53 protein-coding genes, 3 tRNA genes, 1 pseudogene and 1 riboswitch (1 of these 58 only partly in view) are annotated in these 56,064 nt (G+C 73.2%); of the genes and pseudogenes, 33 read left to right on the forward strand and 24 right to left on the reverse strand.

Annotated elements, in window-relative coordinates:
* The first annotated feature begins 337 nt into the window (after positions 1-337).
* From Mco01_RS07430 to Mco01_RS07450, 5 genes are all read left to right on the forward strand, one after another.
* Positions 338-2,230, forward strand: coding sequence for a helix-turn-helix domain-containing protein (locus Mco01_RS07430; RefSeq protein WP_204056155.1), 1,893 nt, complete (start codon positions 338-340; stop codon positions 2,228-2,230).
* A gap of 124 nt (positions 2,231-2,354) precedes the next feature.
* Positions 2,355-3,305: a Bug family tripartite tricarboxylate transporter substrate binding protein gene (locus tag Mco01_RS07435; RefSeq protein ID WP_204056156.1), complete on the forward strand. Its 951-nt coding sequence runs from the start codon at positions 2,355-2,357 to the stop codon at positions 3,303-3,305.
* A gap of 71 nt (positions 3,306-3,376) precedes the next feature.
* Positions 3,377-3,588, forward strand: a riboswitch (cobalamin riboswitch).
* Between the two features lie 133 nt (positions 3,589-3,721).
* Positions 3,722-5,929, forward strand: coding sequence for a ribonucleoside-diphosphate reductase subunit alpha (locus Mco01_RS07440; protein WP_239103416.1), 2,208 nt, complete (start codon positions 3,722-3,724; stop codon positions 5,927-5,929).
* Positions 5,926-6,933 (forward strand): ribonucleotide-diphosphate reductase subunit beta, encoded by a 1,008-nt coding sequence (locus Mco01_RS07445; protein ID WP_239103417.1) that lies wholly within the window; start codon positions 5,926-5,928, stop codon positions 6,931-6,933. The genes Mco01_RS07440 and Mco01_RS07445 overlap by 4 nt, the downstream gene beginning before the upstream one ends.
* Positions 6,934-6,989: 56 nt before the next feature.
* On the forward strand, positions 6,990-8,042 hold the full coding sequence (locus Mco01_RS07450) for a mechanosensitive ion channel family protein (protein WP_204056158.1): 1,053 nt from the start codon (positions 6,990-6,992) through the stop codon (positions 8,040-8,042).
* A gap of 10 nt (positions 8,043-8,052) precedes the next feature.
* Here the strand turns inward: Mco01_RS07450 and Mco01_RS07455 are convergent, their stop codons facing one another.
* Positions 8,053-9,633, reverse strand: coding sequence for a hypothetical protein (locus Mco01_RS07455; RefSeq protein ID WP_204056159.1), 1,581 nt, complete (start codon positions 9,631-9,633; stop codon positions 8,053-8,055).
* Between the two features lie 45 nt (positions 9,634-9,678).
* Positions 9,679-10,887 carry a DUF5685 family protein gene (locus Mco01_RS07460; RefSeq protein WP_204056160.1) on the reverse strand — a complete coding sequence of 403 codons (1,209 nt, stop codon included), beginning with the start codon at positions 10,885-10,887 and terminating at the stop codon, positions 9,679-9,681.
* A 137-nt stretch (positions 10,888-11,024) separates the two neighbouring features.
* Here Mco01_RS07460 and Mco01_RS07465 point away from each other — a divergent pair.
* Together Mco01_RS07465 and Mco01_RS07470 are read left to right on the forward strand one after the other, a co-directional pair.
* Positions 11,025-11,762 (forward strand): annotated as a pseudogene (locus Mco01_RS07465) (enoyl-CoA hydratase/isomerase family protein).
* A 44-nt stretch (positions 11,763-11,806) separates the two neighbouring features.
* Positions 11,807-12,397 carry an Rv1733c family protein gene (locus Mco01_RS07470; RefSeq protein ID WP_204056161.1) on the forward strand — a complete coding sequence of 197 codons (591 nt, stop codon included), beginning with the start codon at positions 11,807-11,809 and terminating at the stop codon, positions 12,395-12,397.
* Positions 12,398-12,424: 27 nt separating this feature from the next.
* On the opposite strand, the gene glgC is transcribed toward Mco01_RS07470, so the two are convergent.
* Entirely contained in the window at positions 12,425-13,684 is a 1,260-nt protein-coding gene (gene glgC / locus Mco01_RS07475) for a glucose-1-phosphate adenylyltransferase (RefSeq protein ID WP_275410472.1), read from the reverse strand.
* A 61-nt stretch (positions 13,685-13,745) separates the two neighbouring features.
* On the opposite strand from glgC, the gene glgA reads away from it, so the two are divergent.
* Positions 13,746-14,927, forward strand: a complete 1,182-nt coding sequence (glgA, locus tag Mco01_RS07480; protein WP_204056163.1) for a glycogen synthase — start codon at positions 13,746-13,748, stop codon at positions 14,925-14,927.
* Positions 14,928-14,953: 26 nt separating this feature from the next.
* Here the strand turns inward: glgA and Mco01_RS07485 are convergent, their stop codons facing one another.
* Positions 14,954-16,087, reverse strand: a complete 1,134-nt coding sequence (locus Mco01_RS07485; RefSeq protein WP_204056164.1) for an alcohol dehydrogenase catalytic domain-containing protein — start codon at positions 16,085-16,087, stop codon at positions 14,954-14,956.
* A gap of 116 nt (positions 16,088-16,203) precedes the next feature.
* On the opposite strand from Mco01_RS07485, the gene pgeF reads away from it, so the two are divergent.
* Positions 16,204-16,890 carry a peptidoglycan editing factor PgeF gene (pgeF, locus tag Mco01_RS07490; RefSeq protein WP_204056212.1) on the forward strand — a complete coding sequence of 229 codons (687 nt, stop codon included), beginning with the start codon at positions 16,204-16,206 and terminating at the stop codon, positions 16,888-16,890.
* Positions 16,891-16,937: 47 nt separating this feature from the next.
* Positions 16,938-18,041 carry a calcium/proton exchanger gene (gene cax / locus Mco01_RS07495; RefSeq protein ID WP_204056165.1) on the forward strand — a complete coding sequence of 368 codons (1,104 nt, stop codon included), beginning with the start codon at positions 16,938-16,940 and terminating at the stop codon, positions 18,039-18,041.
* Between the two features lie 22 nt (positions 18,042-18,063).
* Here cax and Mco01_RS07500 read toward each other — a convergent pair whose 3' ends face one another.
* The gene (locus Mco01_RS07500; protein ID WP_204056166.1) at positions 18,064-18,522 is read right to left on the reverse strand and encodes a MarR family winged helix-turn-helix transcriptional regulator; all 459 of its coding nucleotides are present in this window, start codon (positions 18,520-18,522) and stop codon (positions 18,064-18,066) included.
* Positions 18,523-18,573: 51 nt separating this feature from the next.
* Between Mco01_RS07500 and Mco01_RS07505 the strand changes: the two genes are divergently transcribed.
* Positions 18,574-18,969, forward strand: coding sequence for a VOC family protein (locus Mco01_RS07505; protein WP_204056167.1), 396 nt, complete (start codon positions 18,574-18,576; stop codon positions 18,967-18,969).
* On the opposite strand, the gene Mco01_RS07510 is transcribed toward Mco01_RS07505, so the two are convergent.
* Entirely contained in the window at positions 18,966-19,934 is a 969-nt protein-coding gene (locus Mco01_RS07510; RefSeq protein ID WP_204056168.1) for an alpha/beta hydrolase, read from the reverse strand. The two genes, Mco01_RS07505 and Mco01_RS07510, sit on opposite strands and share 4 nt — an antisense overlap.
* Positions 19,935-19,975: 41 nt before the next feature.
* On the opposite strand from Mco01_RS07510, the gene Mco01_RS07515 reads away from it, so the two are divergent.
* The 5 genes from Mco01_RS07515 (at position 19,976) to Mco01_RS07535 (ending at position 24,115) form a co-directional block, all read left to right on the forward strand.
* On the forward strand, positions 19,976-20,452 hold the full coding sequence (locus tag Mco01_RS07515; RefSeq protein WP_204056169.1) for a MarR family winged helix-turn-helix transcriptional regulator: 477 nt from the start codon (positions 19,976-19,978) through the stop codon (positions 20,450-20,452).
* 196 nt (positions 20,453-20,648) lie between these two features.
* Positions 20,649-21,371 (forward strand): hypothetical protein, encoded by a 723-nt coding sequence (locus Mco01_RS07520; RefSeq protein WP_204056170.1) that lies wholly within the window; start codon positions 20,649-20,651, stop codon positions 21,369-21,371.
* Positions 21,372-21,598: 227 nt separating this feature from the next.
* Positions 21,599-22,594 carry a YihY/virulence factor BrkB family protein gene (locus tag Mco01_RS07525; RefSeq protein ID WP_204056171.1) on the forward strand — a complete coding sequence of 332 codons (996 nt, stop codon included), beginning with the start codon at positions 21,599-21,601 and terminating at the stop codon, positions 22,592-22,594.
* On the forward strand, positions 22,591-23,361 hold the full coding sequence (locus tag Mco01_RS07530; protein WP_239103418.1) for a phosphatase PAP2 family protein: 771 nt from the start codon (positions 22,591-22,593) through the stop codon (positions 23,359-23,361). The genes Mco01_RS07525 and Mco01_RS07530 overlap by 4 nt, the downstream gene beginning before the upstream one ends.
* The gene (locus tag Mco01_RS07535) at positions 23,309-24,115 is read left to right on the forward strand and encodes a phosphatase PAP2 family protein (protein WP_204056172.1); all 807 of its coding nucleotides are present in this window, start codon (positions 23,309-23,311) and stop codon (positions 24,113-24,115) included. Before Mco01_RS07530 ends, Mco01_RS07535 begins: the two co-directional genes overlap by 53 nt.
* A gap of 113 nt (positions 24,116-24,228) precedes the next feature.
* On the opposite strand, the gene Mco01_RS07540 is transcribed toward Mco01_RS07535, so the two are convergent.
* Entirely contained in the window at positions 24,229-24,900 is a 672-nt protein-coding gene (locus tag Mco01_RS07540; protein ID WP_204056173.1) for a hypothetical protein, read from the reverse strand.
* Between the two features lie 134 nt (positions 24,901-25,034).
* A complete protein-coding gene (locus Mco01_RS07545) occupies positions 25,035-25,625 on the reverse strand; it encodes a TetR/AcrR family transcriptional regulator (protein WP_204056174.1) in 591 nt (196 codons plus the stop codon).
* A gap of 88 nt (positions 25,626-25,713) precedes the next feature.
* Here Mco01_RS07545 and Mco01_RS07550 point away from each other — a divergent pair, with 88 nt between their 5' ends.
* Positions 25,714-26,577 (forward strand): alpha/beta fold hydrolase, encoded by an 864-nt coding sequence (locus Mco01_RS07550; protein ID WP_204056175.1) that lies wholly within the window; start codon positions 25,714-25,716, stop codon positions 26,575-26,577.
* 23 nt (positions 26,578-26,600) lie between these two features.
* Here Mco01_RS07550 and Mco01_RS07555 read toward each other — a convergent pair.
* From Mco01_RS07555 to Mco01_RS07570, 4 genes are all read right to left on the reverse strand, one after another.
* Positions 26,601-26,675, reverse strand: a tRNA-Val gene (locus Mco01_RS07555).
* 13 nt (positions 26,676-26,688) lie between these two features.
* Positions 26,689-26,759, reverse strand: a tRNA-Cys gene (locus tag Mco01_RS07560).
* 28 nt (positions 26,760-26,787) lie between these two features.
* Positions 26,788-26,859, reverse strand: a tRNA-Gly gene (locus tag Mco01_RS07565).
* Positions 26,860-26,880: 21 nt separating this feature from the next.
* Complete coding sequence (locus Mco01_RS07570; RefSeq protein ID WP_204056176.1) at positions 26,881-27,576, reverse strand: ACT domain-containing protein; 696 nt, start codon at positions 27,574-27,576, stop codon at positions 26,881-26,883.
* A 100-nt stretch (positions 27,577-27,676) separates the two neighbouring features.
* On the opposite strand from Mco01_RS07570, the gene dusB reads away from it, so the two are divergent.
* Entirely contained in the window at positions 27,677-28,789 is a 1,113-nt protein-coding gene (gene dusB / locus Mco01_RS07575; RefSeq protein ID WP_239103419.1) for a tRNA dihydrouridine synthase DusB, read from the forward strand.
* A gap of 117 nt (positions 28,790-28,906) precedes the next feature.
* Here the strand turns inward: dusB and Mco01_RS07580 are convergent, their stop codons facing one another.
* Positions 28,907-31,396: a DEAD/DEAH box helicase gene (locus Mco01_RS07580; protein ID WP_204056178.1), complete on the reverse strand. Its 2,490-nt coding sequence runs from the start codon at positions 31,394-31,396 to the stop codon at positions 28,907-28,909.
* A gap of 184 nt (positions 31,397-31,580) precedes the next feature.
* Here Mco01_RS07580 and Mco01_RS07585 point away from each other — a divergent pair, with 184 nt between their 5' ends.
* A complete protein-coding gene (locus Mco01_RS07585) occupies positions 31,581-32,720 on the forward strand; it encodes a sensor histidine kinase (protein ID WP_204056179.1) in 1,140 nt (379 codons plus the stop codon).
* 51 nt (positions 32,721-32,771) lie between these two features.
* On the opposite strand, the gene Mco01_RS07590 is transcribed toward Mco01_RS07585, so the two are convergent.
* From Mco01_RS07590 to Mco01_RS07600, 3 genes are all read right to left on the reverse strand, one after another.
* Positions 32,772-33,434, reverse strand: coding sequence for a rhomboid family intramembrane serine protease (locus Mco01_RS07590; RefSeq protein ID WP_204056180.1), 663 nt, complete (start codon positions 33,432-33,434; stop codon positions 32,772-32,774).
* Positions 33,435-33,533: 99 nt separating this feature from the next.
* Entirely contained in the window at positions 33,534-33,935 is a 402-nt protein-coding gene (locus Mco01_RS07595) for a nitroreductase family deazaflavin-dependent oxidoreductase (RefSeq protein ID WP_204056181.1), read from the reverse strand.
* 9 nt (positions 33,936-33,944) lie between these two features.
* Positions 33,945-34,523 (reverse strand): TetR/AcrR family transcriptional regulator, encoded by a 579-nt coding sequence (locus tag Mco01_RS07600; protein WP_036329874.1) that lies wholly within the window; start codon positions 34,521-34,523, stop codon positions 33,945-33,947.
* Positions 34,524-34,633: 110 nt separating this feature from the next.
* Here Mco01_RS07600 and Mco01_RS07605 point away from each other — a divergent pair, with 110 nt between their 5' ends.
* Entirely contained in the window at positions 34,634-36,220 is a 1,587-nt protein-coding gene (locus Mco01_RS07605) for an MDR family MFS transporter (protein ID WP_204056182.1), read from the forward strand.
* Between the two features lie 167 nt (positions 36,221-36,387).
* On the opposite strand, the gene gnd is transcribed toward Mco01_RS07605, so the two are convergent.
* Both gnd and Mco01_RS07615 read right to left on the reverse strand, forming a co-directional pair.
* On the reverse strand, positions 36,388-37,809 hold the full coding sequence (gene gnd, locus Mco01_RS07610) for an NADP-dependent phosphogluconate dehydrogenase (protein ID WP_204056183.1): 1,422 nt from the start codon (positions 37,807-37,809) through the stop codon (positions 36,388-36,390).
* A 114-nt stretch (positions 37,810-37,923) separates the two neighbouring features.
* The gene (locus Mco01_RS07615) at positions 37,924-39,111 is read right to left on the reverse strand and encodes a TIGR03118 family protein (RefSeq protein ID WP_204056184.1); all 1,188 of its coding nucleotides are present in this window, start codon (positions 39,109-39,111) and stop codon (positions 37,924-37,926) included.
* A 280-nt stretch (positions 39,112-39,391) separates the two neighbouring features.
* Here Mco01_RS07615 and Mco01_RS07620 point away from each other — a divergent pair, with 280 nt between their 5' ends.
* Positions 39,392-40,273: a glycoside hydrolase family protein gene (locus Mco01_RS07620; protein ID WP_239103420.1), complete on the forward strand. Its 882-nt coding sequence runs from the start codon at positions 39,392-39,394 to the stop codon at positions 40,271-40,273.
* A gap of 51 nt (positions 40,274-40,324) precedes the next feature.
* On the opposite strand, the gene Mco01_RS07625 is transcribed toward Mco01_RS07620, so the two are convergent.
* On the reverse strand, positions 40,325-41,296 hold the full coding sequence (locus Mco01_RS07625; protein ID WP_204056185.1) for a sulfotransferase family protein: 972 nt from the start codon (positions 41,294-41,296) through the stop codon (positions 40,325-40,327).
* Positions 41,297-41,446: 150 nt separating this feature from the next.
* On the opposite strand from Mco01_RS07625, the gene Mco01_RS07630 reads away from it, so the two are divergent.
* The 4 genes from Mco01_RS07630 to Mco01_RS07645 are packed head-to-tail and all read left to right on the forward strand — an operon-like array spanning position 41,447 to position 43,896.
* On the forward strand, positions 41,447-41,767 hold the full coding sequence (locus Mco01_RS07630) for a hypothetical protein (protein ID WP_036329868.1): 321 nt from the start codon (positions 41,447-41,449) through the stop codon (positions 41,765-41,767).
* Entirely contained in the window at positions 41,764-43,245 is a 1,482-nt protein-coding gene (locus Mco01_RS07635; RefSeq protein WP_204056186.1) for a C2 family cysteine protease, read from the forward strand. The genes Mco01_RS07630 and Mco01_RS07635 overlap by 4 nt, the downstream gene beginning before the upstream one ends.
* Before the next feature lies 1 nt (position 43,246).
* The gene (locus tag Mco01_RS07640) at positions 43,247-43,492 is read left to right on the forward strand and encodes a hypothetical protein (RefSeq protein ID WP_204056187.1); all 246 of its coding nucleotides are present in this window, start codon (positions 43,247-43,249) and stop codon (positions 43,490-43,492) included.
* Positions 43,489-43,896: a hypothetical protein gene (locus Mco01_RS07645; protein WP_204056188.1), complete on the forward strand. Its 408-nt coding sequence runs from the start codon at positions 43,489-43,491 to the stop codon at positions 43,894-43,896. The genes Mco01_RS07640 and Mco01_RS07645 overlap by 4 nt, the downstream gene beginning before the upstream one ends.
* Before the next feature lie 12 nt (positions 43,897-43,908).
* On the opposite strand, the gene Mco01_RS07650 is transcribed toward Mco01_RS07645, so the two are convergent.
* On the reverse strand, positions 43,909-45,291 hold the full coding sequence (locus Mco01_RS07650; protein ID WP_204056189.1) for an MFS transporter: 1,383 nt from the start codon (positions 45,289-45,291) through the stop codon (positions 43,909-43,911).
* Between the two features lie 100 nt (positions 45,292-45,391).
* Between Mco01_RS07650 and Mco01_RS07655 the strand changes: the two genes are divergently transcribed.
* On the forward strand, positions 45,392-45,922 hold the full coding sequence (locus Mco01_RS07655) for a winged helix-turn-helix transcriptional regulator (protein ID WP_204056190.1): 531 nt from the start codon (positions 45,392-45,394) through the stop codon (positions 45,920-45,922).
* 26 nt (positions 45,923-45,948) lie between these two features.
* Here the strand turns inward: Mco01_RS07655 and Mco01_RS07660 are convergent, their stop codons facing one another.
* From Mco01_RS07660 to add, 3 genes are all read right to left on the reverse strand, one after another.
* The gene (locus Mco01_RS07660; RefSeq protein ID WP_204056191.1) at positions 45,949-46,440 is read right to left on the reverse strand and encodes an ATP-binding protein; all 492 of its coding nucleotides are present in this window, start codon (positions 46,438-46,440) and stop codon (positions 45,949-45,951) included.
* A 122-nt stretch (positions 46,441-46,562) separates the two neighbouring features.
* Entirely contained in the window at positions 46,563-47,765 is a 1,203-nt protein-coding gene (locus Mco01_RS07665; protein ID WP_239103421.1) for a hypothetical protein, read from the reverse strand.
* Between the two features lie 183 nt (positions 47,766-47,948).
* Positions 47,949-48,935: an adenosine deaminase gene (gene add, locus Mco01_RS07670; RefSeq protein ID WP_204056193.1), complete on the reverse strand. Its 987-nt coding sequence runs from the start codon at positions 48,933-48,935 to the stop codon at positions 47,949-47,951.
* Between the two features lie 86 nt (positions 48,936-49,021).
* On the opposite strand from add, the gene Mco01_RS07675 reads away from it, so the two are divergent.
* Complete coding sequence (locus Mco01_RS07675) at positions 49,022-49,501, forward strand: MarR family winged helix-turn-helix transcriptional regulator (RefSeq protein ID WP_239103422.1); 480 nt, start codon at positions 49,022-49,024, stop codon at positions 49,499-49,501.
* Between the two features lie 152 nt (positions 49,502-49,653).
* A complete protein-coding gene (locus Mco01_RS07680; RefSeq protein ID WP_204056194.1) occupies positions 49,654-50,925 on the forward strand; it encodes an epoxide hydrolase family protein in 1,272 nt (423 codons plus the stop codon).
* Between the two features lie 101 nt (positions 50,926-51,026).
* On the opposite strand, the gene Mco01_RS07685 is transcribed toward Mco01_RS07680, so the two are convergent.
* Positions 51,027-52,526 (reverse strand): LLM class flavin-dependent oxidoreductase, encoded by a 1,500-nt coding sequence (locus Mco01_RS07685; protein WP_204056195.1) that lies wholly within the window; start codon positions 52,524-52,526, stop codon positions 51,027-51,029.
* A 59-nt stretch (positions 52,527-52,585) separates the two neighbouring features.
* On the opposite strand from Mco01_RS07685, the gene Mco01_RS07690 reads away from it, so the two are divergent.
* The 5 genes from Mco01_RS07690 to Mco01_RS07710 all read left to right on the forward strand — a co-directional run.
* Positions 52,586-53,317 (forward strand): nucleotidyltransferase domain-containing protein, encoded by a 732-nt coding sequence (locus Mco01_RS07690; protein ID WP_239103423.1) that lies wholly within the window; start codon positions 52,586-52,588, stop codon positions 53,315-53,317.
* A complete protein-coding gene (locus Mco01_RS07695) occupies positions 53,314-54,066 on the forward strand; it encodes a nucleotidyltransferase domain-containing protein (protein ID WP_204056196.1) in 753 nt (250 codons plus the stop codon). The genes Mco01_RS07690 and Mco01_RS07695 overlap by 4 nt, the downstream gene beginning before the upstream one ends.
* A gap of 92 nt (positions 54,067-54,158) precedes the next feature.
* Positions 54,159-54,962 carry an SAM-dependent methyltransferase gene (locus Mco01_RS07700; RefSeq protein ID WP_204056197.1) on the forward strand — a complete coding sequence of 268 codons (804 nt, stop codon included), beginning with the start codon at positions 54,159-54,161 and terminating at the stop codon, positions 54,960-54,962.
* A 10-nt stretch (positions 54,963-54,972) separates the two neighbouring features.
* Complete coding sequence (locus Mco01_RS07705; protein WP_204056198.1) at positions 54,973-55,878, forward strand: TIGR03619 family F420-dependent LLM class oxidoreductase; 906 nt, start codon at positions 54,973-54,975, stop codon at positions 55,876-55,878.
* Between the two features lie 95 nt (positions 55,879-55,973).
* Positions 55,974-56,064, forward strand: the 5' end (the start) of a protein-coding gene (locus Mco01_RS07710; protein WP_036329850.1) for a hypothetical protein. 140 nt of this gene lie beyond the right edge of the window; the window shows 91 of its 231 coding nt (coding positions 1-91); its start codon is at positions 55,974-55,976; the stop codon falls past the right edge of the window.

Here is a 56,064-nt window from a genome sequence, read left to right on the forward strand (position 1 = left end):
CCGGGGCGCGAGCCGTACCCGGCGGGACCGGACACCGCGGGAAAGGCCCGCCCTCCGGCGGGCGGCGAGCCGCCCCCGTGTGCGGCCCGTCGTCCTCGGGGCGGGTGGCCGTGCCGGGCCCGGCGAGGGTGCGTCGTCGCGGCGGACGCGGCCGCGCGCGTGGTCACGTCACACTTCTCGTCCCGATGCTCTCGGGCGATCCCGCTCCGGACAACGCGCCGGCCCGCACATGGGACGGGTGGGATGCCTTCAGGTGATCTGACCTGCGGCTTCACTTTCGTGTCGGGACGCGCTGCCATACTTCGCTGTCGGAGAGGCGCGTGCCTGAGGAGGTCGGGTGGCCGGGTCGGGGGCTGACAAGGAGTTCGCGCGCCGGCTTCGCGGGCTGAAGGAGCGCAGCGGGCGCAGCTACGAGGAGCTCGCGCGCTCGGCTTTCGTCAGCAGTTCCACGCTCCACCGGTACTGCAGCGGCCGCAGCGTGCCGCCCGACATCGGGGTGGTCGTCCGGGTCGCCAAGGAGTGCGGCGCCGGGTCGCAGGAGCTGCAGGAGCTCCTGCGCGCGTGGGCCGCCGCGGAGGCCGAGCGCCGTCCCGCCGACGGCCGCGCCGCCACCCCCGCCTCCGGCGCCGCGGCCACCGCCGGGGACTCCGGCGCCGCGGGCACGGCCACCGCCGGGGACTCCGGCACCGCCAACGCGGCCGCGGTGGCGGCGACCGGCAGCGCGGGCGCGGAGGAGATGCGGACCGTCGCCCCGCCGGCGGCCGGTGCGCCGTCTCCGCCCGGCTCCGCGACGCCGGGCGAAACCGGGCCGCTCGCGGCGGAGCCGGGCGCGCGACCGGCGAAAGGCGCGGATCCCCCGACGGCCGGGGCGGCCGTTCACGGCACGCGCGGGGGGCCGTCCTGGGCGGCGTTGCGGGGCAGGAGGGGGGTGCGGCGGCTGGCGTTGCTCGCGGCCCTCCTCGCGGTGCTGGTGTGGGCGACGGCCGGGGCGACGACCTCGCGCTCCCCGGCCGCGGACCGGGGCCGCCGGGCGCCGCAGTGGATCTCGGGCCCGAGCTGGGAGCGGGACCCGGCGCCGGTCGACCCGCGGATGTTCGGCGTCACGATCAACTCCAACACCGGGGACATGCCCGCCTTCCAGGTCGGAGCCGTGCGGTTCTGGGACAGCGGCACGCAGTGGGCCGAGGTCGAGCCGCGCCGCGGAGAGTACTCCTGGACGACGCTCGACCGCCTCGTCGCTGGCGCGGGCCGGGCCGGGCTGCCCGCCATGTACGTCTTCGGCGCCCCGCCCTCCTGGGCCGCCCCCACGGCGCCCCTCGGGCCGTACGACGACATGGCCCGCGCCGCCGCCCCCGACGACCTGGACGACTGGGACGACTTCGTCCGGGCCGTGGTGACGCGCTACCGCGGCAGGATCGAGGCCTACGAGCTGTGGGTGCTGGCCAACGACCCGCGGTTCTACAACGGCCGCGTCGAGACCCTCGTGGAGATGGCCCGCAGGGCGAGCGGCGTCATCCGCGCGACCGACCCCCGCGCCCTCGTGGTCTGCCCCGGCATGGGCCGGCTGTGGAACCCGTCGGCCGTGGAGGTGATGCGCCGGTTCGCCGCCGCCGGGGGTTACCGCTACTGCGACGCCGCGGGCGTCAAGCTGTACCAGCGCCGCGCCTCCGATCCGCCCGAGACGATGCTGGACGTCCTCCGGGTGGCCGACCGCACGCTGCACGAGGCCGGCGTCCACCCGCCGCTGTGGAACACCGGCACCACCTACGACATCCCCCTCCAGGGGTCGCTCGACGACCAGGCCGCCGTCGAGCACGCCGTGCGGTTCTACCTGGTCGGGCTGTACGGCACCGACGACAACCTGCGCCGCATGTACTTCTACAACTGGGGCGGCACGAAGATCCCGGTCGTCCTGCAGGCCGTGGGCGGCGCCCCGACCCGGGCGGCCCTGGCCGTGGAGCGCCTCCAGCGCTGGCTGTCCCACGCCCGCCTGCGGGCCTGCGGGCGCGGCCTGGCCATCGGCCTGCCGGACAACGTGTGGCAGTGCGCGTTCCTCCTCGACGGCCCGGGCGGCACGCGGCCGGCCGTCGTCCGCTGGACCCACGCCGGGACCGCCGACACGGTCGCGCCCTCCGGCGCCTCCGGGGTCGAGAGGCTCGACGGCACCCGCACCCCGGTCCGTCCCGGCGACACCGTCCGCGTGACGGGGGAGCCCGTGCTCATCGGCTGACATCGCGCCGAGGCACGGCCGCACGGTCCATCCCTTACGCCCGTATCGCCCCGATATGTAGTCACAATGCGTGATTCGTCATATTCTGTGCGTGTAAGGGACTCTTCGGGGGGAGGGTGCCGACATGCGACGCCGTACGGTGCTCGCCTTAGGGGTGCTGGCCCTGGCGGCGGGTTGCGGGACCCAGGCCCCGCCGTACCAGAGCGAGATCTCCTTGGTGGTGCCGGGGTCGTCGGGCGGGTGGGGGGACAGCGTCGCCGGGGAGTTGCGGACCCTGATCGAGGGCCGCCGGTGGGCCCGGACGGTGCGCGTCGCGGGGCAGGGCGGGGAGGGCGCGGCGGCCGTCGCGCGCTTCGTCTCCGCGGGCCGCCGGACCGACCTGCTGGTCACCGACCCCGCGCTGCTCGCCGCCGCGGCGTTGAGCGGCGCGGGCCCGCTCCTCGGCCGCACGGCGCCGCTGGCGCGGCTCGTGGGGGAGTGGGAGGTGCTGGTGACCTCGCCCGACTCGCCGTACCGCGGCTTCGACCGGCTCGCGGCCGCCCTGGTCAAGGACCCCTCGGCGGTGCCGCTCGCGGGCGGGCCCTCCGGCGGGGCCGACCACCTCCTCGCCGGCATGGTGGCCCTCGGCCTCGGGGCCGACGTGCGCCTGCTCGGCTACACGGCGTTCGACGACCGGCGGCAGGCCGTGGCGGCGGTCCTCGACGGGCGGGTGCCGCTGGCGTTCGGCACCCCGCGCGACGTGGCGGACCACGTCCGGGCCGGCCGGTTGCGGCCGCTCGCCGTGTCGTCATCCGAGCGCCTGGACGGCCTGGACGCGCCCACGCTGAGCGAGTCGGGCGTGCGGGCCGTGTACGCCGACTGGGCCGGCCTCGTCGCCCCCGCAGCGCTCACCGGAGGGGCCCGGGACGCGCTGCTCGACCTGTGCGCCGCAGTCGCCGGGTCGGCCGGGTGGCAGGGCTGCTGCGGCCGCAACGGCTGGGCGCCCATGTACCTGGCCGGCGACGACTTCGGCCGCTGGCTGTCGGACGAGGTGCGCCGGACGTCGCAGGTCCTCGACGCGCTCGGCCTGCGCTGAAGATCCTACCTCGCCGCGAGGCCCGAGACCACAACCTGTGGGGGTGGTTGCGCGGACGGGCACAAGATGTAGGATCCACTTCCGTCGCTGGTTCGCCCCCAGGGGTGAGGCAAGAGGGAACCCGGTGGAAGTCCGGGACTGCCCCGCAGCGGTGAGCGGGAACGACCGCCGTCATACGAGCACTGGGCGCGACGGCGCCTGGGAAGCGACGGCCAGTAGGACCGGCGGGCCCCGGCCCGCCGCGCCCGCGAGTCCGAAGACCTGCCGGCGACGCGCGTGGGCCCGATGCCCGCGCGCTGGTCCGCCGGGTCCCGAGGGAGGGTCCGCCGACGCCGCGCCGGGCGTGCCCCCGCGTGCGCCGAGGCATGCCCTCCTCACGGCTCCGGACGGTCGTGGAGCTCGCGAGGAGACAGCACGTGACACAGACGAACGGGGCGACGCTCGCCCGCCCGCAGGGCGGGCCGGCCGCGGCGTGGCAGGCGATCGAGGAGGCGGCGGCGGGGGTCGTCGCCGACCCGGAGAACTCGAAGACGGCCGCCCGCCTGCTGGGCGGCCTGATTGCGGACGAGACGGCCCGGCACGGCGTGCGGTCGTTCTCGGAGTCGGTGGCCGCGGCCCACGCCGAAGGGCTGCTCGACGACGGCCTGGCCGCGTTCGTGGCGGCCGAGGCCGCCGCCCTCGACGCGCTCGTCGACGAGGCCGCCGACGACCGGTTCGAGTACTTCGGCCTGCGCACCGTCTACGATCGCTACCTGCTGCGTCACCCGGTCACCCGGGGCGTGCTGGAGCGCCCGCAGCACTTCCTCCTGCGGGTGGCCTGCGGCCTGTCGTCGTCGGTCGGCGAGGCGGCCGAGCTGTACCGGCTCATGTCGTCCCTGGCGTACCTGCCCAGCTCGCCGACGCTGTTCAACTCCGGCACCCGCCGCCCGCAGCTGTCGTCGTGCTTCCTGCTCGACTCGCCGCGCGACGAGCTGGAGGGCATCTACGAGCGGTACGGCCAGGTGGCCCGGCTGTCCAAGTACGCCGGCGGCATCGGCGTGTCCTGGACCCGGGTCCGGTCCCGGGGGTCGCTCATCCGGGGCACGAACGGCCTGTCCAACGGCATCGTCCCGTGGCTGCGCACCCTCGACGCCTCGGTGGCCGCCGTCAACCAGGGCGGCCGGCGCAAGGGCGCGGCCTGCGTGTACCTGGAGACCTGGCACGCCGACGTCGAGGAGTTCCTGGAGCTGCGCGACAACACCGGTGAAGACGCCCGCCGCACCCACAACCTGAACCTCGCCAACTGGGTGCCGGACGAGTTCATGCGCCGCGTCGAGGCCGACGGGACGTGGTCGCTGTTCGACCCGAAGGAGGCCCCCGAGCTGACCGACCTGTGGGGCGAGGCGTTCGACGCCCGCTACCGGGAGCTGGAGGCGGCCGGGCGGTATGTCCGGCAGGTCCCGGCCCGCGCCCTCTACGCCCGGATGATGCGCACCCTCGCCCAGACCGGGAACGGCTGGATGACCTTCAAGGACGCGGCCAACCGCACCTCCAACCAGACGGCGCTGGACCGCAACGTCATCCACCTGTCCAACCTCTGCACCGAGATCCTCGAGGTCACGAGCGACGCCGAGACGGCCGTGTGCAACCTCGGCTCGGTCAACCTCGCCGCGCACGTCACCGCCGAGGGCGTCGACTGGGCGCGGCTGCGGGCCACCGTCCGCACCGCCGTCCGGTTCCTCGACCGGACCATCGACCTCGGCTACTACCCCACCCCCGAGGCGGAGGCGGCCAACCTCCGGTGGCGGCCGATCGGCCTCGGCGTCATGGGCCTGGCCGACGTCTTCTTCACGCTGCGGCTGCCGTTCGACGCGCCGGAGGCGCTGGCGCTGTCCACCCGCATCGCCGAGGAGATCGCGCTCGCGGCGTACGGCGCCTCCGCCGACCTCGCGGCCGAGCGCGGGCGGCACCCGTCGTACGGCGAGACCCGCGCGGCGCGCGGCGTGCTGCACCTCGACCACTACCCGGCCTCCCCGGTCCACCCCGAGGAGTGGGCGGAGTTGCGGCTGCGGATCGAGGCGACCGGGCTGCGCAACTCCCTCATGGTCGCCGTCGCGCCGACCGCGACGATCGCCTCCATCGCCGGATGCCACGAGTGCGTCGAGCCGCAGGTGTCCAACGTGTTCAAGCGGGAGACCCTGTCCGGGGAGTTCCTCCAGGTCAACCGGTACCTGGTCCGCGACCTGCGCAGGCTAGGGCTGTGGACGCGGGAGACCCGCGACGCGATCAAGACGGCCGACGGCTCGGTGCAGGGGCTGCCCGGCCTGCCGGACGACCTCAAGGCGCTGTACCGGACGGCCTGGGAGCTGCCCCAGAAGGCGCTGATCGACCTCGCCGCCGCCCGGCAGCCGTACGTCGACCAGGGCCAGTCGCTCAACCTCTTCATGGCGGCGCCCACGATCGGCAAGCTGTCGTCGATGTACGCCTACGCCTGGCGGTCGGGCCTCAAGACCACCTACTACCTGCGGTCCCGTCCCGCCACGCGGATCGCCCAGACGACCGTCCCCGCCGTACGGCCGGAGGCGGCGGCCGAGGCCGTCGCCTGCTCCCTGGAGAACCCCGAGATCTGCGAGGCCTGCCAGTGACCGAGACCATGCTCCTCGACCCCGGGATGGACCTGACCCTCCGGCCGATGCGGTACCCGGGGTTCTACGAGAGGTACCGCGCGGCCATCAGGAACACCTGGACGGTCGAGGAGGTCGACCTCCAGTCGGACCTGGCCGACCTCGCACGGCTCGGCCCGGGGGAGCGCCACCTGATCAACCGGCTCGTCGCGTTCTTCGCGACCGGCGACTCGATCGTGGCCAACAACCTCGTGCTGAACCTGTACCAGCACGTCAACGCGCCGGAGGCGCGGCTCTACCTCAGCAGGCAGCTGTTCGAGGAGGCCGTGCACGTGCAGTTCTACCTGACACTGCTGGACACCTACCTGCCCGACCACGACGAGCGGGTCAGGGCGTTCGCCGCCGTGGACCACATCCCCTCGATCCGGGACAAGGCCGAGTTCTGCTTCCGCTGGATCGACTCGATCAACGGGCTGTCGCGGCTGGAGACCCGGGAGGACCGGCGGCGGTTCCTGCTCAACCTCATCTGCTTCGCCGCCTGCATCGAGGGCCTGTTCTTCTACGGCGCCTTCGCCTACGTCTACTGGTTCCGCTCCCGCGGGCTGCTGGGCGGGCTCGCGACCGGCACCAACTGGGTGTTCCGCGACGAGTCGATGCACATGGAGTTCGCGTTCGACGTGGTCGACACCGTCCGCCGCGAGGAGCCCGGCCTGTTCGACGAGGAGCTGGCGGCCCAGGTCGTGCGCATGATGGAGGAGGCCGTGGCGGCCGAGCTCGCCTTCGCCCGGGACCTGTGCGGCGACGGCCTCGGCGGCATGACCGCGGAGCGGATGCGCGCCTACCTGGAGTACGTCGCCGACCGCCGGCTCGCCCGCCTCGGCCTGCCCGCCCGGTACGGCACCGCCAACCCGTTCGCCTTCATGGAGTTCCAGGACGTCCAGGAGCTGGCGAACTTCTTCGAGCGCAGGGTCTCGGCGTACCAGGTGGCAGTGGAGGGCGACGTGCGGCTCGACGAGTCGTTCTGAGGACGCCGACCCCCTCGTCCGTTATGGGGCTTCCATAAACGGGCAAAGGGCTCCTCATGACGACGAAAGGGGGCGCCGTCCTGTCGGTCGCGTGGAACTGGGCAACGCTGGGGATCGCCGTGGTGGCCGCCATCACGGCGGTGGAGCTGCTGCGGCGTGTGCTGAACTCGCGGCTCATCGGGGAGAGATGGGCCCTCGCCGGGCCCGTGGTGCGCCGGTGCACCTGGCCGGGGTTCGCCACGGCGGTCGTGGCCACGGCCAACGCCGTCTACACCCCCGACATGTCGGTGGCGTCCACGCAGAACCTCATCCGGCAGATGTTCACGCTGCTGCTGATCGGCTGCGTGACGTGGCTCGTCATCCAGGCCGCGTACGCGGTGACCGACGTGGTGCTCGACCGCCTCACCCGCGTGCAGGGGGAGCGCAACCGCCGGGCGCGGCGGATCCGCACCCAGATCACGCTGGTCCGCCGCGTCTCCGCGGCCGTCGTCGTGCTGGTCGCGCTGGGGGCGATGCTGTTCACCTTCCCGCAGGTGCGGGCGCTCGGGGCGGGGCTGCTCGCCTCCGCCGGCATCGCGGGCGTGGTGGCCGGCATCGCCGCCCAGTCCACGCTGGGCAACCTGCTGGCCGGGCTCCAGCTGGCCTTCAGCGACGCGCTGCGGCTCGACGACGTCGTGGTGGTGGAGGACGAGTGGGGCCGCATCGAGGAGCTGACGCTCACGTACGTGGCCCTGCGCCTGTGGGACGAGCGGCGGCTCATCCTCCCGGTGTCGTACTTCACCACCACCCCGTTCGAGAACTGGACGCGCCACGAGAGCCGCATCCTGGGCAGCGTCTACCTCCGGGTCGACTGGGCCGTGCCGGTGGAGGAGCTGCGGGCCGAGCTCTACCGGGCGCTGCGCGACAACCCGCTGTGGGACCAGAAGGACTGGACGCTCCAGGTCACCGACATCACCGCGGGCGGGCTGGTCGAGCTGCGCGCGCTGATGAGCGCCGCCGACTCGGCCAGCGCGTGGGACCTGCGCTGCGACATCCGGGAGCACCTGGTCCGGTTCGTCCGGGAGAAGTACCCCGAGAGCCTGCCGCGTCTACGGGTGGACCGGGTGTGAGCGTGGCGCCTCATTGTGCGCCCGACGCCCGCAGGACCCGGGTGCCGGCCGCGATCAGGGCGGTCGCGAGGATCCACCCGGCGGCGATCAGGCCGTTCGCCAGCCACTGCGTCCAGCCGACCGGTTCCCAGGCGGCCCGCTGCTCGAACACGCTGACCGGCACGAGCAGGTCGAGCGTGTAGGTGAACGCGTCGAAATGCCGCGACTCGTCCAGCCCGATCTGGTGGGGACGCCAGTGGGAGAAGACGCTCGTGCCCACCGCCAGCAGCAGGGCCACCCACACCCCGGCCAGCCAGGGGCGGTAGCCGTACCCGACCAGGACGTCGAGCAGCCCTCCCCACAGCCGCCCGGGCAGGCGCAGCGTCCGCCGGCGGGCCCGCTGCTTGGCCAGCAGCACCCGCCGTCCCTCCGCGTCGTGCCCGATCCTGCGGTAGTACGCCGCGAGCTCCTCGTACGGCTGGGGCCGGTAGCCGTCGGGGTCGCGGCGCAGCCACGACAGCCGCTCGGCCACCGGGGCGGGCCCCCGCAGCGAGGCGTACGTCAGGCCGTTGAGGTGCACGTGCCCGGGGTAGGCGCCGATCCGGTCGAACAGCACGCCGATCCGCGAGTAGCCGAGGTTCACCTCCCCCTCGATCGAGGACCACAGAAGGATCAGTTCCTCGACCCGCATGTGGCTCAGGTGCAGCGCGCGGTCGGGGGCCGACAGGACGGCCTCGTCGAACGACAGCACCCCCGAGATCCGTGCCCCCCGCAGGCGCACCGTGCCGTGGGCGGTGAATCCGTCGCTGAACTCGGCGGCGGTCGCCTCCATGTGGTCCGCCTGGACGGCGTGGGTCCCCGCGGAGACGATCACCGCTCGCTGGAGGTGCACGCCGCTGTTGAAGCGGGCGCCCACCAGCCGGAGGCATCCGGTGGCGCGCAGGTCGCGCAGGAAGGCGCCGCCGTCCACCGTCAGCCCGCCCGCCCACATCGCGACCGGCCCGCGGCTGCGCGGCTCCCGCCAGTCGTCCGGGGCGTCCGGCCCTGAGGACGGCTGGGCGGGGTCTCCCGCCGGGTGCGGGTCGGGCCCCGGGCGCCAGGGTACGGACGTGGTGGGGTTCAGCTGCGCGTGGGTGAGCCGGAACTGCCCGGTGATGTGTGCGTTGTCCAGGTACAGGCCCGACCGGATCGTGGAGCCGTCGAGGTCGAGCAGACCGTCGACGGTGGCGCGGCGCGCCGCGAAGCTGAGGACGTCGCACCCCCTGAGGCGAACGCCCCGGGTGCGCGTGTCGTTGAGCGACACCACGCCGGACAGGTGGCAGTCGAGCAGGTGGATCTTGGCCTCGATCGTGGCGTCCGACAGGTTGAGGTCGCCGACGATCCGCGCGCCGGCGAGGCGGACGCCCGCCACGCGCCCCGGCTCGTCGTCCCGCAGGCCCAGCAGGAGGGCGGCGATCACCTCGGCCCGCACGGTCCGGGCCCGGCCCCAGGACGCGCCCTGGGCCGGGTCGTCGCCCTCCTCGCGCAGGTCGACCCAGGCCCCGCTGGGGTAGGCCGCCCAGAGGCTCCGCTCGGCGGGGGTGAGCCAACGGAAAGGGCGTGATCTTCCCACGGGGGGACCCTACCGCCGCCCCCGCCGCCGCCCGGCCGGAGGTCCTCAGCAGTCGCAGGAGCAGCAGTCGCAATCGCAGTCGCAGCAGCAGCCGTCGCAGTCGCACGAGCAGCACTCGAAGCACCCGGAGCAGTCCGCGCACCCCGAGCAGTCGCAGCCGTCGAGGCAGCACCGCTCGGTCCACGGCGACCGGCGCTCCGGGCTCCACGGCGGCCGGTAGACGCCGCAGGTCAGGAACGTGAGGCCGCCCGCCAGCACCTTCAGCGGAACCCCCGGCCCGTCGCCGCCCCCCGGCCCGTACGGATCCGGCTCGTACGGATCGGGCTCGTAGGGGCCGGGGCCGAACGGATCACGCGCGTGGGCGTCGTGGGAGGACGCCCGGCGCGGGCCGGAGCAGCGCCGCGCCCCGGGGAAGGCCCGGCGCACGGCCCTGCGGGTCTCGTCCCGCAGCAGCGACTCGACCAGGTGCCGGTCGTCCAGGTCCAGGTCCCGTACGGCCAGGGCGAGGCCGTGCGCCGAGTCCTCGCACAGGCGCCGGGCCTCCTCCACGGAGGCGCCGGTGGCGGCGAGCGGGTTGTAGGCGCCCCGCGCCCGGTCGTCGGCCAGGTCCTCCACCGCGTCGACGAGGTGCGCGATCCTGCCGAAGTGGCGCCCGGCCTCCCGCAGCGCCTCGGCGTTGCCGGGGCGGCCGGCCAGCACCGCCGTGTGCGCGAAGGCGGCGGCCACGGCCGACTCGGTGGGCTCGGTGAGCTCCAGGAGCGTCCGGCCGGGGGAGGCCTCCAGCAGGGCCTGGCGGCCGGCGGCCTCGGTCAGCGCCGTCGCGTCGAACCCGATCGACCGCGCGCCGCGCTCGGCCGCCGCGGCCCACGAGGCGGCGAGGCCGCGGACGGGGGCGCCGGCGAACCGCCGCGCGGCGACGCCGTCCCCGTCGGCCGCGTGGTCGCGGATCTTCCCCGCGGCCAGCGCGAGCGACACCACGGCCGCGAGGCGGGCGCCCTCTGCCCGGGACGGGACCACCTCGGCCGGCCGCAGGCCGCGCAGCGCGCAGGGACCGGCCGTCCTCCGCTCGGGGGCCCCGGGGCGCTGCGCCTCGGTGAGCACGGACAGGATCAGGCCGTCGTAGTTGGTCGCGGCCCTGGCCGCCTGCCCGTGGCGGTCGCGCAGGGTCAGGCAGAGCCCGCACAGGTGGGCCCGCCAGGCCCGGGCCACCGAGGGGCAGGAGTGGTGGGCACACGGCCGGAGGATCCCGAACACCGCGCCGTCCTTGGGGGTCGTACGAACGGGATCATCCCGGTTCGCGGCGATTATGCCATCAGCCGAGGGCCCGGTTCGCCGCCCGGCACGGCCGTCTGGACAATCGAGGGGTGAATGTTACCGGTGAGTTCGCGCTCGTGATCGACGATCACGTCGCCACGCTGACCCTGAACCGTCCCGAGAAGCGCAACGCCCTCACGGCGGCCATGTGGCGGGCGCTGCCGGACATCCTGGCGGGGCTCGCCGCCGACCCCGCCGTACGGGTCCTGGTTCTCACCGGAGCCGGCGGGACTTTCTCCGCCGGTGCCGATATTTCAGAAATTGAGGGGCTTAGTGAGAACGGTGATGACACCGGACTCACGGTCGCCGCGGAGCAGGCCCTGATCGGCTTTCCGAAACCCGTCATCGCGGCCGTCTAGGGCTACTGCGTGGGCGGCGGCTGCCAGCTCGCCCTCGCCTGCGATCTCCGTCTCGCGTCGTCCGGCGCCCGCTTCGGGATCAATCCGGCGAAGCTCGGCATCGTCTACCCGATCAGCTCCACGCGGCGGCTCGCCGCGCTCGTCGGCCCGGCCGCGGCGAAGTTGCTGATCTTCTCCGCTGAGCTCGTCGACGCAGGTCAGGCCCTCCGCGTCGGCCTCGTGGACGAGGTGCTCGCGCCCGAGGAACTGCACCCGCGGGTGTACGGCCTGGCCGCCGCCATCGCCTCCCGGTCCCGGCTGACCCTCGCCGCCGCGAAGGAGATCGTCGACGGCCGCGCGGACGAGGCGGCCTTCCTCGCCTGGCAGCGCGAGGCCCGGCTCAGCGGCGAAATGGCCGAAGGTGTGGCGGCTTTCCGGGAGGGGCGTTCCCCTCGATTCTCTTGGCATGCAAAATAGGCATAAACGGGACTCGCAGTGGTAATGACCCTGTGAGGTGTGACATGTCGCAGAATCCATTCGCCAGGCTCGCGCGATGGCTGGGCCTCGACAGGAATCCGCTTCGGCGCCGGTGCGACCGGGTCGAGGCGGCCGTCCGGCTGTCCGCAGTCCTGGGCGTCCTCGCGGCCGTCGTGCTCGGCATCATGCTCGGACTGCGCGAGTACGGCCTCGGGCTCAAGGAGGAGGCCCGGCAGGCCCAGACCCGTCACCCGGTGAACGCGACGCTGGTCGAGGACGTCACCACGCCCCGCCTGTCGGCGGCCGGAGCGGCGGTCGGGCACGCGCAGGCCCACTGGACCGCGCCGGACGGCACGGTGAGGTCGGGGACGATCGACGCCTCGCCGAGCAAGCACGCGGGCGACGTCGTCGCCATCTGGACCGACCGGCACGGGACCGTCACGCCGCGGCCGCAGGACAGGGAGACGACCGTCGTCGCGGCCCTGACCGTGGGCACGGGGGTTCCGCTGGCCGCGTCGGCGTTCCTCGCGATGGTGGTGCTCAGCACCCGCGCCGTCAACCAGCGCCGGGCCCGCCGGGTGTGGGAGGCCCAGTGGACGGTGGTCGAGCCGATGTGGCGGATCAACGGCCGCTGACCCCGGGCCGCGAGGCCCGGGACGGGGTCAGCGCTCGATGATCTCGTTCTTGCCGATCACCACCACGCCGCTGCGGGTGACCGCGAAGCGCTGACGGTCGTACTCGAGGTCGAACCCGATGCGGGCGCCGTCCGGGATCACGACGTTCTTGTCGATGATCGCGCGCCGTACGATCGCGCCCCTGCCGACCTTGACGCAGCCCATCAGCACCGAGTCCTCGACGTGGGAGTGCGAGTGCAGCACCACGCCGGGGGACAGGATCGAGCGCAGGGCCGTCCCGCCGGAGACGATCACGCCGGGCGACACCAGCGACTCCAGGGCCTGGCCGACCCGGTCGCCGTCGTTGTGCACGAACTTGGCCGGCGGCAGCGGGTCGTTCCCGGTGTAGATCGGCCACCGGTCGTTGTACAGGTTGAAGACCGGGTGGACCGAGATGAGGTCCATGTTGGCCTCGTAGTAGGCGTCGAGGGTTCCGACGTCCCGCCAGTAGCCGCGGTCGCGCTCGGTCGAGCCGGGCACCACGTTGTGCGCGAAGTCGTACACCTCGGCGCCGCCGCTCTTCACGAACATCGGGATGATGTTGCCGCCGAGGTCGTGCTTGCTGCCGGGGTCGAGGGCGTCCTCGCGCAGCGCCTCGATCAGGGTCTGCGTCTTGAAGACGTAGTTGCCCATCGAGGCGAAGATCTGGTCGGGGGCGTCGGCCAGGCCCACCGCGTCCTTCGGCTTCTCGCGGAAGGCCACGATCCGCCGGCCGGCCGGGTCGGTCTCGATCACGCCGAACTGGTCGGCCAGTTCGAGCGGCTGCCGGATCGCCGCCACCGTGACGTCGGCCCCGGAGTCGATGTGCTGGTCCACCATCTGCCGCGGGTCCATGCGGTAGATGTGGTCCGCGCCGAAGACGATCACATGGTCCGGCAGCTCGTCGTAGATCAGGTTGAGGTTCTGGAACAGCGCGTCCGCCGACCCGGAGAACCAGTGCGGCCCGAGCCGCTGCTGGGCGGGGACGGGCGTGACGTAGTTGCCGAGCATGGACGACAGCCGCCAGGTGCGGGAGATGTGCCGGTCGAGGCTGTGGTTCTTGTACTGCGTCAGCACGACGATCTGCAGGTAGTTGGCGTTCGCCAGGTTGGACAGAACGAAGTCGATGAGCCGGTAGATGCCCCCGAACGGGACGGCGGGCTTGGCCCGGTCCGCGGTCAGCGGCATGAGCCGCTTCCCCTCACCACCTGCGAGCACGATCGCCAGGACCTTCATAGGCAGGACCTTAACCTGCCAAACCGCTAACAAACACCCGTGACACCGCCAAACAGGACCCGCGTGTCCCGTGAGATGACTCTAAGCTCCTCATATGCGCGTCGATCTGCTCAGTCGTGAGTATCCGCCGGAGGTGTACGGCGGCGCCGGAGTCCATGTGGAGTACCTCGCACGGGAGCTGCGCGGGCTGGCCGACGTGCGGGTCCGGTGCTTCGGCGGCCCGCGTGAGGAGCCCGGGGTGTCGGCCTACCGCGTCCCCGGCGGCCTGGCCGACGCCAACGCGGCGCTCCAGGTGCTGGGCGTCGACCTGGAGATGGCGGCCGGGTGCGAGGGCGCCGACGTCGTGCACAGCCACACCTGGTACGCCAACTTTGCCGGCCACGTGGCCAAGATGCTGTACGGCGTGCCGCACGTCATGACCACGCACAGCCTGGAGCCCCTGCGGCCGTGGAAGGCCGAGCAGCTCGGCGGCGGCTACACGCTCTCGTCCTGGGCCGAGCGGACCGCCCTCCAGTCGGCCGACGCCGTCATCGCGGTGTCCGAGGGGATGCGGCGCGACGTGCTCACGGCCTACCCCGAGGTCTCCCCAGACCGGGTCCGGGTGATCCACAACGGCATCGACACCGGGGAGTACGCCCCCTCGCACGGCACGGAGGCCCTGAAGCGGCACGGCATCGACCCGGCCCGCCCGTACGTGGTCTTCGTCGGCCGCATCACCCGGCAGAAGGGCCTGGTGCACCTCCTCCACGCGGCCCGGTCGTTCGACCCGGGCGCCCAGCTCGTGCTCTGCGCCGGCGCGCCGGACACCCCCGAGATCGCCGCGGAGGTGACCGCGCTCGTCCGGGAGCTGTCCGCGAGCCGGGAGGGGGTCGTCTGGATCTCGGAGATGCTGCCGAGGCCCGAGGTGATCCAGATCCTCACCCACGCCACCGTCTTCGTGTGCCCGTCGGTGTACGAGCCCATGGGCATCGTCAACCTGGAGGCCATGGCCTGCGAGACCGCCGTCGTGGCCACCGCGACCGGCGGCATCCCGGAGGTGGTCGCCGACGGCTCGACCGGCCTGCTCGTCCCGATCGACCAGGGCCCGGACGGCGAGCCGCACGACCCGGAGGCCTTCGCGGCCGCGCTGGCCGAGCGGGTCGGGACGGTGCTCGCCGACCCCGGCCTCGCCGCCGCCATGGGGAAGGCCGGGCGCCGGCGGGCGATCGACCACTTCTCCTGGCAGCGGATCGCCGAGCGCACCCACGAGCTCTACGCGAGCCTGACGCGCGGCTGATCCCCGATCCCGGGCCGGCGGCGGGGTCAGGCGGGGCCGCGCGGCGGGCGCCCGGGCGCGATCATGGTGATCCCCGGCGCCGCCGGAGCCGCGCCCATGGCGGCGAGCGCCGCGGGGACGTCCTCCAGGCCGACCGTCCGCGTGACGAGCAGATCGGGGCGCAGCGTCCCGGCGGCGATCATCTCCAGCATCGCCGTGTACGCGTGGGCGGCCATGCCGTGGCTGCCCACGATCTCCAGTTCGTGCGCGATCACCCGTCCCATCGGCAGCGGCGTGTCGCCCGGGAGCAGGCCCACCTGGACGTGCCGGCCCCGCCTGCGCAGGCCGCCGACGGACGCGGCGCAGGTGGCCGCGCTCCCCAGCGCGTCGATCGAGACATGCGCCCCGCCGCCTGTCGCCTCCCGCACGGCCTCGGCCACGTCCGCGCCGCCGGAAGGGTGGCGCGCCGCCCCCGCGACGTCCCCCTCGCCTGACCCGTGCCGCACCGCCTCGTCCGCGCCGCCGGACGCGGCCCGCACCTGGACGGCGGCGCCGAGGCGGGCGGCCATGTCGAGCGCGGCGGGGGAGACGTCCACGGCCACGACCCGGGCGCCCGCGGCCACCCCGATCATCACGGCCGACAGTCCCACGCCGCCGCAGCCGTGCACGGCCAGCCAGTCGCCGGGGCGCACCCGGCCCTGCGCGACCACGGCGCGGAAGGCGGTCGCGAACCGGCAGCCGAGGCTCGCCGCGGCCGGGAATCCCATGCCGTCCGGGAGCCCCACCAGGTTCACGTCGGCGTGGTCGATCGCCACCTGTTCGGCGAACGACCCCCAGTGCGTGAACCCGGGCTGCGTCTGCCGCTCGCAGACCTGCTGGTTGCCCGTGACGCACTCACGGCAGCGCCCGCAGGCGGAGACGAACGGCGTCATCACCCGGTCGCCGGGGCGCCAGCCGGTCACCTCCGGCCCCACCGCCTCCACCACGCCGGACAGCTCGTGCCCGGGCACGTGGGGGAACGCCGTGATGTCAGGATCGTGGCCCATCCAGCCGTGCCAGTCGCTGCGGCACAGGCCGGTGGCCTCGACCCTGATCACCGCGCCCGCCGGCGGGACGGCCGGATCCGCCACCTCCCGCACCTGGGGCTCCGCCCCGAACGCCTCGTACACCACAGCACGCACCCGTACGCCTCCCTCGGTCCGGGCACCAACCTAGAACCTGCGCGGGCGGGCTTCGGCGGGGAGGCCGGGGCGGGCTTCAGTAGGCTGGGCTGGTGATTGCGATCGACCGCGTCCGCATGGCCTTCACCGACCGGCACGGCGGCGTGAGCGCCGAGCCGTACGGCACCCGCAACCTGGGCGGCGGGGTCGGGGACGACCCGGCGGCGGTCGCGGAGAACCGGGCGAAGACGGCGGCCGAGCTCGGTCTCGACCGCGTCGTGTTCATGCGCCAGGTCCACGGCGCGGACGTCGCCTACGTGACCGAGCCCTTCGAAGGGGAGCCGCCCGCCCTCGACGGCGTGCTCACCGACCGGCCCGGGCTGGGGCTCGCGGTCCTGGTGGCCGACTGCGCCCCCGTTCTGGTGGCCGACCCCGTCGCCGGGCTGGTCGGCGGGGCCCACTCCGGACGACCGGGCACGGAGGCGGGGGTCGCGACGGCGCTGGTGGAGGCGATGGCGGCCCGGGGGGCGGAGCCGTCCCGGATGGTGGCGGCGATCGGCCCGGCCGCGTGCGGGCTCTGCTACGAGGTCCCGGCCGACCTGCGGGACCGGGTGGCGGCCCGGGTTCCCGAGACCCGCTCCACGACGCGGCGCGGCACGCCGGCGCTCGACATCAGGGCCGGCATCGAGGCCCAGCTGCGGCGGGCCGGGGTCGCCGACGTCCGGCACGACGCCCGCTGCACGATCGAGACATCCGGCCTGTACTCGTACCGGCGGGAGGGGCGCACCGGTCGCTTCGCCGGGTACGTCTGGCTCCTGCCGTGACCGCCCTTCGTCGCGCCTGAGCCGTCCGGGCCCTACGATCGGGCGCCATGGTGTTCACGCGGGCCGACTGGCGGCTGATCATCCTGTGCGTCGCGGCGGCCGCCGGGGCCGCCGTCACCCGGTTCGCCGGCGGCGGCCCGGTGCTGCCGTTCGTGGTCTCCGGCATCGCGCTGGCCGTGCTCGCCAGCCTGGTCGGACGCAGCGTGGAGGCCCTCGGCGACCGGCTCGGCGCGGGCGCGACCGGCGTGGTCCAGAGCGCGCTCGGGAACCTGCCCGAGCTGTTCGTGGTGCTGTTCGCGCTGCGCGACGGCCTCTACGGGGTGGCCAGCGCGTCCATCGTGGGGTCGATCCTGGCCAACGTGCTGCTCGTCCTCGGCCTGGCGTTCGTGGTCGGCGGCGTGCGGCACGGCCCGCAGCGCTTCGGGGCCGAGTCGGCCCGCACGAACAGCCTCCTGCTGGTGCTCGCGGTCTTCGCGCTGCTCGTCCCGGCGCTGACGGCGGCCCTGCACACCCCGGCGGCCGGGCACGAGCGCGGCCTGTCGATCGTGGTGTCGGTGCTGCTGCTCGGGCTGTTCGCGGCGTCCCTGCCCGCGGCGATCCGCCGCCGCTCCGCGACGCCCTCGGCCGCCGGAACGCCCGGAGCGGCTGCGGGGGAGCCCGAGGCGGCCGCCGCGCCGGGGCACCAGGGCCCGCGGTGGCCGCTCGGCGTCGCGCTCGCCATGCTGGCCGCCACGGGCGTGGGCGCCGCGTTCGTCTCCGAGTGGTTCGTGGAGGCGCTCCAGCCCGCGATGAACACGCTCGGCATCTCCCAGGCGTTCGCCGGCCTCGTCATCGTCGCCATCGCGGGCAACGCGGTCGAGAACGTGGTCGGCATCCAGCTCGCCGCCCGCAACCAGGCCGACTTCGCGCTGTCGGTGATCCTGCAGAGCCCCCTGCAGATCGCCCTCGTCGTCGCCCCGGCCCTGGTGCTGCTGTCGCCTCTGGTCGGGGCCTCGTTCACGCTCGTGCTGCCGCCCCTGCTGATCGCCGCGCTCGTCATCGCCGTCCTCGTCACCGTCATCGTCGTGCTCGACGGCGAGTCGACGTGGCTGGAGGGCGCCACGCTCATCGTGCTGTACTGCGTCATCGCCGCCGCCTTCTGGTGGGGCTGACGACGGCGGGGCACGCCCGGCCTCAGCCGCGGGCCCGGGGGTCGAGCCCCGTGAGCGCCTTGCGGGCCAGCGCGTGCAGCGTGCGCCGCTCCTCCTCGTCCAGCGCGGCCAGGACCTCGTCCCGTACGGCTCCCGCGTCGGCGATGGCCGCGTCCAGCGTGGCCCGCCCCTCGTCCGTCACGGCCACCCGGTAGCGGCGCCGGTCGGAGGGGTCGCGGCGGCGCTCGGCCAGCCGCAGCGGCACCAGCGTGTCCATGACCGCGACCAGGTCGCTCGGGTCGATGCCCAGCCGCTCGCCCAGCTCCCGCTGCGACGCCGGGCCGTAGTCGCGCAGCGCGGCGAGCACGGCGAAGTCCCACAGCCCGAGGCCGTGCTCCCGGAGCCGTTCGCCCATCCGCCGCCGCCCGGCCACGCCCACCTTCGACAGCAGGAACGCCGTGACGCCGAGCAGGGACGGAGGCAGTTGCGGCACGTCGCTCATCCCGGCAGGATAGGGCATGGCCAATAGTTGGTGAACACCAAGGATTTTGTCATGGACACTCTGTACCCCCGGGTCCTCGCGACCCGGTTCTCCGACTGCTTCCGCTTCTACGACGGCCTGCTCACCGAGGTCGCCGGCGCGCGCCTGGTGAAGGGCGCCGCGGACGGGACGTACGCCAACTGGGACCGCGGGCCGGAGGCCGTGCTCGCCCTGGTGGACCGGTCGCTGCTGGCACGGGTGACCGGGATGGCCCTCGGCGGAGGAGACGGCGACGGGGCCATGCTGGTCCTCACCGTGGACGACGTCGAGCGGGCCGCCGAGGTGGCCGCGGCGCACGGCGGGCAGGTGGTCGTGCCCCCCGGCGACCGGCCGGAATGGGGGCCGACCTGCCGCACCGCCCACCTGCGCGACCCCGACGGCAACCTGCTGGAACTCCAGTCGTACTAGGGCCTGCGCGGAGTCGTACGGTGAAGGGCTGACGGCCGGCTTCCCCCGGCCGGCGCCCTCGCCGGGCCCGGGACGCGGACATGCTGGGTGAGGAAGAGGGCCGCGCGGTCCAGTGCCTCGTCGGCCTCGTCGAGGACGCCGGCGAACGACTGGAACACGTGGGGGACGTCGGCGGTGACGTCCAGGACGACGTCCACTCCGGCGGCTCTGGCGCGTTCGGCCATGCGCGTGGAGTCGTCCAGGAGCACTTCGTTGGTGCCGGCCTGCAGGAGCATCGGCGGGAAACCGGTCAGGTCGGCGAGGACGGCCGGGCTGAGCAGAGGGTGGGCCGGATCCTGCCCCGCGAGGTACATGCGTCCGGTGTGTTCCAGGGTCTCGCGCGTGAAGAAGGGGTCGAGACCGGCTTTGGTGTCCATGCTCCCGCCCGTCCGTGTGGCGTCGAGTCCGGGGGAGAACGCCACGATCGCCGCGGGCGTCGGAAGGCCCGCGTCGCGAGCGGCAAGGCAGGCGGTGACGGTGAGGCCGCCGCCGGCGGAGTCCCCGGCGAACGCGACGGCGGACGGGTCCTCGCCGCCATCGAGCAGCGCGCGGTAGGCGCTCAGCGCGTCGTCGATCGCGGCCGGGAACGGGTGCTCGGGGGCGAGCCGGTAGGCCGGCGAGAAGGCGCGGAACCCGGTCCTGGCCACCAGGTTCCCCGTCAGCGACAGCGCCGTCTCAGGTGAACCGAACACGTAGCCGCCGCCGTGGAAGTACAGGATCGTCCCGCCGCGCGGGCCGCCATCCGGTTCGACGAGCAGTGCGGGATGGGGGCCGAGCGTCGTGGCCGAGGTGCGGATCCCGTCCGGGACGATCATCTGGGCCATCATCGCCCTGAATCCGGCCCGGAGCTCCTCAACCGGTCGAGGGCCCTCGGGCCGGGGCTGCCGCAGCATCGCGTCGATCATCGCACGCTGTTCCCTGCTCATCACTGCTCCCGTCGTAAGTAGATGCCGCTACACTATATGCCGTGGCATATAAATCGAACGACGTGACCGGCGATCTCATGGGCCTGTTCGCCGACCTCGTCCGGTGCGAGACGCGTCTGTACAACGCCCTCAACGACCGCCTGCGCGAACGGCACGGGATCGTCGCGTCGCAGTTCGAGTTCCTGCGCCACCTCCGCGACCATCCCGGGTCCCGGGTGGCGGACCTCGCCGCCGAGTTCGCGGTCGGCATCGGCGCGACCAGCAAGGGCGTCGACCGTCTGGAGAAGCAGGGATGGGTCCTCCGGCAGCCGAATCCATCGGATCGCCGCTCGTCGCTGCTGGCCCTGACCGGCGCGGGATCGACGCTGGTCGACGCGGCGGAGGCCACCTTCGCCGAGCGGCTGACCGAGCTGATCGGCGACACTCTCGACGTGTCCGCGATGCCGGCTGTCGCGCGGGCCCTCTCGGGGCTTCGCTCCGTGCTGGAACGCGACCAGATCGGCATGCCCACAGGCTGACCCGCGTACGCGAACCGGCTGCCCCCACGACCATCGCCGGGCAGCGCCGGCCCCCAGCTGCGGGACGGCTTGCAGCGGGCTTGCACGGCGGCGGGCAAGCGGGGATCAAGGGGGCTGCAGGCGGGGGCGCCTATCACTGAGGTGCACGGCCCCGGCGGCACACGGCCAGACGGGGAACCACACACAGGAGACCCCAATGAAGCGCACCCTTCTCGGTCTGGCCGCCGCCGCGATCGCGGGCCTCGGCGTCACCGTCCCCGCCACGCTCATGGCCGGCCCCGCCTCCGCCACCGGCGACTTCGGCCCCGACACCTGCCTGCAGGGCTACGTCTGGCGCGAGGCCCGCACCGGCGACGTCGTCTGCGTCACCTCCGCGGTCCGGGCCCAGGCCGCCGCCGACAACAGCGTCCGCGCGAGCCGCTGGACCTCCGGCCCGTTCGGCCCGCACACCTGCGTCAACGGCTACGTCTGGCGCGAGGCCTTCACCGGCGACGACGTCTGCGTGCTCCCGTCGGTGCGCAGCCAGGCGCTGTCCGACAACGCCCGGGCGGCCGACCGCAAGGTCTCGGCCCGCCTGTGGATCTCCAAGTACACGATCCCGCCGCACGACAACGGCGACGGCACCTCCACCAGCACCTCGGTGGACGACATCCCGCGGCTCAAGCTGAACGGCGACCACTACAACTTCAGCCAGGTCCGGCTCTACATCCGCTACAACACGGGCCGCCTGTTCTGGAGCGGCTCGGTCACCGCCTCGGCCCACGCCGGGTTCGCCGGCGGCAGCTTCGGCAAGAAGACCGGCGTCTTCGACTGCACCGCCCCCGGCCGTCCCGCGAACGGCTACGCGCAGGCGTACGACGTGATCTCCGGCCGCTGGTCGGCGCGCGTCCCGGTCCGCGTCGGCTGCGCCGTCCTCTGACCGCCCGCACAGACGGCCGCGACGTCCTCGGCCGCTCACATAGATGGAGGGACCGGTCCCCACGGGGGCCGGTCCCTCGTCCTTTCTGCGGTTTTCGACCATGTTCGACGCCGGATGTTCCAAAGGTCATCTCGGGGGTAGTCGCTGCCGGTGCGGCACCGCCGACGCCGCCGGACCGCGACCCGGCGACGTCGGCGGTGCCCTCCCCCCGACGATGTGAGGACGACATGGGAACCGCGACAACGGTGCCGGAGACCCGGAGGATGAGCGGCGACGAGCTCTCCGCGGACGACGCCTACGCATCCATCAAGCGGTACGGCGGCTGGCACCTCATCCGCGACTCGTACATCCGGTTCCGCTACGGCGACGGCGTCAGCCACGCCCGGGCGCTGGCGTTCCAGATATGCCTGGCGATCATCCCCGGCGCCATCGCCATCGTGGGCCTCAGCTCGGTGCTGCACCAGGAAAGCCTGGGACGGCTCCTGGAGCTGACCCTGCGCCGCCTGACACCCGGAGCCGGTTCACAGGTGATCCGGGAGACGCTGTCGCAGAGCCATCGCTCGGGCGCGGGGGAGTCCCTCGCCCTCTGGTTCGGCCTGCTGACCGCCCTGGTGTCGCTGACCACGGCGATGGCGCAGTTCGAGCGCGGCGCCAACCGCATCTACGGCATCGAGCGCGACCGGCCGTTCAAGCAGAAGTACGGCAACGCCCTGCTGATGGCGGTGACGGCGGGCGTCCTGATGAGCGTCGGCTTCGTCGTCCTGGTGGGCGGCGGGGCCGTCGGGGAGGCGGCGGCCAAGGTCTACGGCTGGAGCCAGACGACCGAGGCGGTCTTCGGCTGGCTGCGGTGGCCGGTCGGCTTCCTGCTCGCCGTCCTGTCGATCTCGGTGCTGTTCCGCTCCTCGCCGCGGCGCCGCCAGCCCGGCCACACCTGGCTCGCCGTCGGCGCCACCGTGGCCGTCCTGCTGTGGATGCTGCTCACCTGGCTGCTCGCCCTCTACACCGCGAGCAGCGGCACGTTCGGCGCGACGTACGGCCCGCTGACGGCCGTCATGGCGCTGCTGCTGTGGTCGTTCCTCAGCTCGATGGCGCTGCTGCTCGGCCTCTCGTTCGCCGCGCAACTGGAGGCCTGCCGGGCGGGGCTGGACGAGCCGGTCACGCCCGATCCGGGGTCGGGCCCCACCGCCCGCGAGGACCGCCGGCAGGTGGTGACGGCCCGGTGAACGACTGGCTGCGCAGGCGCTTCGACCCTGAGCGGCGGCTCGGGCTGCGGCTGACGGTGGCGAGCGGCGCGCTGGCGCTGGTGGCGGTGCCGTTCATGCTGCTGCTGGTGCTCGTCAAGACGGCGTCCGAGCCGCTGAACCGGATCGACCAGGGCGCCGCGGAGAGGCTGCACGCCCAGGCCGTCGCCCACCCGTCGTTCGCCCGGGCGATGGAGCTGGTCAGCGACGTGTTCGGCCCGTTGACCTGGCGGATAGCGGTCGGCGCGGCGGTGGCCTGGCTGCTGTACCGCCGGGCCTACCACCTGGCGCTGTGGGCCGCCACCACGATCACCGTGGGGGGCCTGCTCGGCCTGGCCGTCAAGGTGGTCGTGGCCCGCGCGCGCCCGCACCTGCCGGACCCCGTCGCGCTCGCGCCGGGCGCCTCGTTCCCGTCCGGGCACACGGTGAACGCCACGCTGGGCGCCGGGATCCTGCTGCTGCTCGCGCTGCCCCTGGTGCGGGAGCGGGGCAGGGCCGTCGTCTGGGCGCTCGCCGTGCTGATCCCGCTGGCCGTGGGCTTCAGCCGGATCGCGCTCGGCGTGCACTGGTTCAGCGACGTGGTCGCCGGGCTCGTGCTGGGGGTCGCCGTCGTGGCGGCGACGTCGGCCGCGTTCGAGACGTGGCGCAGAGACGTGGGCCGCCGGCCGGTCGAGCCGTACAAGGAGGGCGTCGGCCGTGAGGCGCGCCGGGATCTGCTACCTGAAGGAGGAGATCGGATTGGCCGGTGATCGTGAGCTCGTCCGGGACGATCAGGCCCCGCCCGGGGTCGTGGCCGGGCAGGCCGCGCGGCGGGTGCTGCTGCCGCTCGTGGTGATGGCCCTGGTGACGCTGGGACTGGGGTTGCTGATCACCCGGGTCCTCGGGCACTCCGCGCTCATCGCGGGAGACGAGGCGTTCAGCCGGGAGGTCGCGCAGGAGCGCACCCCGTTCTGGAACCAGCTGACCCACTACGGCTCGATGCTCTCCGACACGCCGGTGATCATCGTGCTCACCGCCGTCGCGGTGATCGTCTTCCGGCTGGTCTTCCGCCGCTGGCGCGAGGGGGTCTTCCTCGTCCTGGTGGTCTGCGCCCAGTCGGCGATCTTCCTGCTGGCCACCGTGTTCGCGCAGCGGCCGCGGCCGCACGTGCCGCACCTGGACCCGGCGCCCCCCACGTCCAGCTACCCGTCCGGGCACACCAGCGCCGCCGTCGCGTTCTACTGCGGGGTCGCCCTGGTGCTCACCCTGCACACGTACCGGCACGCGATCCTCAACGCGGTGTGGTGGCTGCTCGGCGCGGGCGCGCCGCTGACGGTCGGGGCGTCGCGGATCTACCGCGGCATGCACCACCTGACCGACGTCGGCTGGGGCCTCGTGCTCGGCGTCTTCTGCCTCATCGTGGTCGGGCAGGCGATCCTGCTCCGGCCGATCCCCGCCCTCTCGTGGCGGGCACGCCGCACCCCGGTCGTCGAGAGTCCCAGGGCCGGGGCCGCCGCCCGCTGACGCCTCGCCGCATCACCGTCCGCCGCGCACGACCCGAAGGGTGGCGCGGCGGACGCGTGTCCGGGCGCGTCGTCAGACGGCCAGACGGCCAGACGGCCAGACGGCCAGACGGGTCAGGCGGTCGGGCTGCCGGTGAGGCGGCAGGCGTCGGCCCAGCGCGCCGCGTCGACGGCGGGCTCCGCGTCCGCCGGGTGGACCAGCGTCCGGCAGTCCTCGACGGCGCCGGCCAGCAGGTCGCGCAGCAACGGGTCCGGGTCGGGCACGCACGCCTGCGCGATCCCCCGTACGGCGAGCTGCACCGTGTTGGGCGCGGCGTACCGGCGGAAGCCCTTCGCGGAGATCCGCACGCCCCGGCCGAACGTGTACGCCCAGCGGGCCGCGTCGGGCACCTGCGCCAGCGCCTCCCGGCTGCGCTCCTCCAGCCGCACCGGCCGGTCGTCGAGCTGCGCGAGCACGTGCTCGGCCGACAGGATCGACACGGCCATGGCGAGCTGGCGCTCGTGCGCGACCACCGGCAGCGACTCGGTGGCGCAGCGCAGCGCGATCCGGACGTCGATCCGCGGGTCGTCGCCGGTCAGCCCGATCACGGACGGGATCAGCGCGGCCAGCCGATGCCGGGCGGCGTCCGTCGTGTGGTCGTTGACGAGGCGGGCGAGCCCGGCGAGCAGCGGGTGCGTGCACGCGGGGTGGTCGCTCCACCGCTCACCGGCGAGGTAGGACGCGAACTCCATGAAGCAGGCACCCTTGCTGGGGTTGCGATGCTTGCCGCGCGAGAGCATCGGCATTGCCTGAGGCGTGTGACCGTGCACGAGCTACTCCACCAGAATCGCCCATCATGTCTCATTCCAGTGTGCGCTCACCGAGGGGCGTTGAGAAGAACCCCCCACGATACTGGTCGCCTATCGCCTGAACCGCCCCGTCACCCGGGCAGCAGCCGCCGCAGCAGCTCGCCGACCGCGGCCTCGGCCTCCTCGGCGCTCACGCCGTCCCCGCCGGCTCCCCTGGCGACCAGCAGCGCGATCTCGTTGACCGAGGCCAGCAGGACGTGGGCGAAGACGTCGACGTGGCCCGGCTGCAGCCCGCCCGCGTCGGCGGCCGCCTGAAGGGCGGCCTTGAGCAGCCCGAACGCGTGCCTCTCCTCGATCTCCCGCCACCGGTGCCAGCCCAGCACCGCCGGGGCGTCGACGAGCACGATCCGCCGTACGACGGGCTCCCCGGCCAGCCGCACCCAGGCGAGGCAGCCGGCGCGCAGGGCGGCCACGGGGTCGGCGATCCCCTCGGTGGCCGCGACCGTCCGCTCCGCGATGTCGCGCTCGACCGCCTCCAGGGCCGCCTCGAAGAGCGCGTCCTTGCCGGGGAAGTGGTGGTAGAGGGCCCCGCGGCTCACCCCCGACTCCTGGAGGACGGCCTCGATCGAGGTGTCCTCGTAGCCGCGCTCGGCGAGCAGGCGGGTGGCGACGGCCACGAGGTGCTCGCGGGTCGCCTGTCCCCGTTCCGCTCTCTTGTTCACGAGCACCAGTTATACCGGCCCCTGGCCAAACCGACCGATCGTCGGTATGTTCTAGACCGACAGTCGGTCTGTTACGAGAGGACGGCTCATGGAACTCAAGGAGTTCGCGGCCGCGCGCCGCACGGTCACGACGCGCTCGGGTCCGGTGGCCTACACCGAGTTCGGGGAGGGGCCCGCCGCGCTGTTCGTGCACGGCGCCGGCACGAACGGCGGCCTCTGGCGGCACGTCGTCGAGGCGGTGCGGGACGAGCGGCGCTGCCTGGCGGTCGACCTGCCGCTCCACGGCGGGACGCCGGCCCGGCCCGGCCAGGACCTCACGCTGGGCGGCCTCGCCCAGGTGGTGGAGGACTTCTGCGACGCGGCCGGGCTCGACCGGGTGGACCTGGTGGCCAACGACACCGGCGGGGGAGTGGCCCAGGTCCTTGTGGCCCGGCGGCCGGACCTGGCGCGGACGCTCACGCTCACCAACTGCGACACCCGTGACGACATCCCGCCGGCGGCGTTCGTCCCGACGATTGAGCTCGCGGCCGCGGGGGCGATCTCCGCCACGGCGTCCGCGCTGCTCGCCGACCTGGATCTGGTCCGGGCGAGCGGCCTCGGCGCCGGGTACGAGCACCCGGACAAGGTCGCCGACGAGACCTTCCGCGCCTACCTGGAACCCGTTCTCGGCACGCCGGAGGCCGCCCGGCAGTTCGAACGGCTGCTGCTGTCCCTGGGGCCCGCCGACCTGGTGGCCGCCGATCCCGCCCTGCGCCGGCTCACGACGCCGACGCTCGTGGTCTGGGGGACGGGCGACGTGTTCTTCGACGTGCGCTGGGCACATTGGCTGCGGGACACGATCCCCGGCGTGACGGAGGTGGTGGAGGTCGACGGCGCCAGGCTCTTCTTCCCCGAGGAGAGGCCGGACGATCTGGTCCCGCACCTGCGGCGGCACTGGGCGGCGCACGCGTGAACCAGGCGATCACGGAGAGATCGTGGTGGGCGATACTGGGATTGAACCAGTGACCTCTTCCGTGTCAGGGAAGCGCTCTCCCGCTGAGCTAATCGCCCTCCGGAAAACCAGAGGTGGAGACGGGATTTGAACCCGTGTACGCGGCTTTGCAGGCCGCTGCCTCGCCTCTCGGCCACTCCACCGAGCGAGGCCCAGGTAAAGACCTCTGAGAGCGGAAGACGGGATTCGAACCCGCGACCCTCACCTTGGCAAGGTGATGCTCTACCACTGAGCCACTTCCGCGTCCGCCTCACGGCGACGTGGCTACTGTATCGGGTTTTCGACCCCGGTGTGTACTCGAACCGTCTGGGAGGTGGCCTTCCGGAACGCGCGGTCGGCTCCCCGCTCGATCGCGGGCAGCATAAGGAAGATCTCCAGGATCCTGGTCAGCCGGTGGACCTCGTTGCGGTGGAAGGCCGGGCCCTCCGCCCGGGCCAGCACCAGCGACAGGGCCAGCGGGGGGAGCGGCGCCGCGATCAGGTGCAGGCCGGACGGCAGCGTGAACGCCGTCGGCCGGGCGGGCGTCTCGTCGGGGAACGGCACCTCGGCGGGCGCCCGCCAGCTCGAGTACACGGTCACGCGGGGGATCTTCTCGGTCCCCGCGGCGGCCCAGTCGGCGCTGAACAGCACCGGCATCGAGTCGATCAGCGTGGCCAGCGCCCGGTCGCCCGCGGTGGTGAGGAACTTGAGGATCTCCAGCTCGGGATAGGTGCCCGGGGCCTCCCGGGTGGCCCAGACGCCCTCGATCTCCACGCCGTCCACGCTCGTGAGCGCCTCCATGAGGTGCTCCCTCGGTGCGGCGTCCGGCCAGTACACCGTGAAGTCGTCGAGCGCCCGCCCGTCGCCGCGGTCGAGGACGGTGACCTGCGTGATGTCCGCTCCGGCGGAGCCGAGCGCGCGGGTCACCCGGCCGAGCGTCCCCGGCCGGTCCGGCAGGGCGATTCTGAGACGCAGCAGCATGTCGGCCTCCCCCGCCACTAGTCAGGCCAGATTAACCGGACAAAACCCCCAAGTCCATGATCTTGTACGGTTCACGCCGCGGGGCGGGGAAAATGAACAGGTGAAAATCGGCACGCACGAGGTCTGGCCCCCGGTGGTGCTCGCCCCCATGGCGGGCATCACGAACATCGGCTTCCGCCGGCTGTGCCGGGAGCAGGGCGGCGGCATGTTCGTGTCCGAGATGATCACGTCCCGGGCGCTCGTCGAGCGGGTGCCGCTGACGTTCCAGATGATCCGGTTCGGCGAGGGCGAGACGCCGCGGAGCATCCAGCTGTACGGCGTGGATCCCGTGGTCATCGGCAAGGCGGCCCGGATGGTCGCCGAGGAGGGTCTCGCCGACCACATCGACCTCAACTTCGGCTGCCCGGTGCCCAAGGTCACCCGGAGGGGCGGCGGGTCGGCCCTGCCGTACAAACGGAACCTCCTGCGCGCCATCCTGCGGGCGGCCGTCGTCAACGCGGGCGCGCTGCCGGTGACGATGAAGATGCGCAAGGGCATCGACGACGACCACCTCACCTACCTGGAGGCCGGCCGGATCGCGGCCGAGGAGGGCGTGGCCGCCGTCGCCCTGCACGCCCGGACCGCCCGCCAGCACTACGGCGGCGCCGCCGACTGGGACGCGATCCGGCGGCTGAAGGAGGCGGTCACCGAGATCCCCGTCCTCGGCAACGGCGACATCTGGAGCGCCGACGACGCCCTGCGCATGGTGGCCGAGACCGGCTGCGACGGCGTGGTCGTGGGGCGCGGCTGCCTCGGCAGGCCCTGGCTGTTCCGCGACCTCGATGCGGCCTTCCGGGGCTCCCCGGAACGGGCCCGCCCGGCGCTGGGGGAGGTCGGCGACATGATGCTGCGCCACGCCGAGCTGCTGTGCGAGGTCGTCGGGAGCGAGCGGCACGGGCTCGCCGACTTCCGCAAGCACGTCGGGTGGTACCTGAAGGGCTTCACCGTGGGCGCCGAGACCCGCCGGGCGCTGACGTCGGTCGTGACGCTCGCCGAGATGGCCGAGCGCCTCGGCGAGCTGGACCGCGAGCAGCCCTGGCCCGACGAGGCCGACGGCCCGCGCGGCAAGAGCGGAGAGCGGGACAAGGTGGCGCTGCCCCACGGCTGGCTGGACGACCCCGACGACACGACGGTCCCCGGCGCCGACGCCGAGGACGCCACCTCCGGCGGCTGACGCCCCACCGCCGGGACGACGCCGAGGACGCCACCTCCCGGTTCACTGCGCGGCGGCGCGGCCGCGGGCGGGACGGCGGGTGACGGCCGGGGGCGGCGCGGGGGCCGCGTACGGGGGCTACATGCGGGTGAGGCCGGTGACGTGCAGCACGGCCTGGCCCTCCTCGTCGGACGCGGCGAGGTCGACCTCGGCGCTGATCCCCCAGTCGTGGTCGCTGGCCGGGTCGTCGACGATCTGCCGCACCCGCCAGAGCTCCTTCTCCTCCTCGATGAGCAGCAGCGCCGGGCCGCGGGCGGCCGGGCCGGTGCCGATCTCGTCGTGCTCGGCGTAGTAGGCGTCGAGCGCGGCCCCCCAGTCCACGTCCGGGTAGAGCTCGACGAGCTCCTCCTCCTTGTCGAGGGCGGCCAACTCCACCATCCGGAACATCGCGTTGCGCACCAGCACCCGGAACGCCCGGGCGTTCGCGGTGACCGGCCGGGTGCGGGTCTCCAGCTCGTCGCGCGACTCGAGGGCCTCCGACGGGTTGGCCAGCTTCTCCCACTCGTCGATCAGGCTGGAGTCCACCTGGCGCACCAGCTCGCCCAGCCACTCGATGAGGTCGATGAGCTCGTCGGTCTTGAGGTGCTCGGGGACCGTCTTCGACAGCGTCCGGTAGGCGTCGGCCAGGTAGCGCAGCACGGTGCCCTCCGAGCGGGCCAGCTCGTAGAACTGGATGTACTCGGTGAAGGTCATCGCCCGCTCGTACATGTCCCGGACGATCGTCTTCGGGCTCACCGCGTGGTCGCCGACCCAGGGGTGGCCGCGCCGGTAGGTCTCGTACGCGCCGAAGAGCAGGTCGGCCAGCGGCATCGGGTGGGTGATCTCGGCGAGGCGCTCCATCCGCTCCTCGTACTCGATCCCGTCGGCCTTCATCTGCGCCACGGCCTCGGCGCGGGCCTTGTTCAGCTGCGCGTGCAGGATCTGCCGCGGGTCGTCGAGCGTCGACTCGACGATCGAGACCATGTCCAGCGCGTACGTCGGGGAGCCGGAGTCGAGCAGCTCGAACGCGGCGAGCGCGAACGTGGACAGGGCCTGGTTGAGCGCGAAGTCCTCCTGGAGGTCGACGGTGAGCCGGGCCCGGCGGCCGTGCTCGTCGGGCTCGCGCAGCGTCTCCACGATGCCGCCGGCGAGCAGCGAGCGGTAGATCGCGATGGCGTGGCTGATGTGCCGGCGCTGGGCCTTACGGTCCTCGTGGTTGTCGGTGAGCAGCCGCTTCATCGCCTGGAAGCAGTCGCCCGGCCGGTTGATCACTGACAGGAGCATGGCGTTGCTGACCTTGAAGCGCGAGGTCAGCGGCTCGGGCTCGGCCGTCTGGAGCTTCTCGAAGGTGTCCTCGCTCCAGCCGACGAACCCCTCCGGCGGCTTCTTGCGGGCGTACCCGCGCCGCCGCTTCGGGTCGTCGCCGATCTTGGCCAGGGCCCGCTCGTTCTCGATCACGTAGTCGGGCGCCTGGCACACGACATACCCCACCGTGTCGAACCCGGCGCGGCCGGCCCGCCCGGCGATCTGGTGGAACTCCCGGGCGCGCAGCCGCCGCACCTTGCTGCCGTCGAACTTCGACAGGGCGGTGAACAGCACGGTCCTGATCGGCACGTTGACGCCGACGCCCAGCGTGTCGGTGCCGCAGATGACCTTCAGCAGCCCGGCCTGGGCCAGCCGCTCGACCAGCCGGCGGTACTTCGGCAGCATGCCGGCATGGTGGACGCCGATGCCGTGCCGGACGAGCCGCGACAGCGCCCGGCCGAACCGCGTGGTGAACCGGAAGCCGCCGATGAGCTGCGCGATGGCCTCCTTCTCCGCCTTGGTGCACATGTTGATGCTCATCAGCGCCTGGGCCCGCTCCATCGCGGCGGCCTGGGTGAAGTGCACCACGTAGACCGGCGCCTGCTGGGTGGACAGCAGTTCCTCCAGCGTCTCGTGCAGCGGCGTGAGCCGGTAGGAGTAGATGAGCGGCACCGGCCGCTCCGCGTGCTTCACGACGCTCGTGGGCCGGCCGGTACGGCGGGTGAGGTCGGTCTGGAAGCGCTCGACGTCGCCGAGCGTGGCCGACATCAGCACGAACTGGGCCTGCGGCAGCTCCAGCAGCGGCACCTGCCACGCCCACCCGCGGTCGGGCTCGGCGTAGAAGTGGAACTCGTCCATGATGACCGTGCCCACGTCGGCGTCGGCGCCGTCCCGCAGCGCGATCTGCGCGAGGATCTCCGCGGTGCAGCAGATCACGGGCGCGTCGGCGTTCACCGTGGCGTCGCCGGTCATCATGCCGACGTTCTCGGTGCCGAACAGCGCGCACAGGTCGAAGAACTTCTCCGACACCAGGGCCTTGATGGGCGCGGTGTAGAAGCTGATCTCGTCGCGGGCGAGCGCGGCGAAGTGGGCCCCGGCGGCGACCAGGCTCTTGCCCGACCCCGTGGGGGTGGACACGATCACGTTGTTGCCGGAGACGACCTCGATGAGGGCCTCCTCCTGCGCGGGGTAGAGCGTGAGCCCCCGCTCGGCGTTCCACGACACGAACGCGTCGAACAGCGCGTCGGGTTCGGGGTCAGGGGGAAGGCGCCGTAGCAGGCTCATGCTTTCGCTCACCCTCCTTATCCTGCCCAAGCCGGCGCGGTGTTTCGACCCTCGCCCGCCGCGGGGAGCCGGGAGCGCGGCCCCGGGCATCGGCCACACGGCCTCGGGCAAGCCGTGGCCCAGGAGCGGCAAAAGGGTGTGTGGCGATGCGAGAAGTCGCAGGTCAAGCCCCCAAACTAGCGGTATGGGGGAGAAGGGGGCCAGGCTCGCGCCGTGGCGCCGCGGAGCGATCGTCGACGTGCTGCTGGCCCTTGCCGTCCTCGCGTTCACGATTCCGTTCACGCTGACCGGGCGGTCCTTCTCCCTCGTCTCGGCGCCGCAGTGGCTCCAGCTCGCCGCAGGGGCGGCCACCGCGGTGGCCATGCTGGGGCGCCGGTGGTCGGCCTGGCCGATGGTCGTCGGCGCCGTCGTCTGCGCGGTGCTGACCGGGCAGCTGGTGCCGCTCACGCTGGCCGCGTACTCGATGACCGCGGAGAGCAGGGTTCGCCACTGGCCGTGGGTGGTGGGCGCCATGACGCTCGCCTACATGGCGGTCGACTACGCCGAGCCGTCCACCGACCAGTTCGTTCATCTGGTCGCCGTGCGGGGGCTCACGCTCGTCTGCCTGCCCGCCCTCGTCGGGACGTGGGTGCGCGACTACCAGCGGATGATCGGCGAGCTGCGTGAGGGCGTCCGGGTGCGCGAGGAGCGCGCCGCGGCCCAGGAGCGCCGGCGCATCGCGGCCGAGCTGCACGACACCGTGACCCACGCCGTGACCGTGATGGTGCTGAACGCCGGCCTCATCCAGGACACCGAGGACCTCGGCGACATCCGCAAGCTGGCCAGGAGCATCGAGGACAAGGGCGTGCGAGCGCTGACCGAGCTGCGCGAGCTGCTCACCGCGCTGCGCCGCCGGGATTTGCCGCCCTCCGCGGAGGGCGTGGAGGGCATCCCCCAGCTCGTGGAGGAGAGCCGGGCCACCGGGCTGCGGGTGGCGCTCCATCTCGACGTCCCGGTGGAGGAGATGTCGCGGGAGGCGGGGCACGTCTGCTACCGGGTGGTCCAGGAGGGACTGAACAACGTCCGCAAGCACGCGCCGGGCGCGGACGTGCAGGTGGCCTGCGAGGCGCACGGCAACGCGGTGAACCTCTCGGTGGTCAACAGCGGGGGCGCCCGGCCGGCCCGCCGCGGCTTCGAGGCGCCGCGCGAGTCCGGGTACGGCCTGGCCGGCCTGCGGGAACGGCTGACCCTGATCGGGGGGCGGCTCTGCTACGGCCCCACCCCCGAGGGCGGCTTCTCGCTGACGGCCCGGGTGCCGTTCCACCCGCCCGACATCGAGTCGTGAGGCGGCCGCCGGCCGGGGGTGCGGGCGCCGCGGCTCCCGCGGCGCGCCCGGTCACAGGCCCAGGTCCTCGATCTCCTTGAGCAGGGCCGACTTCCCCTCCCCGGAGGCGGGGGCCGTGGGTGTCCCCGCCGCGGCCGCCCGCCGCTCCCGGAACAGGTAGCCGCCGAGGATGCCGCCCGCGAACCCGAACAGGTGGGCCTGCCACCCGATCCCCTCGGCCGGCAGCAGCCCCGCGAACTGGTAGGCGAAGCACAGCCCCATGACCAGGCCGATGACGATGTCGATCAGGTGCCGGTCGAAGGCCCCGCGGACCAGGACGTACCCGAAGTAGCCGAACACCAGCCCGCTCGCGCCCGCCCCGATCGCCCCGGAGTCGGCCGTGAACCAGGAGCCGAGCCCGCTCGCGACCGCGATCAGCGCGGTGACGCCGAGGAACTTGCGCACGCCCCGGTAGGCGGCCAGGAAGCCGAAGATGAACAGCGGCCCGGAGTTGCCCTCGATGTGCGCCCAGCTCCAGTGCAGCAGGGGGGCGGACACGATGCCGGGCAGCCGGGCGACGTCCCAGGCCCGGATGCCGTAGCTGTAGCTGAGGCCGTAGCCGTCCGCCCAGTTGACGACCTGGACCGCCCAGATCAGCGCCAGGAAGCCGACCATGACCCAGAACGCCTTCCGGGCCTCGGCGATCATGATCTCCGCGGTGCGGCCGTCGCTCACGGTACCTCCCCGTCCCCAGCCGATCACGCGGGAAAGATACCGCCGACGGCCGCCCGCGGACAGGCTGTCCGCGAAGACGGAACCCCGGCTCGGGGTCCGCTACGCGCGCTCGATGACGACGACGGGGATCTCCCGGTCCGTCTTCTTCTGGTACTCGTCGTACGCGGGCCAGGTGGCCGCCATGACCCGCCACATGTCCGGCTTCTCCTCGGGCGTCGCGGTGCGCGCCCGCGCCTTGAATCTGTCGCCCTTGATCTGGAACTCGACCTCGGGGTCGGCCTGCAGGTTCAGGTACCACAGCGGCGGGGTGTCGGCCCCGCCCTTGGAGGCGACCACCAGATAGTCGTCGCCGTACGGCTGGTAGACCAGCGGCGTGCTGTGCCTGTTCCCCGACTTCCTGCCGGTGGTCGTGAGGATCGCCACAATCGTGCCCTGCCAGTCGTGGCCTTCTTCGCCGTCGGTCTCGACGTAACGCTTCACATGTTCCTGTCCGAAAAGCATTCGGCTCACCTACCCTTCAGCAGGCCGACAACCGTCCGCGCCCTCGATCAATTCCTGGGCCACCTGGAACGCGGCGTCCATCCGCTGCTCCTCGGTCAGGTCGTCGTCGATGAGCACGAACCACACCGCGTGCAGCGTGAAGATGCCCATCGCGCGCCTGAGCCTGGTCGTGATCGGGTCGCCGGGCTCGCCGAGCACGTCGAGCAGCGCGGTCATGCGCTCGCGGATCATCTCCATCTTGTTGTGGCCGCGCAGCGCCGTCTGGTTGCGCTCCATGAACCGCATCACCTCGTGGTGGCGGCCGCGGTTCATGTCCTCGACGTACCGGCGGAGGATCTCGGCCCGCGTCCGCGGGCCCCTCGGCTGGCGGGCCGCCCACGCGATCAGCTCGTCGAGGGCCGCGATCCGGTCCTCGGTGAGGCTGACCACGATGTCCTCTTTAGTCCGGAAGTGGTAGTACAGCGCGGCCTTGGTCACCCCGAGCGCCTCGGCGATCTCCCTGAGCGAGGTCGCCTCGTAGCCCTGCTCCGTGAAGAGCCGGAGGGCGACCTCCTGAATGCGGCTCCTCGTGTCCGTGTGTGCACCCATGCCTGCTGATCCCTTATTAACTTGACGGCCGGCAAGTAAGGAGAATACCGTAATCGCGTTCACTAGCCGGTCGTCAAGTAAGCAAAGATTCTCTCTAGGGGGGCGTCACCATGACGGAGACCGCGGCCGCGCCGGGGCGGTCGAAGGAAGTAATGGCCGTCTTGCCCGGCCTCATGCTCGCGATCATGCTCGCCATGCTCGACAACATGATCGTGGGCACCGCCATGCCGCGCATCGTCGGCGAGCTGAACGGCCTCGAGTACTTCACCTGGGTGACCACGGCCTACATCCTGGGCACGACCGTGTCGACCCCGATCTGGGGCAAGCTCGGCGACCTGTACGGCCGTAAGAACATCTTCATGGGTTCCATCGTGCTCTTCCTCGTCGGCTCCGCCCTGTGCGGTATGGCCGGCTCGTCGATCTTCGGCGGCACGGGGGACGGCATGGTCGAGCTGATCGCGTTCCGCGCCCTCCAGGGCCTCGGCGCCGGCGGCCTCATGGTCAACGTGATGGCCATCATCGGCGACCTCGTCCCGCCCCGCGAGCGCGGGCAGTACCAGGGCATCATGGCCGCCATCATGTCCCTGGCGATGATCGCCGGCCCGCTGGTCGGCGGCTTCATCACCGACCACCTCAACTGGCGGTGGGCCTTCTACGTGAACCTGCCGCTCGGTGGCGTGGCGCTGGTCTGGCTGCTGCTCCGGCTCCACCTGCCGAAGTACCGCACCGAGCACCGCATCGACTGGCTCGGCGCCGGCGTGCTCACCGTGGGCATCACCGCGCTCGTGCTGATCACGTCGTGGGGCGGCCAGGCGCACGGGTACCCGTGGGGCTCCTGGCAGATCATCTCGCTGGCCGTCCTGGCCGTCGTGGCGATCGCCGTCTTCATCCCGATCGAGCGGCGGGCGGCGGAGCCGATCATGCCGCTGCACGTGTTCGGCAACCGCAACTTCACGCTGATCTCGCTGATCGGCTTCCTGCTCGGTTTCGCGATGTTCGGCGCGATCAGCTTCATCCCGCTGTTCCAGCAGCTGGTCCAGGGCGCGAGCGCGACCAACTCGGGCCTGCTCCTGCTGCCGATGATGGCCGCGGCGATGGTCGTGTCGCTGTTCGTCGGCCGTGCGATCACGAAGACCGGGACGTACCGGATCTACCCCGTCGTCGGCGGCGCGATCATGGCCGTCGGCATGCTGCTGCTGGGCCTGCAGGACGCCCACACCCCGTCGTGGCAGACCGGCCTGTTCATCGCGGTCCTCGGCCTCGGCATGGGCTTCCTGATGCAGACCACGATGCTGATCGCGCAGAACAGCGTCGAGCAGAAGGACCTCGGCGTCGCGAGCAGCGCCAGCACGTTCTTCCGGTCCATCGGCGGCTCGTTCGGCGTCTCGCTGTTCGGGGCGATCTTCAATAACCGCCTCGCCGACAACCTCGCCGAGAAGCTCGGCCCGCAGGCCGCGGGCGCCGTGAGCGCCGGCGGCGGCCGGATGGACCCGGCCACGCTCAGCCACCTGCCCCCGCAGATCAAGGTGCCCTTCCTGGACGCGCTCGCCGGGGCCATCGGCAACGTGTTCCTGTGGGCGATCGCGTTCGCCGTGCTGGTGCCGGTGCTGGCCGCGCTGATCAAGCACGTGCCGCTGCGCAGCGGCGCCCCCGGCGAGAGCCGGCAGGCCGAGCCGGCGGTCGCCGTCCTGGACTGACCTCCCTGCGGCCCGCCGGTACACGTGGGAGGGCCCGCCCGGTCGCCGTGACCGGGCGGGCCCTCCCCTTGTGCCGAGGGCCTGTACGGCTCACACCCCCGCGCGGGCGTGAGCCGTACAGGCGCCGGACCGGCCGGCGCACCCGAGGGGCGCCGCCGGGGACGCGGTCAGGCGGGCCTTTCGGAGCGGTCGCCCGACCAGTCGGTGTGGAAGACGCCCTCGCGGTCCACCCGGCGGTAGGTGTGGGCGCCGAAGAAGTCCCGCAGGCCCTGGACGAGCGCCGCCGGGAGGCGGTCCCTGCGGAGGGCGTCGTAGTAGGCGAGGGCCGAGGAGAAGCCGGGGGTGGGGACGCCGATCGTGGCGGCGGTCGCCACGACCTTCCGCCACGACTCCTGCGCCTCCTCCAGCGCCGACGCGAAGTGCGGGTCGACGAGTAGCGTGGGCAGCGCCGGGTCGGCGTCGTAGGCCGCCCGGATCCGGTCGAGGAACCGGGCCCTGATGATGCAGCCGCCGCGCCAGATCGTGGCCATCGCGCCGAGGTTGACGTTCCAGCCGTACTCGCGGCTGGCCGCCGCCATCTGGTCGAAGCCCTGGGCGTACGCCACGACCTTCGAGGCGTACAGCGCCCGGCGGACGTCCTCGACGAGGCCGGAGTCGCCCGCCGTCCCGGAGGGGCCGGTCAGCGTCCGGGCGGCCGCCCGCTGCTCGGGGTGGCCCGACAGCGCCCGGGCGAAGACCGCCTCGGCGATGCCGCTCACCGGGATCCCGAGGTCGAGCGCGGTCTGCACCGTCCAGCGGCCGGTGCCCTTCTGCTCGGCCTCGTCGACCACCACGTCGACGAACGGCTTGCCGGTCGCGGGGTCCACATGGCCCAGCACCTCGGCCGTGATCTCGATCAGGTACGACTCCAGGTCGCCCCTGTTCCACTCGCGGAACACGTCGGCGAGCTCCTTCGGGCTCAGCCCGAGGGCCTGCCTGAGCAGGTCGTAGGACTCCGCGATGAGCTGCATGTCGGAGTACTCGATGCCGTTGTGCACCATCTTCACGAAGTGGCCGGCGCCGTCGGGGCCGACGTGCACGCAGCAGGGGACGCCGTCGACCTTGGCGGCGATGTCCTCCAGCAGCGGGCCCAGCGTCTCGTACGCCTCGGCGGCGCCGCCCGGCATGATGCTCGGGCCGTTGAGCGCGCCCTCCTCCCCGCCCGAGATGCCGGTGCCGACGAAGTGGATGCCCCGCTCGCGCAGCGCCGCCTCCCGCCGCCGGGTGTCGGCGTAGTGGGCGTTGCCGCCGTCGATGATCATGTCGCCCGGCTCCATGACGGCCGCCAGCTCCTCGATCACGGCGTCGGTGGGGGCGCCCGCCTTGACCATGATGATCGCCTTGCGGGGGCGTTCGAGGCTGGCCACGAACTCCTCCACGGTGGACGACGGCACGAACGCGCCCTCGTCCTTGTGCTCCTCCATGAACCGGGTGGTACGGCTCTCGGTCCGGTTGTGCACCGCGACCACATGACCGTGGTGGGCGAAGTTGCGGGCGAGGTTGCGCCCCATCGTCGCCAGACCGGTCACACCGATGTCTGCCTTTTGCATGTCTCCAGTCATATACCGCTCGTGGAGTGCCGGGCGCGGCGACCGGCCGCCGCCGCACCCGGCGGCCGGCCGCGCCGCCCTCCGCTCGATATGGTCCGGGTCCGGCGCCGTCGCTCAGTAGCCGTAGCCGCCGGACGGCGCGTGGGAGTGCGACGGCCGGGGAGTGGCCGTCGCGGACGGGGTGGGCGACGCCGAGGCCGACGGAGCGCCGCCCGCGCCGGCCGGGCGGATCAGGCCGAGCAGGCCGTGCTGCGCCTTGCCGATGCCCGCCGAGAACCACAGGGCGTCGGCGCCCCCGTTCTGCTGCGTGCCCGGTTCGAGGTCCCACAGCCCCTCGACCGCCACCGCCCTGCCGTCCGACTTCCGCAGCGGGCCGAGGTAGCGGCCGTTCCGCGGGTTGTACGCGTTGATCCACCCGTCGCCGAAGTTGCCGACGAGCAGCGCGCCGCGGTAGGTCCCGAACCCGCTCGGCGCGATCGTCATCGCCCACGGCGCGTTCAGCGGGCCGCGGCTGGCGAAGCGCCGGACGAACCGGCCGCCGGGGGTGAACTGGCTCACGAACCCGTTGCCGCGTCCCGCCACGGCCTTGCCGGTCTCCGGGTCGCGCTTGGCGTACGCGACGAACACCGAGCCGCCCAGCACCTCCACGTTGAACGGCGAGTAGGACGAGGGGAGGAACCGGTCGCGGAACTGCCAGCGCGACAGCCGTACCCGGGCGAAGTCGTCGTCGAAGACGTGCACGCGGCCGTGCGAGAACGACGGCGCGAGCAGGAACGTGCCGCGGTTCGTCCTCATGATCGCCAGGCCCTTGTAGTCGGCGCCGCGGGTGAAGGCGCCGATGATCGCGTTGCCCGGGTCGGCCTTGGCGCTCCAGGCCGTGATGGCCCCGCTCGGGCTGGAGAAGATGAACGACGCCGGCGCGGTGCCCGCCTTCCCCTTGATCGTGAAGCCCTCGCCGCTGTAGGCGACCTGGCCCGTGGGGGTGCCGCCCGGGATCCACACCTGCGTGGGGGCCTTCTTCACCGTCCCCGCGCCGCCCGTGTAGACGGTGGCCGTCCCGGTCCCGGCGTCGGACACCCACAGCGTCGCCCCCATGGCGAGCCCCCACGGGTTGACCAGCTTCGGGTCGGTGACGGCGGCCTTGCCCGCGACGTCGGAGACCAGGTCCACCTCGGCGAACCGGGTGGGCGTGTGGGCGGTCCTGCCGGACGCGACGGACGCCGGCTGGGAGTGCGCGGGGGCCGCGCCGGCGAGCGCCAGCGCGAGCGGCGCGGCGCAGAGCGTGACGATACGTGCCCGCATGGGGCCTCCTGAGAGTGGTCAGAACTGTGTCGGCATGCCCTTACGTCCCGAGATACGCCGCTTCGGCGCGGGGGGTTCAGCCGTGGCTCAGCAATCCCGGAGGCGCGAGCACGGACGGACCTGACCTATCATGACGAAAACCCGTAAACCCAGCGGGTTTTGTATAGAGATGGCAGCCTGGTGGGCGAGGGCGCTTGGCGCACCCCCCGGTCCTCTGTTATCAGGGGGGAGCGCCCGAGGCCGGGCCGTCCACCGTCGTCTTGCAGCAACGGAGATCCTCGTGTTCGTACCGCAGCCGGAACGGTCAGTCGTCGCGGTCCCCCCACCCGGAGACGGGCCGGGCTTCTGGGCCGGCGCGCCCAGCGCCGTGAGCAGGGACGGATGGATCTACCTGGCCTACCGGCTGCGGCGGCCCATCGGCGCCGGCCGCGGCTACGCCGTCCAGGTGGCCAGGTCGGCGGACGGGGAGCGCTTCGAGCCCCTGCTGACCCTCACCAAGGAGGCGATGAAGACCGAGTCGCTGGAGCGGCCGACGCTCGTCGTCACCCCCGAGGGGAAGTGGCGGCTCTACCTCAGCTGCGCCACCTACGGCACCAAGCACTGGCGGGTCGAGGTGATCGAGGCCGACGACCCCGCGGACTTCGACCCGGCGAACGCGCGGGTCGTGCTGCCGGGCGACCTCAAGACCGGCGTGAAGGACCCCGTGATCGTCCACCACGGCGGCGTCTGGCACCTGTGGGCGTCCTGCCACCCGCTGGAGGACCCCGACGAGGCCGACCAGATGGTGACCGACTACGCGACCAGCCCCGACGGCCTGGAGTGGTCGTGGCACGGCACCGCCCTCGACCGGCGGCCCGGCGCCTGGGACTCCCGAGGGGTGCGCGTGAGCGCGGTCACGTTCAGCGGCGAGACCGTCATCGCCTACTACGACGGGCGCGCGTCGGCGGCCGAGAACTACGAGGAGCGCACGGGCGTGGCGATCGGCCCGGACCCGTCCACGCTGACGGCGACCGGAACCGAGCCCGCCGCCCAGTCGGCCCACGGCGGCGGGGGCCTGCGCTACTTGTCCGTCGTGCCGGTGCGGGGCGGCCACCGGCTCTACTACGAGCTGACCGGGCCCGGCGGCGCCCACGACCTGCGCACCGAGTTCCGCCCGGCCTGACCCGGGCGCTCTCCGGACCCGGCGGGGGCCTTGCCTCGCGCCGGGGGGTCGTCACGAGCCGCCGCGGGGGCGGCCGTTGCGCGCCTGCCGCTGGCCCACGGGACGGCTGCCCACCAGCCCGCCCGACCGCTCGCGCGGGCGCAGCCAGTCGCTGAAGTCCTCGTCCGTCACGTCCTGCAGCACCGCGATGTCGGCCGCGAAGTAGGCGAGCAGCTCCTGCCGCTGGGCCCAGGTCAGCGGCTGGCGGGGCCGGCCCCTGCTCTGCAGCAGCCGCTCCATCGGCGCCGTGAGCCGCTGGCCCAGCACCGGGTCGCCGAGCCGGACGAGCCGGGCCAGCAGCCGATGCCGGCGGCTCTGCGGGGGATGGGCCGTCACGTTCTCCCTGGGCACCTCCGTCACCAGCCCCTGCTCGACCCCCAGGAAGCCGCAGATCCGGTCCAGCGTCTCGGCCGGGCGGTCGACCAGGTCCCGGTAACGGAACAGCAGCACCTGCTCGCGCGGGAACAGCGAGAACAGGTGGCGCAGCTGCTCGCCGTACCGGCCGAGCCCGATGTAGTGCCAGAACGGCGACCAGCCGTCCGCGACCCGCTGCTTCTCGGCCGCGCACGCCTCGATGACGTCGCCGACGGGCTCAAGGCCGGCCGACCACAGGTGCGTCCAGTTGGAGTGCGCCCGCTCCACCGGATCCCGCAGCGAGACGACGAGCCGGGCACCGGGGACGGTCTCCCTGATCCGCCGCTGGGCGTCCGGGTCGTACAGGTAGAAGGGGGTCGACTCGCCCCGCAGCGTCCCCTCAGGGGCGTCGTCGAACAGCGCCTCGTAGTCGGAGCGCCGCCACACGTGCTCCCGGTAGGTCTCGGCGTCGCCCGGGCCGCCCTTCGCGGGCGGCGGCCCGTCGGTGAGGAAGAACTTCGGCTCCTTGACGGGCGACATGAACAGCCCGGGATGGCGGGCCAGGGCGGAGTGCAGCGCGGTCGTGCCGGCCTTGGGCACCCCGATGATCAGAAAGTCCGGCAGGGCCATGGGTCCTCCCACTATCCCGATTGCTTTAGTTGGTATGCACCTCCTGCGCAGGATCTCATCGGAGTGGGTCTACCACCAAGGCGACGACCTATCCCGCGCCGCCTTCTCATACCTCCCGCGCATCATGACAATCATCAGTAGCATTGCGTCATGATCCCGAAGGATCCGGAGGAAAGCCCCGAATCTATGCGCCGGCGTGCCCATGAGCTGAGGGAATGCGCGCGGCGTGCCCGGTCGATCGCGGAGGGGCTCGGCCCCTGTCTCGACCAGGCCGTGTCGCTGGCGACCGCGAAGGACGCCTGGCAGGGCTGGTACGCCCACGAGATCACCGGCCGGCTGACCGACCGGCAGCGCGGCCTGCGCGGCATGGCGACCCAGCTCGTGAACGACGCGGGCTCCTGGATCGCCGAGGCGGACCGGCTCGAACAGGCGGCGGACAAGGCCGGGAAGGAGGCGAAGGCGGGCCGATGAGCTACGTGGGCTTCGACGTCGACAAGATCCGCGGGCTGGCGCGGGAGATGCGCAAGGCGGGCGTCACGGCCGGGCCGCTGCACCGCGACCTGGCCAAGGTGCTCGCCGACGCGGAGGCCGCGCTCGGCGGCGTGGCGCCGACCACGTCCCAGCCCCTCCTCGACGCCATGCGCGGCGGCCCGGCGAAGGGACTGCCCGGCGTGCTGGCCACCTCGCTCCCCGGCGAGGCGGGGGAGATCGACCGCCGCTGCGACCGGATCTCGCCGCCCAACGGCGGGTTCCCGCCCGGCACGGTCGTCGACCCCATGGTCGTCTTCGACCGGGCCGAGCCCGACGAGGGGAAGGTCAACCAGGCCCTCGACCTGATCAAGGGCCTGAACGGCAAGGACTTCGGCACGAACGGCAACCGCGACGACGTCCGCGAGGTGGCCAAGCGGCTGGAGGAGCTCACCCCCGCCGAGCTCGACCTGCTGCTGTCCAAGCTCGACGACGCCGACCTCAAGCGGTTCGGCGCGCTGATCTCCGACACCGGCGACCACTGGTACAACCCGTTCGACGCCAACGGCCTCCCGGAGGGGGAGCGGCGCGACCTGCTCAGCCATCTTCTGGAGCGGTCGGGTCCGGGTTCGTGGCCCAAGCTGGCCGCCGACCTGCCCGGCGTGCAGCCGGGGTTCGACACCACGGACGTGTTCCTGGACGGCGTCAACAGCCAGAGCGGCGTCTCCACGTCGGGCCTGCACTACGGCGTGCCGAACGTGCCGCTGTTCGCCGACGGCGGCGTCCAGGCGAGCGAGGTGGCGCAGGGCACGCTCGGCGACTGCTGGTACATCGCCTCCCTCAAGGCCACGGCGGCCGCCGACCCGAAGTTCATCCAGGACGGCATCCGGCAGAACGCCAACGGCACCATCTCCGTACGGGTCTGGGACAAGGACGGCAACCTGCACTGGGTCACCATGACCCCCGACCTGCCCCTCGACTCCGGCGGGAACATCGCCTTCGCCCGCAGCGTGAGCAACGGCACGACCACCGAGAGCTGGCCGGCCTACTACGAGAAGGCGTTCGCCCTCCTCTACGGCGACGACGACGGAGGCGCCCCCGACGGCAAGGACGGCGACTCCCGCTACGACCGCAAGGAGCACGGCGACTACGGCGCCGTCGAGTGGGACTTCACCGACAAGGCCCCGCCGTACGTCACCGGGAACGACGCGGACGGCATCGACCTCGACTACGACGACGTCAAGAAGGCGTTCGACTCCGGCCACCCGGTCATCGTGTCGAGCCACTCGAACATGGACGGCGTGCCGGACCACCTGAAGAAGGCGTACGTGACCCGGCACGTGTTCTACGTGAAGGGCTTCCAGAACGGGAAGATGGTCCTGGGGAACCCGTGGGGACCGGGATCGCCCGACCTGGTGGTCACGCCCGACGAGTTCAAGCGCATGTTCGACGACCCGCAGAAGCTGACCGTGGGGAAGTGAGATGGACAGGTGGCGGCTGCGCCGCGGCATCCCGTACCGGATGGAGCATCAGGGGGAGGCCCTGCTCGTCGGGATCAACGACCTCACTCCCGACCGGGTGACCTTCACCGTGAACGTCGACGGTGTGCCGCGCGACACCTTCGCCCTCGGGGTGGGGGAGACGGCGCGGATCGCCGGCCGGCCGTACACGGTCGTCGCGATCGACGCGGACGGCCCGGGATTCGCCGATCTGGAGGCCCGCGCATGAGGCCGATCCCGTCCCGTGCGCCGCTCGCGGCGCCTGCGCGATCCCTTCGCCCGCTCGCGTGGCCGTTCGCCGCGGCCGCCCTCGTCCTGGCGGTGCTCCCCGCGGTCGCGTCCTGCGCGTCGTCCGGCGGGGGAGGCGCGGACGCCTCCGCCTGCGCGGGAACCGACCGGTCCGGCGCCGTCCACGTGCTCCAGGGCGGCACGTACCCCCTGGCGGGCGGCGCCCGCGCCGGGATCAATGTGATCGGCGACGACCACGCCGCGACCCTGACGCTGCTCGGCGGCCGCCCCGGCGATCCCGCCACCGTCGACGTCAAGGTGGGCGACGAGTTCGGCGTCGCCGGGCACCGCTTCCAGGTCGTCCAGGTCTGCTCCGACAAGGTCTCCCTGGTCCCCTCCTCGTGACGGGGTGACCCCTCATCCGCCCGCCGTGCGGTCCCGGAGGGCGAGGGCGAGCACGGCGCCGAGGGCGGCGACGACGGCGGCGGCGACGAACATGACGTCGGTCCCGGCGGCCGCCGTCCGTGCGGCGCCGACGACGGCGACCGCGACGGCCACGCCGACGGAGCCGCCGATGTAGCGGGCGGTGTTGTTCGCGCCGGAGCCCATGGCGGCGCGGCCGGCCGGCACGCTCTCGACGGACAGGCGGGCGAGGGCCGCGTTGGCGAGGCCGCTGCCGATCCCGATCAGCACGAGCGCCGCGGACGCCCGTCCCCAGGACCAGTGGCTCGCCGTGCCGAGAAGGCCGAGGTCGCCGGCCGCCCCCACCGCGAGCCCGGCGGCGAGCTGGGCGCGGCCGGGCAGCCGCGTCCGGCCCGCGACGATCGAGGAGACGGCCGACACGCTCGTCCAGATCGCCGTCATGCCCGCCGCCTCCAGCGGGGCGAACCCGTGGGCCACCTGGACGATCGTGGCCAGGTACGTCAGGGGCCCGATCACGGCCAGGCCGGTGACCAGGGCGCCGCCGATCGACGCGAGGAACGGCGGCCGGCGGAACAGCGACAGGTCGAGCATCGGGGCCCGCGACCGCGCCTCGATCGCCACGAACGCGGCGAGCAGCACGGCGGCTGCGGCGAACAGGGCGACGACGGAGACGCTCGCCCAACCGGCGCGGCCCTGGGTCAGCGCCGTCAGCAGCGCGGTCAGCCCGAGCCCGAGGGCGAGCACGCCCGGCACGTCCATCCGGCGGGGCGTCTCGGCCCGCGACTCCCGAAGGCGCAGGACGCCGGCCAGCGTGAGCAGGGCGGCCACGCCGCCGAGGACCCAGTAGACGAGCCGCCAGCTGCCCCACTGGGCGAGCACGGCCGACAGCGGCGGGCCGGCCGTCAGGCCGGCGCCGATCATCGCGCCCCAGGCCGCGGTGGCCCTCACGCGGGGGGCGCCCGGAGGGAAGGCGTGGGCGATCATGCCGAGGCTCGCGCTGAGCATGGCGGCGCTGGCCCCGCCCTGCACGATCCGGGCGAGCACGAAGACGAGCGTCCCGCCCGCGGCGGCGCAGACGACGGAGGCGGCCGCCAGCGCGGCCGACCCGATCAGGAAGACGCGCTTGCGCCCGTGGTCGTCGGCCAGCGTGCCGGCCGTGAGCAGCGTCGCGGCGAGGCCGAGGGCGATCCCGTTGAGGATCCAGACCTGGCCGGTCGGGCCGGCGCCGAGGCCCGCCGCCGTCTGGGGCAGCGTGGTGGCCGGTGCACTGTAGTTCATGAGCACGAGCAGGGTGGCGGCGCAGCCCACGAGCAGGGTGGCGGACCGGTGCGCCTGGTCGGCCGGCGGCAGCGCGGCGCGAGGAGGCGAGAGCGTCACGGCGACTCCAAGGTCTGTCTTTGAGTTCGTTCATCGAACCAACAGGGGGAAACCCTAGCAGTGATGGTTCGGTGATTGAACTAGCGGATAGACTGGCCGCATGGCGCTGGGCAAGGACTACGAGGGCCAGGACTGCTCGCTGGCGCGGGCCCTGGAGTTGGTCGGCGAGCGGTGGACGCTGCTGGTGATCCGCGACGCGTTCTACGGCGTGCGGCGGTACAGCGACTTCGTGGCTCATCTGGACATCCCGCGGGCGGTCCTCGCCGACCGGCTGGCGGCGCTGACCGCGGCCGGTGTCCTGGAACGGCGCCGCTACCAGCAGTCGCCCCCGCGCGACGAGTACGTGCTGACCCCGATGGGGCGGGACCTGTGGCCCGCGGTCCACGCGCTGTCGCGGTGGGGCGGCCGCTACCTGTCGCCGGACGGACCGAGCAAGCTCTACACGCACGCGCTCTGCGGGTCCCCGCTCGACCAGGCGGGGACGTGTCCGGAGTGCGGCGGCCCGGTGCCGCCGGAGGACGTCGAGGCGCGGCCGGTCCGGCCGACGGCCTGCGACCGGAGGGACGACCCGGTCACCCGCCTGCTCGAAGGACCGCGCCGCCTCCTGCGGCCCCTGACGGAACCGGTCTGACCGCTCCGGGACGGTCCCTCACGCGCTCAGGCGCGGGCGGCGTCGCAGGCGCCCGTCCGGGTGCGGGCGGACGACCAGCGGCCCGCGTGGGCGGTGGTGGGGCGCCGGTCCCGCTCGGCGTCGAACCAGATCTCGAACCACACCTCGTTGCGGCCGCCCTCCCGGACGAGCCCCCAGCGGTCGGAGAGGGCGTCGAGCAGCGGCAGGCCCCGGCCGTTCGGGCCCTCGGGGACGGCGTGGCCGGCGCAGGGAGGCCCGGCGGAGCCGTCGTCCTCGACGCCGACCCGCACCCGGTCGGCCAGGCACGCCACGGTGATCGTGAACGTGCCGCCCAGGCCCGACCGCGAGTGGACGACGGCGTTGGTGGCTATCTCACTCGTCAGCAGCACGCAGTCGTCGTGCCGCGGGTGGTCGCGGCCCAGCGTGGCCGACACCAGGCGGCGTGCGCGCCCGACCTGGTCCCGTCCGCCGTCGAGCCGCGCGACGCGATGTCCCGAACCGTCCCCCGAGATCTCCATGGCACCCTCCCTGTGTGGCCGCGATATCAGGACGCCCCCGCGGCTGTCCGAGATGTCACGGGAAAGTAGGAGTGTGCTAGCCCCCGGGAGCCGTCAGACTCCCGGAGACCGATGCGACGTCGTCAGTGGTCGCCGGAGGACGAGCCGTTCACCGTGAGCACGCGCTCGGGGACCTCGATGGCCGGGAACGTCCCGGTGTCCAGGATGCCGTGCTCCCGGTAGGCGGCCTCCAGCAGCGCGTGCGCCTGCGGTTCGAGCTTCCACAGCGCCCGCCACTCGCGCGCCAGCGCGACCGGGATGGCGACCTCCTGGGCGATGTCCGCCGCCCGCGGGACGTACTTGAGGTCGATCTGCTGGTCCCAGTAGCGCCGGGCCGCCCGCAGCTGCGCCGCCCGCTGGGCGGTGTCCACCGGCGGGCCGGCGTCGGCCGGGCGGTCCTCCTCGTCGTCGTCGTCCACGAGCTCCGCCCGGGCGGTGCCCGAGGGCAGAGCCGGGTGGACGGCGACGGCGACGGGCTGCTGCTCCGGCTCGGGGGCCCACGGGACGGGCGGCGTCAGGTCGATGAGGGCCGCCGTGTTGTAGAGCGCTCCAATCTGCGACAACAGCGCCTCCTGCCGTTTGTCGTCGATCGCGAGACCCGTGTACTCCACCGCGCGGTCCATGGCCTTGTCGAGCCTGGCCAGCGCGACGCGCATCTTGCGGTCGGACGCGCCCGCCTCGCGCAGCGCGCGGGCCTTCTTGGCGGCCAGCGCGACCCGGGTGAGCCTGCGATGGGCGTCGACCTCGCTGGCGGTGCGGTCGCTCGCCTCGGCCAGGCCGACCCGCACGAGGACCCGCTCCGGAGTGAGGCGCCAGTTGATCCGGGCCCGGCCCGTGATGCGGTGCCGCTCGATGGCCATGCCGCGCTCCCACAGCCACGCGGCCACCAGCGGCGCGGCGAGCCGGAAGACGGCCTCGGCGAGGCTGCGGGCGTCCATGCTCGACAGCACGGCCGACAGGCAGGTGAGGGCCCACACGGCGATGCCGTCGATACCGGCCGAGTAGTTCTCGCGCATGTTGCGGCGGGCGCGCACCGCGCTGGTGATGACGGCCACCTCGATGAACGCGAACAGCAGCAGGCGCAGCGGCCCGTCGAAGCCGAGCACGTCGCCGGAGAAGCGCCACATGCCCTGCGCGGACACCCCGGTGGCGATGCTGGCGGCGACGATGGTCAGGATGTCCTCGGTGGGACGGCCCGCGGCCCAGCGCCGCAGCAGCCGCGACACGACGCGGAACACCGTGCGCAGCACGAAGACGATCAACGCGAGCAGGACCAGGGCGAACACGCAGATGATGACTGTTCCGACCGGATGGTCCGACGCGAAGGCGGTTATTTGGTCAATGGGGGGCATCAGTCACGGTCTCTCGATGTCCGGCACTCTTTACGCGAGATCATTCCAGAATGCCGTCATCCTGTACGTGAAACACGCGCGCACGGCCGTGACGGTTGGGGCAAGGGGGAGACAAGGTCACGTGTCGGGGGACGCGAGCCAGGCGTCGATCTCGCGGCGCAGCCGCTCCTTCGTCCCGGCCGGGGCGAACGACGCGTCGGCCGACGCCCGGGCGAGAGCGGCCAGGGCGGCGTCGTCGTAGCCGAAGGCGTCCCGCACCCTGGCGTACTCCTCCGACAGGGTCGTTCCTGCGCTCGACGGGATGTCGGTGTTGAGCGTGACGGCGAGCCCGGCGTCGAGCAGCAGCGGCAGCGGGTGGGCCGCCAGCGACCCGACCAGGCCGAGGGCGACGTTGGACGACGGGCAGACCTCCAGCGGGATGCCCCGCTCGCGCACCTCGGCGACCAGGTCGCCGTCCTCCAGGACGCGGAAGCCGTGGCCGAGCCGCTCGGCCCGGCCGATCGTGACGGCCTCCCGGATGCTCTCCGGGCCCTCGCACTCGCCCGCGTGGTGCACGAGGCGGAGCCCGGCGTCCGCGGCGGCGGCGATCACGTCGGCGAACGGCGCGAGGGGGTACGACTCCTCCCCGGCCATGCCGATCCCGGCGACCCCGCGGTCCGCGTAGCGGGTGGCGAGCTTCAGCGTGCGCCACGCCCGGTCGGCCGACCGGCGGCGCGAGTGGTCGAGCAGCACCCGGCACTCCACGCCGTGGGCCGCCGCGCCCTCGGCCAGGCCGTCGAGCACGGCCTCCAGCGGCATCTCCAGGTCGTCCAGCCGCTCGCCGTGGGAGGCGGCGGTGAACGTGACCTCGGCGTACCGGGTGCCCTGGGCCGCCTCGTCGCGGCAGAACTCCACCGCGATCCTCCGGAAGTCCTCCGGCCGCCGCAGGCAGTGCCGTACGAGGGAGTTGTGGTCGGCGAACGCGCGGAAACCGGCGAACGGGCCGGGCGGCGGGGGGACCGGCAGGCCGTTGGCGTCGGCGATCTCGCGGAGCGTCTCCGGCCTGATCGTGCTCTCCAGGTGGACGTGCAGATGGGCCTTGGGCAGCCGCGCGATGTCCCGCATGCCCGCGAGCCTAGGAAACGCCCCGGGTGGGCCGCATCTCGTTATTTTAATTAGAAACTTAATAAGTTTCTGATACAGTCTGGCGCGTGTCCCAGGAGATCCCCGAGCTGAACGTCGTCGGCCTGACCTCGGTGCTGGAGAGGTTCACCCGGATGTTCATCCGCCTGCCGTCGGTGCAGCGCCTGAGCTTCACGACGCTGTCGGTGCTGCACACGCTCGAGGGCCGGGGGCCGATGCGGCTCACCGACCTGACCGCCAGCGAGCAGGTCACCCAGTCGGCCGTCACGCAGATCGTGACCAAGCTGGAGCGCGAGGGCCTGGTGCGGCGCGGGCCCGACCCGTCCGACGGCCGCGCGGTCCTCGTGCGCGTGACGGCGGCCGGCGCCGCGATCGTCCGGGGGAGGCGGGCCGACCGGATCGCGCATCTGTCGGAGCTCACCGACCGGCTCAGCCCCGCCGAGCGCGAGGCCGTCGCGGCGGCGCTGCCGGCGCTGACGCGCCTCGTCGAGCTCGACCGGGAACGCTCCGGCGAGGACGGCGGAGGGCGGGCACGCGGCGGGACGTGAGGCGCGGAACCCCCAGCCCGTCATCAACCGGAACCCGAAGCGGAAGCCCGACCCCCTCACAGACCGGGACACGTGAACCCGGGACCCCACCCCGGCACAGACGCGGCCGGGAGGCCGGCCACGCGCGCCTCCCGCGCGAACGGATCGAGGAGATGACGTTGAACCAGGAGACCACGGACCAGGAGACCACCCCGGCGGCCGGGGCCCGGCCGTTCCCGCTGACGCCGGAGCCGATCCACGTCCCCGACGACGTGCTCGCCGACCTGCGGCGGCGCCTGGAGCTGACCCGCCTGCCGGACGACGCGGGCAACGAGGACGGGTACTACGGCGTGCGCGCCGCCTACCTCAGGGAGCTCGTCGACCACTGGCGCACCGGCTACGACTGGCGCGCGGCCGAGGCCGCGATCAACGCCTACGAGCACTACCGCGTCGAGGTCGACGGCGTGCCGGTGCACTTCATGCGCCGCCCGGGGGTGGGCCCCGACCCGACGCCGCTGATCCTCACGCACGGCTGGCCCTGGACGTTCTGGCACTGGGCCAAGGTGCTGGACCCGCTGGCCGACCCCGGCGCGCACGGCGGCGACCCGGCCGAGGCGTTCGACGTGATCGTCCCCTCGTTCCCCGGCTTCGGGTTCTCCGGCCCGCTGCCGGGCCACCCGGACATGAACTTCTGGAAGGTCGCCGACCTCTGGCACACGCTCATGACCCGCACGCTCGGGTACGAGAAGTACGCCGCCGCCGGGTGCGACGTGGGAGCCCTGGTCACCGGGCAGCTCGGGCACAAGTACGCCGGTGAGCTGTACGGCGTCCACATCGGCTCCGGCCAGAAGCTCACGCTGTTCAACGGCGACCGGGCCTGGGACCTCAGCGGTGGCCGGCCCATCCCCGAGGGCCTGCCCGCCGACGTCCACGCCCAGGTGGTCGCGCTGGACAGGCGGTTCGCCGTCCACCTCGCCGCGCACGTGCTCGCCCCGAGCACGCTGGCCCACGGGCTGTCCGACTCGCCCGCCGGGATGCTCGCCTGGATCCTCGAACGCTGGACGAAGTGGAGCGACAACGGCGACGACATCGAGACCGTCTTCACCAGGGACGACCTGCTCACCCACGCCATGATCTACTGGGTGACGAACTCGATCGGCACCTCGATCCGGACCTACGCCAACAACAACCGCTACCCGTGGACCCCCTCCCACGACCGGTGGCCGGTCGTGGAGGCGCCCACCGGCATCACCTTCGTCGGGTACGAGAACCCGCCCGGCGTGACCACCGACCGGCGCGTGCAGAGCTACCTCGAGGGCGACCGCGCCCCCTGGTACAACCTCGTCAACGTCACGGCCCACGACCGCGGCGGCCACTTCATCCCGTGGGAGATCCCGGGGGAGTGGGTGGACGACCTGCGGCGGACCTTCCGCGGCCGCCGCTGACCGCCGCTCCCGGCCCCCGCCACCTACGGAACGCGGCCGCCGCCGACCGTTGCCGACCGCTGCCGGCGACCTCCGCCGCCTGAGGAACGCCGCCGGCGGGCTCAGATGTCGAGGTTCAGCCGGGCGATCGGCTCGACCAGCTCCTCCTCCTCGTAGTCGAGGTGCGACAGCAGGACGTCCGCCAGCACGTCGACCTGCTCGCGGACGCCGTCGAGCCGGTCGGGGTCCTCGATCATCGCGACGAGCGCGGCGTCGAGGGCGGTGAGCACGCCGGCGATCACCTCGTGCTCCTGCTCCAGCCGCTCCACCACCGGCGCGAGCGACGCCTGCGCCCGCGCCAGCATCGGGAACATGTGCTCGTCCTCGATCGTGTGGTGGGTCGTCAGCAGGCGGCAGTACGACGCGCAGAACGTGCCGAGCGTCCAGTGGTTCTGCCGCATGGTCAGCTGGTTGATCATCGACCGCATGGCGGCGGCGTCGGCGCCCCCCGCCGCGACCTGTTCCAGGGCGTCCCTGATCTGGGCCAGCTCCTGGCGAAGGTGGTCGTGGATGAGCACGAGCCGCCGCCCGTTCGCCTGCTGCGCGGGGGTCAGGGCGGCGAGGTCGCGCTTGGGCAGGCGCGGGCGTCCGGTCTCGTCCAGCCGCCCGTTCCCCGTGAGGACGACCGCGGGGGGCGCGACGGCGGGGGCGGCCTCCGCCGGACCGGGTCCGGCCGGGGTCCGCTCCCGCGCGACGGCCTCGCGGACCGCCGGCGCGACCTCGCCGGCGAACGCCTTCAGGTCCCGGTCGTCGTCGGTCGCCAGCACGAACACGCTGACGCCGTGCCGCAGGGCGAGGTCGGCGAGCTGGTCGGCCCACAGGGCGGGCGGCCCGTCGAGGAAGCCGGCGCCGGGGACGCGGGACAGCCGCCCCGAGACGTTGTAGACGCGCCGGACGGCCGCCGGGTCGCGCCCCGCCCGCTCGGCCGCCTCGTCGATGATCCGCGTCATCCCGCCCAGCTCGTCCGGGGCGGCGTACCCCGAGGAGGGGACCCAGCCGTCGCCCAGCCGCCCGGTCAGGTCCAGCATCCTGCGCCGGTACGCGCCGACCCACAGCCCGATCGGATGCGGCGGGAACGGCCCGGGCCTGGCCCCGTCCAGCCGGTAGTGCGCCCCCTCCAGGCGGACCTCCGGTCCGGGCGTCCACAAAGCCCGGATGACCGTCATGGCCTCCTCCAGCGCGTCCACCGCGTCCTTCGGCGTGCGGCGGGGGCCGCCCATGGCGGCGATCCCGTCCCAGAACCCGCCGGCCCCGAGGCCGAGCTCCACCCGTCCGCCGCTGAGCAGGTCGAGCGAGGCGGCCGCGCGGGCCAGCACGGCCGGCGGGCGCAGCGGCAGGTTGGCCACGTCGGGGAACAGCCGGATCCGCTCGGTCCGCGCCGCCATGACCGACAGCAGCGTCCACGCGTCCAGGAACGCCGGCTGGTACGGGTGGTCCTGCACGCCGACGATGTCGAGGCCCGCCTCCTCCGCCAGCGCCGCCTGCCGCACGAGCCGGTGACGCCCATCCGCGCCCGGGGTGAGGAACGCCCCGAACCACAGCTCGTGCCCGTAGTCACCCATCCCGATCCGCACCCTTTCCGCCGTTCGCCGAGCCGCCCAGGAGCCTACAGAGAGCGGCTGTGGCAGGATCCCTCGGCATGGAGTTCCAGGTGCTCGAGCGGACCGTGCTGTCGGTCGTGGTCGGGTCGCGGGCGTACGGGCTGGAGACCGAGGAGTCGGACACCGACCGGCGGGGCGTGTTCGTCGTGCCGACCCCGCTGTTCTGGCGTCTCGACAAGCCGCCGGCGCACGTGGAGGGACCGCTGCCCGAGCAGTTCTCCTGGGAGGTCGAGCGCTTCTGCGAGCTGGCGCTGCGGGCCAACCCCACGGTCCTGGAGTGCCTCTGGACGCCGATCGTCGAGCGCTCCGCTCCGCAGGGCGACGAGCTGCGGGCGATGCGGCGGGCCTTCCTGTCGCGGCGGGCACTGGAGACCTTCGGCGAGTACGCCGACCGCCAGTTCCGGCGTCTCGCCCGGCCGTCCGGATCCGGCGATCCCGACGAGACCCGGGGGCCGGACGAGACGGTGGAAAGGCGGCGCCGCAAGATGGCGATGCACGCGATCCGGGTCACACTGAGCGCCGTCCACCTCGCGCGGCACGGCGAGCCGCTCGTGCGGGTGGACGGCCACCGCGACCGCCTCCTCGCCGTACGGCGGGGCGAGACGGGATGGGACGAGGTGTGGCGCTGGCGCGACGACCTGGTCCGCGAGCTGCGCGACCTGTCCGCCGCCGGCGTGTCCGCGCTGCCCGGGCGGCCCGACCGCGACCGGGTGGAGGAGTTCCTCGTCTCGGTGCGGAGGTCGGCCCTGTGACCGCCGTGCTGCCGGGCTGGCTCGGGGAGGTGGCCGGCGAGCAGCCGTACCCGCTCGCGTTCGCGACCGTCAGCGGCGCCCACCTGTACGGGTTCCCCTCCCGGGACTCCGACGTCGACCTGAGGGGCGTCCACGTCCTGCCGCCCGAGGAGGTGGCCGGGCTGCGGACCGGGGAGCAGACCCTGGTCAGGTCGTGGGTGCGGGACGGCGTGGAGGTCGACCTCGTCACCCACGACCTGGCGAAGTTCTGCCGGATGCTGCTGGAGCGCAACGGCTACGTCCTGGAGCAGCTGCTCTCCCCGCTGGTGGTGCGCTCCTCGCCCTGGAACGAGGAGCTGCGCTCCCTGGCGCCCGGCTGCGTCACCCGCCACCACGCCCATCACTACCTCGGGTTCGCCCGCACGCAGCGGCGGCTGTTCGGGCGGACGGGCGAGCTGAAGCCGTTGCTGTACGCCTTCCGGGTGCTGCTGACGGGCGCCCACCTCATGCGGACCGGCGCGCTCGTGGCCGACCTGACCCTGCTGGCGGGCGGGCCGGCGTACCTGCGCGACCTGGTCGCCGCGAAGCGGGAGGCCGAGCACGGCGCGCTGCCGGACGCCGCGCCCGACCGCGACCTGCTCGACCGCGACCTGGACCGGCTCGCCGCCGAGCTGGAGGAGGCCAGGGACGCCTCCCGGCTGCCGGAGACGGCCTCGGCCCGGGACGCACTCCACGACCTCGTCGTACGGATCCGGCTGGGCCGCGGCTGACACGGATGAGAGGGGGATGCTGACAAAGAGCGAAAGGTATATATCCTGATCATTGTCTGGAAAGCTCAGGCCGATGCACGGGGGAGCGCCTGTTGGACAAGGATCACGAGCCAGGGATCTTCGACCCGAAGGTCCCGAGCGTCGCCCGCCTGTACGACTACTACCTCGGCGGCAAGGACAACTTCGCGTCGGACCGCGAGGCGGCCGAGCGCGTCCTCGCCGTCGCCCCCGAGGTGCGCACCGCCGCCCGCGAGAACCGGGCCTTCCTCGGCCGCGCCGTCCGCTTCCTGGCCGCGTCCGGGGTCACGCAGTTCCTCGACGTGGGCACCGGCCTGCCGACGCAGGGGAACGTCCACGAGGTGGCGGCGACCGTGGTCGACCGGCCGCAGGTGGTGTACGTGGACAACGACCCCGTGGTGCTGAACCACGCCCGGGCCCTGCTCGCGCGCAGCGGGGACGCGACCACCGTGGTGGAGGGCGACCTGCGGCGGCCCCAGGAGATCCTCGGCCATCCCGACGTCGTCAAGGCGATCGACTTCGACCGGCCGGTCGGCCTGCTGCTCGTGGCGATCATGCATTTCATCGCCGAGGAGGACGACCCGGCGGGCATCCTCCAGACGTTCCGCGACGCGCTGCCGCCGGGCAGCTTCCTCGTGCTGTCCCACGGCACCCGCGAGGCCCGGCAGGAGGCCGTGGCGACCGGCACACAGGTGTACCGGAGCGCGACGGCGCCGCTGGTCCTGCGGACCCGCCCCGAGATCGAGGGCCTGTTCGAGGGCTTCGACCTGGTGGAGCCCGGCGTCGTCTGGCTGCCCGAGTGGCGCCCGGACGAGGCGTACCTGCTGGAGCCTCCGGAGCGGTCGCTCATCCTGTGCGGCGTGGGCCGCAAGGCCTGAGGGCGGAGCGGTGGACCTCGGCCTCGCCCTCGCGCAGTACGGGCCGTTCGCCTCACTCGACAGCGTCCGCCTGGTCGCCCGCGAGGCCGAGTCGATGGGCTTCGCCAGTCTGTGGGTGGGCGACCGCCTGCTCACCCCCCTCCGGCCGCGGGACCCCTACCCGGGCGGGGACGGCAGGATCCCCGAGGCCCAGCGGGTCTTCCTCGACCCGGTCGCCGTGCTGACCGTCGCCGCCGCCTGCACCGTCCGGCCGCGGCTCGGCACGAGCGTGCTGAACGGCCCGCTGTACCCGCCCGTCGCGCTGGCCCGGTCCCTGACCACGGTCGACCTGTTCAGCGGCGGGCGCCTTGTCGTGGGGCTCGGCCTCGGCTGGTCCTCCGACGAGTACGACGCCTCGGGCGTGCCGTGGAAGGGGCGAGGCGCCCGGCTGGAGGGGGTCCTCGACGTGCTGGAGGCCGTCTGGACCGCCGACCCCGTCTCCTACGCCGGCGGCCCGTGGACGGTCGCCCCGAGCCACGTCCTCCCCAAGCCGGCCCGACGCCCGCCCGTGTACCTGGCCGGGTTCGCGCCGGCGGCGCTGCGCCGCGTGGGCCGCAGGGCCGACGGCTGGCTGCCCGCCGCCCTCCCGCCGCCCCTGCTGACCGGGATGTGGGACGTGGTCCGCCGGGCCGCCGAGGAGGCCGGGCGCGACCCCGGCGCCCTGCGGATGGCCCTGCGGTGCAATCCGATCATCACGGACGAGCCGGTCGACCCCTCCCGTGTGCCGAGGGCGGGGACCGTCGCCCAGATCGCCGGCTACCTGGCGGAGGCGGCCGCGGCCGGGGTGCACGAGGCGTTCGTGGACCTCCAGCTCACCGCGCGCGACGACGACCACCTGCTCCGCCTGGCCGAGGCCGTGCGGAAGGCCGTGGGCTGAGCCGGACGGCGACATGCCGTTCTCCGGTACCCACTCCCCGGAACCGGTCGGTGTCGCGGATAATGGGCCAAGCCGCCATCATCCCAGGAGAACGCGTGACCTCTCTCAGCAAAGACAACCTGGACCTGGCCGCGACCGCGGAGAAGCTCGCCGACAGCGCCCCCACCGGGTCGCTGCGCCACGCCG

This window comes from Microbispora corallina, assembly GCF_016863035.1.
Classification (GTDB): Bacteria; Actinomycetota; Actinomycetes; order Streptosporangiales; family Streptosporangiaceae; genus Microbispora; species Microbispora corallina.

Coding starts and splice junctions, on each gene's coding strand:
- Mco01_RS07580 (WP_204056178.1), bottom strand. CDS start 31,396: ATGAGCCTGCTACGGCGCCTTCCCCCTGACCCCGAACCCGACGCGCTG.
- Mco01_RS07640 (WP_204056187.1), top strand. CDS start 43,247: ATGGACAGGTGGCGGCTGCGCCGCGGCATCCCGTACCGGATGGAGCAT.
- gnd (WP_204056183.1), bottom strand. CDS start 37,809: ATGCAAAAGGCAGACATCGGTGTGACCGGTCTGGCGACGATGGGGCGC.
- Mco01_RS07500 (WP_204056166.1), bottom strand. CDS start 18,522: ATGAGCGACGTGCCGCAACTGCCTCCGTCCCTGCTCGGCGTCACGGCG.
- cax (WP_204056165.1), top strand. CDS start 16,938: ATGGTGTTCACGCGGGCCGACTGGCGGCTGATCATCCTGTGCGTCGCG.
- Mco01_RS07450 (WP_204056158.1), top strand. CDS start 6,990: ATGACGACGAAAGGGGGCGCCGTCCTGTCGGTCGCGTGGAACTGGGCA.
- Mco01_RS07630 (WP_036329868.1), top strand. CDS start 41,447: ATGATCCCGAAGGATCCGGAGGAAAGCCCCGAATCTATGCGCCGGCGT.
- Mco01_RS07435 (WP_204056156.1), top strand. CDS start 2,355: ATGCGACGCCGTACGGTGCTCGCCTTAGGGGTGCTGGCCCTGGCGGCG.
- Mco01_RS07635 (WP_204056186.1), top strand. CDS start 41,764: ATGAGCTACGTGGGCTTCGACGTCGACAAGATCCGCGGGCTGGCGCGG.
- Mco01_RS07505 (WP_204056167.1), top strand. CDS start 18,574: ATGGACACTCTGTACCCCCGGGTCCTCGCGACCCGGTTCTCCGACTGC.
- Mco01_RS07510 (WP_204056168.1), bottom strand. CDS start 19,934: ATGAGCAGGGAACAGCGTGCGATGATCGACGCGATGCTGCGGCAGCCC.
- Mco01_RS07685 (WP_204056195.1), bottom strand. CDS start 52,526: ATGGGTGACTACGGGCACGAGCTGTGGTTCGGGGCGTTCCTCACCCCG.
- Mco01_RS07660 (WP_204056191.1), bottom strand. CDS start 46,440: ATGGAGATCTCGGGGGACGGTTCGGGACATCGCGTCGCGCGGCTCGAC.
- Mco01_RS07470 (WP_204056161.1), top strand. CDS start 11,807: ATGTCGCAGAATCCATTCGCCAGGCTCGCGCGATGGCTGGGCCTCGAC.
- Mco01_RS07570 (WP_204056176.1), bottom strand. CDS start 27,576: ATGCTGCTGCGTCTCAGAATCGCCCTGCCGGACCGGCCGGGGACGCTC.
- Mco01_RS07615 (WP_204056184.1), bottom strand. CDS start 39,111: ATGCGGGCACGTATCGTCACGCTCTGCGCCGCGCCGCTCGCGCTGGCG.
- Mco01_RS07625 (WP_204056185.1), bottom strand. CDS start 41,296: ATGGCCCTGCCGGACTTTCTGATCATCGGGGTGCCCAAGGCCGGCACG.
- Mco01_RS07585 (WP_204056179.1), top strand. CDS start 31,581: ATGGGGGAGAAGGGGGCCAGGCTCGCGCCGTGGCGCCGCGGAGCGATC.
- glgA (WP_204056163.1), top strand. CDS start 13,746: ATGCGCGTCGATCTGCTCAGTCGTGAGTATCCGCCGGAGGTGTACGGC.
- pgeF (WP_204056212.1), top strand. CDS start 16,204: ATGGCCTTCACCGACCGGCACGGCGGCGTGAGCGCCGAGCCGTACGGC.
- Mco01_RS07600 (WP_036329874.1), bottom strand. CDS start 34,523: ATGGGTGCACACACGGACACGAGGAGCCGCATTCAGGAGGTCGCCCTC.
- Mco01_RS07520 (WP_204056170.1), top strand. CDS start 20,649: ATGAAGCGCACCCTTCTCGGTCTGGCCGCCGCCGCGATCGCGGGCCTC.
- Mco01_RS07645 (WP_204056188.1), top strand. CDS start 43,489: ATGAGGCCGATCCCGTCCCGTGCGCCGCTCGCGGCGCCTGCGCGATCC.
- Mco01_RS07550 (WP_204056175.1), top strand. CDS start 25,714: ATGGAACTCAAGGAGTTCGCGGCCGCGCGCCGCACGGTCACGACGCGC.
- Mco01_RS07655 (WP_204056190.1), top strand. CDS start 45,392: ATGGCGCTGGGCAAGGACTACGAGGGCCAGGACTGCTCGCTGGCGCGG.
- add (WP_204056193.1), bottom strand. CDS start 48,935: ATGCGGGACATCGCGCGGCTGCCCAAGGCCCATCTGCACGTCCACCTG.
- Mco01_RS07605 (WP_204056182.1), top strand. CDS start 34,634: ATGACGGAGACCGCGGCCGCGCCGGGGCGGTCGAAGGAAGTAATGGCC.
- Mco01_RS07595 (WP_204056181.1), bottom strand. CDS start 33,935: ATGCTTTTCGGACAGGAACATGTGAAGCGTTACGTCGAGACCGACGGC.
- Mco01_RS07525 (WP_204056171.1), top strand. CDS start 21,599: ATGGGAACCGCGACAACGGTGCCGGAGACCCGGAGGATGAGCGGCGAC.
- Mco01_RS07540 (WP_204056173.1), bottom strand. CDS start 24,900: ATGCCGATGCTCTCGCGCGGCAAGCATCGCAACCCCAGCAAGGGTGCC.
- Mco01_RS07680 (WP_204056194.1), top strand. CDS start 49,654: ATGACGTTGAACCAGGAGACCACGGACCAGGAGACCACCCCGGCGGCC.